Raw genomic sequence first — 56,714 nt, forward strand, 5'->3', positions numbered from 1 at the left:
GCTGGCGGCAGCAACGTCAGCGCCTCGCGCTTGAGCATGCGTGCGCCCAGGCTCGCGCGTGCGCCGATCGCAACGACGGCAGGCGCGCGCAGTGCGGTGGCCGGAGACTACCGACTCGACGAGGCAAGCTGGCTGCGCATCGCATCGTCCGCGCAAGGACTGACGTTGCAGTGGACGCTCGGCGAGCGGCGAAGTATTTTTGCCTACGCGCCCGATCGCTACACGGATGCAGAAGGCGCTGTCGACCTGCGCTTCCTGCGCGATGCGCAAGGGCAAGTCGCAAGGATCCATCTTGAGCTGGCCGGCGCCGCGCGCGAAGCCGCGCCGTTGCGTCGTCCTCTCCCCTGAGGACAGATTCAGAGATTTCCGCCGATGACCCGTCTTAGCGTCAACGTCAACAAGATCGCCGTGTTGCGCAACTCCCGCGGTGGCAACGAGCCGGATGTCTGCGCCGCGGCAAATGCCTGCCTCTTGGCCGGCGCCGCTGGCATCACCGTGCATCCGCGGCCCGATCAGCGCCATATTCGTCCCGACGATGTGCGCGCGTTGAAAGCGGGAATCGGCAGTGCCGCAGAGTACAACATCGAAGGCAACGGCTTCGCCCCGGCACGGGGCAGTTATCCCGGTCTGCTCGGGCTCGTCGAGGAGACGCGGCCCACGCAATGCACGCTCGTGCCCGACGGCGATGCACAGCTCACCTCGGATCACGGTTTTGATCTGCGTGCCGATGCCGCACGCCTGAAGCCACTGGTCGCGGAGCTCAAGCAGCTCGGCGCACGCGTGAGCTTGTTCGTCGACATGGATGTCTCGGATGTCGAGCGCGCAGCCGAGATCGGTGCCGATCGCGTGGAAATCTACACCGGTCCCTATGCCGAGGCGTTCGCGCGCGGTGACGCTGCGCGCGAGCTGGCCTTGTGCGTGGCCTGTGCCGAACGTGCGCAGGCAGCCGGACTCGGAATCAACGCCGGACACGATCTGAACCAGGCGAACCTCGGCGCACTCAAAGCTGCGATTCCGCAGCTTGCCGAGGTGTCGATCGGCCATGCTCTGATCGGCGAAGCGCTGTACGCGGGACTGGACGCGACGGTCAAGGCGTATCTGCGCATCCTCGCGGGCTGACGCTCATCTTGCCGCGGGATCCACGCTGATTAGCTTGACCGGATCGGTCGCGGTCGGGCAATTGGCGCTGCAATGCGAGAAATCGAGCGCCAGCTTGTGCGTCAGCAGCGGCACCGTAATCATGAAGATCACGAGCAACACAAGCATGACGTCGACGAGCGGCGTGACATTGATCTGCGCGAATCCCGCAGGTTCGCGTTCGAGCGCAAAGGCAGCCATGACGGTCTCCGTTGAACACGCAGTGTGCGCATCCAGAGTAGCGCGGTGAGCGGATGGCGACACGGCGCGCCGATATTTTCATGATTTTCGTTAGCGCAAAAAGAAAACGCCGCATCGCTGCGGCGTTAGTCTTGATTCGGGCAACCGTTTGTCGAACTACTGACCCGATCCGCGCGGCGGCTGGAAGCCGATCTTGGTCATGCCGGCGTTCTTCGCATCGGCCATCACGGTCGCGACGAGTTGATACTTCGCCGTCTTGTCGGCCTGGATCTGCAGCTCGGGCTGCGGATTCTTCTTCGACGTCACCGTCATCATCTGCTGCAGCTGCTCTTCGGAGACGAGCTGATCGTTCCAGTAGTACTGGCCGCTGGAACGCACCGACAGCGTGATCGGATCGGGTGGATTCTCGACCTGCGGCGGCGGATTGTTGGTCGGCTGCGGAAGGTCGATCTTGATGCGGTGGGTCAGCATCGGCGCCGTGATCATGAAGATGATCAGCAGCACCAGCATGACGTCGACTAGCGGCGTCACGTTGATGTCCGACATTGCCCCGCCACCGCTGCTACCTGCACTGAATGCCATGATGCTATCTCGTCAAATCGTTTTACTGGCCGGCGTGCTGCGGCGTGGTGATGAAGCCGACCTTGACCATGCCCTGATTCTTCGCCTGGGTCATGACGTTGGCGACGAGCTGGTACTCCGTGTCCTTGTCGGCGCGAATCTGGACTTCCGGCTGCATGGCCTGCGGAGCGACGACGCGCAGCTGCGCGACCAGTCCCGCTTCGGTCACCTGCTCGTCGTTCCAGTAGATCGTGCCGTCCTGACGGACGGCGACGGTTACCGGCGGCACGGACGGCGTGTCGGTCGGCGGCGCGAGCAAGGTACCTTGCGGCAACTCGACCTTGATCTTCGGCTGGGCCAACTGCGTGGTGATCATGAAGATGATCAGCAGCACCAACATCACGTCAACGAGCGGCGTGACGTTGATCTCCGCCATGATGCCGCCGCTGCTGCCACCCGCACTCATTGCCATGACTGCAAATCCTTACTTGTGGCCGCTGACGAAGAAGTCGTGCAGGTCGTGTGCGAACTCGTCGAACTTGCCGAGCGTCACGCGGTTGGCGCGGTTGAACACGTTGTAGGCGAGCACCGCCGGAATCGCGACGCCGAGACCGATCGTGGTCATGATCAGCGCCTCGCCGACCGGACCGGCGACGGCGTCCATCGATGCATTGCCGCTCGCGCCGATCTTGAGCAGAGCATGGTAGATGCCCCACACGGTACCGAGCAGGCCGACGAACGGTGCGGTCGAGCCGGTCGTGGCGAGCCAGGTGAGGCCGGTCTCAAGACGACCGCTTTCGCGAGCAACGCCTTGGCGCAGCGCGCGGTCGACGTATTCGGAGCGGTTCAGCGTTTCGGCCAGGCGGCTGCCCTGGGCCGAGCTGTGCTGTTCGGCGGCCGTGGTGACGTCGAGCGCGATCTTCGAGAACGGCTCCCAGCCCGGCTGCTCTTCGAGATGACGCCGCGCATCGCTCAGCGACTTGGTTTCGAAGAACTGCTCGCGTACGGCGTCGCCGCGGCGGCGGATGTTGAACATGCGCCACGCGTTGACGATGATGAAAAATACCGAGCCCAGCGACATGATCACGAGCGTGATGAACACAACCAGACCCAAGGTGTCGAAGTTGTGCAGCAGATGTTCGAAACCCATCTGCGTCAGAGCGGCGGCGTTGCCTTGCCCGGCAACCGGAGCGGAAGCTGCTTCTTGTAACATGACCTTACCCTTAAGTTTGTGGTTCTGAAATTCCGCCGGAATCGCCGGCTACCGTCACGTCTAATTAATCTGCCAAGGTGAAATCCACCGGAATCAGCGCGTAACCTTCGTACGGTTGACCGCCCTTGCTTCCCGGATTAAACATCCAAGTCTTCGCTGCTGCAATCGCGGCCTGGTCGAGTTCGCGATAGCCGGAGGATTTCTCCACCGTGATTTCCTTCGGTGATCCATCCGTGGCAATCAGCACCTTGAGTATCACCTTGCCCGTGTGATGTTCGCGCACGGCCTGCGGCGGATACTTCGGCGGACGCATCTTGCGGTAGCTGATGTTCTCGCTTGGTGCGATGTCGACCGGAGCCGCGGGCGGAGCCGGCGGCGCAGGCGGCGGCGCAGGCGTCGACATCGGCGTCGCTTCCTGCGTGACGACTGGCGGCGGAGCCGGCGGCGGCGGAGTCGGCGGCGGCTTGATCTTCTCGACGATCTTCGGCGGCGGCTTCTTCGGCGGCTCCGGCGGCGGTGGTGGCGGCGGCGGCGGCGGCGGCGGCGGTTCGATGAACTCGACCGTCACCACGTTTTCCTTGGCGCGCTCCTTGGCCGTCGGCGGCTGCACGGGCGCCAGCAGCATGAGGAAGAGAAAGCCGTGCAGCGCAAGCGCACCGGCCCAGGCGATCGTGCGTCGCCAATTGAAACTCGTCTTGTCCGTTTCTGCTGATGACATCAGTGCCAACCAAAATTACCTAGGGAGCATCATCCCGGGCGACGGCGTAAAACGCCGCCACCAACCCCAAAACAAAATCGCGTGAGTCGCCTGCAAATTACAACAGCGCGGCCGGTGTAGACAAGCTTTTTCACCGCCCGCAAAAAAATGCATTTCCCCACAGCGCCACAATCGAACGCGGTCTTGCAGCATGCCAATTTCCGCTAGGCCGCGCAAGCCGCGGCGCGTCATGCGCCGCGATATCCGGAAAAAGTATACTCGATCGAGCGGCCCTCTACGACTGCGCTCAGTTCTTCTTCTTCTGCTGCTGCGTCGTCATCTTGACGTGGCCGCCAAGGTTGAGGCGCTGATCGGCCGACTTCTGCGACTCGGGATAACCTTTCGCCTTCGTCCACGCCTCGCGCGCGTGCGCGACGTCGTCGATCTGATTGTAGGCGTCGCCGAGCATCAGATAGGCCTTGCCGGTCTCCTTCAGGCCACCCTTGGTGATCGCCTGCTGGAGTACTCCGGTCGCCTCCTTGGCACGATCGTTCTGCAGCAACAGGCTGCCGCGGTAGTAATCGACCTCACCGGTTTTCGCCAGCGGCGAAGCCTTGGCGAACGCCTCGATCGCCTTGGTGTCGCCGTCCTTCTCCTGCGAGTAGCCGGCGCCGATCGCGCGATAAAGCGTGTAGAGCGTGTCGTTGTTGAGGCTGCCTTTGTTCTTGTCGATCAGCGCCTCGGCTTTGTCGTATCGATGACCGTTGACGTAAACCTTGACCGCTTGCTCGACAACTTTGGCGTCGCCGGGATTCTTGGCAAGCTGTTTCTCGAGGATCTCGCCAGCCTTGTCGTACTGGTCGAGACCTGCGTATGAAGCCATCAGGATCTGGTTCCAGTTGTCGTTCGGCTTGTCGGTCAGCGACTGTGCCTTGGTGATCGCGTCGATCGCCTGCTGGTACTTGTCCATGCGGTAGTAATCGTTGCCCTGCAGCGCATAGGCCTCGGCCTTGCCACCATTGGTCGCCTTGAAGTATTCGTCGAGCGTGCTGAGCGAGTCCTGATACTTCTCTTCCTGCTGCTGCAGGTTGGCGATGTTGAGCAGCAAGGTAAACTGCTGATTGTTCGGCAGCGCGTCCATGTCGTAGGCGGCGCGCCAGGCCTTGACCGCACCGGCGTTGTCCTGCTTGTCGTAGGCGATCTGGCCCTGGCCCTGTGTCGCCAGCGCATGCGCGTACTTGCCCGCCTTCGGATCGTCGATGATCTTCTGCAGCAGCGGCGCGGCCTCGTCGGCCTTGTTGTCGTTGAGCAGGTCGAGCGCCTTGCTCAGGTCTTTCTGTGTACCCGAGGAGGACAGATCGTTCTTCGGATCCTTGCGCGTGGCGTTCGGATACAGCGGCGCTTCCTTCTCGTCCTTCTTCGCGTAGGCGTTGCCCGCAATCAGGGCGAAGGCGACAAAGATGCTGCAAAGTATACGTGTATAACTGCGGATGCTCATGGTTCCTCCCTCACGGCCATTGTGGGCGCCGGTTTCGCCGGCGCCGTGTTATCGAATCGGGGATTGTACGCATGAAAACGTTAACGTTTCGCTGCGCGAAAAACGTGCCTAGGATCAGACGTCGAGATTAGCCACGCGCAATGCGTTCTGCTCGATGAAGTTGCGGCGTGGATCGACCACATCGCCCATCAATGTCGAGAAGATCTGGTCGGCGGCCACGGCGTCCTCGATGCTGACCTGTAGCAAGCGGCGCGATTCCGGATTGACCGTGGTCTCCCACAGCTGCTCCGGGTTCATTTCGCCCAAGCCCTTGAAGCGCTGGATCGTGCGCCCCTTCTTCGCTTCGTCGAGCAGCCATCGCTGCGCCTGGGCGAAATTCACGATCGCCTGCGTGTGATTGCCGCGGCGAATCTCGGCACCGGGTTGGACCAGGCCGGCAAGCTGCTGGGCGAGTTCGCGCAGCGGTTTGAATTCGGTACCGGCGAAAAACGCGGCGGGCAGAATCTGTGTCGCGGTCAGGCCGTGGTGGCGGCGCTCGATCGTCAACGCAGCCGGATGCTCGGGCGTTGCCGCACGCACTTCGAGGCGATAGTCCGGACGGCCGAGGCCAGTCGCGTTGACCTTAGCGGTGATCGCGCGCAACCAGGTCTCGAGTTTGACCGCGTCGTTCCAGTCCTCGGCTGCGGGCGGCGCGAGGTCGAGCATCGCGTTGAGCACGCTCGAATCGCAACGTGAAGCAAGGCGCGCGATCTGGTCCTGCGCGGCCTGGTAGTCGAGCATCAGTTTTTCCAGAGCCGCAGCGACGATTGGCGGTACGCCCGGCGCATAGTGCAACTCGGCGTTCTCGACCGCATTGCTGACCAGATAGGCGTTGAGCGCGTGGTCGTCTTTGAGATAAAGCTCGTTCTTGCCCTGCTTGAGCTTGTACAGCGGCGGCAGGCCGATGTAGATGTGGCCACGCTCGATCAGCACCGGCATCTGCCGGTAGAAGAACGTCAGCAGCAGCGTGCGGATATGCGAGCCGTCGACGTCGGCGTCGGTCATCAGGATGATGCGGTGATAGCGCAGCTTGTCCGGATTGAACTCTTCCTTGCCGATACCGGTGCCGAGCGCGGTGATCAGCGTGCCGACTTCGGCCGACGACAGCATCTTGTCGAAACGCGCCTTCTCCACGTTGAGAATCTTGCCTTTGAGCGGCAGCACCGCCTGAGTTTTGCGGTTGCGCCCCTGCTTGGCCGAGCCGCCGGCCGAGTCACCCTCGACGATGAACAGTTCGCACAGCGCAGGATCTTTTTCCTGGCAGTCGGCAAGCTTGCCGGGCAGACCGGCGATGTCGAGTGCGCCCTTGCGCCGGGTCAGGTCGCGCGCCTTGCGCGCGGCCTCGCGCGCGCGGGCGGCGTCGACGATCTTGCCGGCGATGGCGCGCGCTTCATTGGGATGTTCCTGCAGAAATTCCTCGAATTTCGCAGCAAAAACCGCATCGACCACCGGGCGCACCGCCTCGGTGACCAGCTTTTCCTTGGTTTGCGAGGAAAAACCCGGATCGGGAACCTTTACCGACAGCACGGCAATCATGCCTTCGCGCATGTCGTCGCCGGACAGCGCGACTTTGGCCTGCTTGGCGATGCCGCTTTGCTCGATATAGCGGGTCAGGGTTCGGGTCAGCGCGGAGCGGAAACCGGTTAGATGGGTGCCACCATCCTTCTGCGGAATGTTGTTGGTGAAGCAGTACATCGTTTCCTGATAGGAATCGCTCCATTGCACGGCACAATCGACGACGATGCCGTCTTGTTCGCCGGTGATCGATACAACATTGGCGTGCAATGGAGTCTTCAGCTGGGCCAGATGTTCGACGAAGCTGCGAATGCCGCCTTCGTACTGGAAGATGTCGTGCTTGCCGTCCAGACGCTCGTCGATCAGTTCGATCTTGACCCCGGAATTGAGGAAGCTCAATTCGCGCAGGCGACGCGCCAGGATGTCGTAATGGAATTCGGTGTTGTCGTTGAATGCCACCGCCGAGGGCCAGAAGCGGACTTCGGTGCCCCGCTGGTCGGAAGGCTCAAGTTGTTTCAGTGAATACACCGGCTCGCCGTTGCGATATTCCTGCTGGTGGTGGTATCCGTCACGCCAGATATCGAGCAGCAATTTCTCCGACAGCGCATTGACGACCGATACACCGACGCCATGCAGGCCACCGGACACCTTGTAGCTGTTGTCGTCGAACTTGCCACCGGCGTGCAGCACCGTCATTACTACTTCGGCGGCGGAAACATCGCGACCTTGCTTTTCGCTTTCCGTCGCATGTCGACCGACCGGGATGCCGCGACCATTGTCCGAGACGGAGACCGAGCCATCCGCGTGGATTTTCACGAGCACGGCGTCGGCGTGCCCCGCGAGTGCTTCGTCGACGGAATTGTCGACAACCTCGAACACCATATGGTGCAGACCGGAGCCGTCGTTGACGTTGCCGATGTACATGCCTGGGCGCTTGCGCACCGCCTCGAGGCCTTCAAGCACCTTGATGTTGCTGGAGTCGTACTGGTTGTTCTTGGTCTCGTCGGTCATCCGCTGCTCGGCTGCTATCGGGCCGCCCTCGCCAGCCACTGCGCCCGCAGCTCGGCGAAAAGCCCTGAAATAATCATGCAATTATAGCACTTTGCGCACGCGGCCCTGTTCCACGTGGAACGTGCGCTGGGCGGGAAAGCGCTCCAGCAAACTCGGAGAGATTTCCGTGCCGGTCAACAGAATCTGCGCTCCGCTTTCGATCAATGCTGCCAATGCGGCGGCCTGATGCGCGGCGTCGAGTTCGGAACAAAGATCATCGAATGCGATGATGGGATTCTCCCCGCGAGCAGACCGATATAGCGACACCTGAGCCAGCGTGCAGGCAATGGCGCAGAGTTTTTCCTGGCCACGAGACAACTGCTCATGGCTGGGAGCCTTGGCGAAAACCAGGCTCCAATCTGCGCGGTGCAAGCCCCGCGTGGTGTGGCCAAGCGCCCGGTCACGCTGCCTCACCTCCCTCAGCGCCTCGACCAACGGCGCGCTTCGATTCCATCCCGGGCGAAAACGCAGACCCGCCCCCGCCAGCTCCGGCAGGTAGTCATCGAGTAGTGGGATCAGTTGTCGCTCGAAGCGCGCGATATAGGCCTCTCGTGCCTCTGCCAGAGGTTCGGCGGCTTGTGACAACTCCTCGTCCCAGATCGACAATTCCTCTTCATCAGCAGCCTGTTTGAGCAAGGCGTTGCGCTGACGCAGCGCACGTCGATAGCGGCGCATGCGCGGGGCGAAATCCTGTTCCACGTGGAACACGCCCCAGTCAAGGAAGCGGCGGCGGCCATCGGCAGAGCCCGAAATCAGCGCGTGGCTGCCGGGTTCGAAACAGACCACTGCGCAAGCGGCGAACAAATCGGTGAGCTTCGCCGAGGCGTCGCCATCGAGCTTTGCGATCCAGCGCGCGCCATGACGCAACAGGCCAAGCCGGTGTGTCAGCGAATCGGTCTGGATCTGCGCAAACAAGGCCAGCGGCTCGGCACCGCGACGCTGCAGATGTTCGGCCTGATAGGTGCGAAAACTGCCGCCATGCGAAAGCAGGTAGGCAGCCTCAAGAATGCTGGTCTTGCCTGCCCCGTTCGCGCCGACGAACAAATTGAGACCGGGCGCCAAATCGATTTGTTCGCCATCGATATTCCGCAGGTTCTGGATGCGCAACTCGGTCAGGTGCATGGCGTCGAATCATTCACCGCGGAGCAATCACGCATGGCCCGAAAACAAACGCGCGGCATTTCTGCCGCGCGCATGACTCACTAACCGCTTCCGCGACAGGCGCAATCAGAGTCGCAGCGGCATGATCACATGCCGTGCCTGTTCGCTCTCGGGCGCGCGCAGCAAGCAACTTGAGTTGCCGTCACGCAGACACATCAACACTTCTTCGCCGCCGAGCGCGTTCAGGGCATCGAGCAGGTAATTGACATTGAAGCCGACCCCGAGCTCCGCAACTCCGGTCTTCGCTTCGATCTCCTCGATGGCCTCTTCCTGCTCGGGATTGTGCGCGATGATGCGCAGCTTATTCGGGCTGACCTCAAGTTTGACGCCGCGATACTTCTCGTTGGAAAGAATTGCGGCGCGCTGCAGGGCGCCGCGCAACGCCTCTCGGGCCACGCGCACTTCCTTGTCGGCACCGATCGGCACGACAGCCTCGTAGTCCGGGAAGCGGCCATCGATCAGTTTCGAGGTGAACGTGACGTCGCCGCGTTTCACGCGCAGGTGGGCGCGGCCGAACTCGAGCTCGACTGTGCCGTCGCCGGCTTCAAACAGGCCTTGCAGTTCGAGCACACCTTTGCGCGGAATCAGTATCTGGCGCTGCGCCGCAACTCCAGCAGTGAGAGTCGTCTCGACAACAGCGAGACGATGCCCGTCGGTAGCGACGCTGCGCAGAGCATGCTCGCGCAGATCGAGCAGCAGGCCGTTTAGGTAATAACGCACGTCCTGCTGCGCCATCGCGAACGCGGTACGATCCATCAAACCCTTCAACGTCGCTTCGGGCAGGCTGACACGCTCGACCAAGTCAATGTTCTCGATGACCGGGAATTCACTGGCCGGCAAGGTTGCGAGGGTGAACCGGCTGCGCCCAGATTTGACCTCGACGCGATCGCCATTGAGTTTGAATTCGATCTTGCTGCCGTCAGGCAAAGCGCGGCAAATATCAAACAGCTTGCGCGCCGGAATCGTGATTTCGCCCGCCTCGATCTGATCAGCCTGGGTCGTGGCGGACATTTCAACTTCGAGATCGGTGCCGGTAAAGCTCACCTGCTGTGGCGTCGCCACGACCAGAAGGTTGGCCAGAACCGGCAATGTCTGCCGCCGTTCAACGACGCCGACGACTTGCTGCAAGGGTTTGAGGAGCACTTCGCGCTGAATGGAAAACCGCATAGGTCGTCAGTCCTTCGGAGTCACTGCTTCTGGGCTGTTTGTAAAAAACGAATAAGCTAGTAGCGGTTGGTCCTGTGCATAGTGCAGAAAAGCACTAAAAGACCAAATTAATCAATTGTTTATGACAAATAAAATGTAGGGATATCTGGCCGCGGCCGTTGTGCTTTTTCTGTGGATAAGTGTGTCTGCGGGAATCCGTCACAAACTATCCACAGGATATCCTATTCCGTAAGCACACGAAGCAGTTTTTCCCAATCCTGGCGTAATTTTCCGTCGGTCGCGCGCAGGTCGCGGATCGTGCGGCAAGCGTGCATTACGGTGGTGTGATCGCGTCCGCCGAAACCGCGTCCGATCTCGGGCAGGCTATGTTCGGTGAGCTCTTTTGCCAACGCCATCGCGAGCTGACGCGGCCTTGCCAGCGAACGGCTGCGGTTCATCGACAAGAAGTCGGATAGGCGCAGTTGGTAGTAGTCGGCGACGGTCTTCTGGATATTCGAGATCGTGATCGCCTGCGCGTGCACAGTCAAAAGATCGCGCAGCGTTTCCAGCGCGAACTCGGTGTTGATCGTGCTGCCGAGGAAGTTCGCGCGTGCGACGAGCGTATTGAGTGCGCCTTCGAGATCACGCACGTTCGAGCGCATGCGCTTGGCCATGAGTTGCGCCACCTCGATTGGCAGCTCCACGCCCTTGGCCTGTGCCTTGGCCAGCACGATCGCTGCGCGCGTTTCGAAGTCGGGTGGCTCGATGGCGACGCTCAGGCCCCAACCGAGGCGCGATTTCAGGCGCGGCTCAAGGTTGTCGACCTCCTTCGGATAGCGATCGCAAGTCATGATCAGCTGCTGCTTGCTCTCGACCAGCGCGTTGAACGTGTGGAAGAACTCCTCCTGGGTCGTATCTTTGCCGGCAAAGAACTGGATGTCATCGATCAGGAGCGCGTCGACCGCGCGGAAGCGGCGCTTGAAATCGTCCATGCTCTTGGTGCGCAGCGCCTGGATCATTTCGGTGACGAATTGCTCCGAGCGCAGATACATCACCTTGGTCGCCGGATTGAGCGTGCGCATCAGGTTGCCGGCAGCATGCATCAAGTGGGTTTTGCCCAGACCGGTGCCGCCATAGAGCAGCAGCGGGTTGTAGGCGCGACCTGGGTTATTCGCGACCTGCATCGCCGCTGCTTTGCCGAGCTGGTTCGACTTGCCTTCGACGAAAAGATCGAAGGTGTAATTGGGGTCGAGGTTGGATTCGAACGAATCCGATTCGTTCCCGCCCCTGCCGACGCGTGCCGAAGCGCCGTTGTGTGCAGGCTTGCGTGGGTTCGCGGTCGGCCGGTTGAGCGTGCCGACATCGAAACGTAACGTGACCGGCGCGCCATTCAAGTGCTGCAATACCGCGGCAATGCGCGGCTGGAAACGCTCGCGCACCACATCCAGGGTGTAGGCGTTCGGCGCAAGCACGCGCAAACCCTCGGCATCTTCGGTTGCCTGCAAGGGGGCAAGCCAGGTATGCAGGTCTTCGACGCTGAATTCGGCTTCAAGGCGTTCCAGGCAGCGGCGCCACAGGTCAGTCATGCTTTGAGAAATTCCACGGATGGCGCCCAAGCGGTTCTCACTCGAACGGCCCGGCAGTCTACGCCCGCATGCTATCTGACGCCAAGCTCAAGCGACTTGACCTTAGCGGAACCTGAGGGTTAAAATTCCGCTTCTTTGTCCCTACAGTTTCGATAACGCCATGGCCACCAAGCGTACGTTCCAGCCCGGCAACCTCAAGCACGCCCGCACTCACGGCTTCCGTGCGCGCATGAAGACGCGCGGCGGTCGCGCCGTCCTCAACGCGCGTCGTGCCAAGGGCCGCAAGCGCCTGATCCCGTAGTCGCGGTTCGCCCCGCGCGAACCCGGCTTCATCCTGCGCGATGAGCGATTCATCGCCAAGCCTTGCCTTCCCGCGCGCCGCACGTCTGCTGCGGCCCGCCGACTTCAGCGCGCTGCGTGGTTCGAGCAAGCGCATCTCCCTGAAGCACTTCCAGTGCGAATACCGGCTCAATGCAGGCGCGACCGCGCGCCTCGGCATGGCCGTGTCGCGCCGTGTCTCCAAGCTAGCCGTCGTGCGCAACCGCATTCGCCGGCAGATCCGCGAAAGTTTCCGTTTGCATCGCCCGGGCTTGCCGGCCTGTGATGCGCTGGTGATCGCGCGCAGCTCGACTGCCTTGCTTGACAACGTCGTTTTGCGCGCGGAACTCGAACAGCTCTGGCGCAAGCTCATCGCACGGATCGCGGACGAACCCGCGCGCGCCGCCGAAGCTTCGCCCACGCCGGAATTGTTGAACGCGGTCGAGGCTCCCGGCACAATGCGCGACCACGTTTGATCGACGTATCTGCAATCATCGCGCCTTGAATCGCCGCAGTTGCGGCCGCATCGCTGCCACGCGCGTCCCCTTTTCCTCCGAGTCATCCATGTCCAGCACCCGCTCGTTTCTGCTGCTCGCCCTGCTCGCCATCAGCTACATGCTCTACTCCGCCTGGGAGCAGGACTACGGCCTGAAACCCGCGGCGCCGACTCCGGCCGCTGCTACCGGCAGCAGCGCAACTCCGGCGACAGCCGCCGCCGGCAACGACGTTCCAGCCGCCGCGACTCCGGCGAATGCGGTGTCCACGCCATCCGCTGCAGACGCAGGCAAGGAACCCGCGGTGCAGACGATCAGCGTGGCGACCGACGTGCTGCACGTCGAGATCAGCACGCTCGGCGGCAGCGTCGTGCGCGCCGACCTGCTCGCCTATCCGATCGATCCCAAGGACAAGACCAAGCCGGTGCGCTTGCTCGATGACGGCAACGCCCACTACTTCGTCGCCCAGACCGGCCTCGTCAGCAGCAGCGGCGCCGCGCCGAGTCACAAGACGCCGTTCAACGCCGAGAAGACGAACTACGACCTGGCGGCAGGAACCGACAAGATCGAAGTGCCACTGACCTGGACCGATGCGTCGGGGATCAGCGTGCGCAAGGTCTTCGTCTTTACGCGCGGCAGCTATCTGATCGAAACGCGCGAAGAAGTCGCGAATACGGGCACCGCGGCATGGACCGGCAATGAATACCGCCAGCTGCAGCGCACCGCGCCTCCGGCACAGAGCGGCGGCTTGTTCTCGGTCTACAACTCCGAGGCCTATGCCTTCGTTGGCGCTGCGTGGTACGCGCAGGGCAAGTTCAACAAGCTCGCGTTCGCGAAGTTCTCCGAGTCACCGCTCAACAATACCGAAGTGAGCGGAGGCTGGGTCGCGTTGCTGCAGCATTACTTCTTCGCAGCTTTCATTCCGACTACCGGCGAAGCCGACCAGTATTCGACCAGCGTGCTGCAGGACCATTATCTGATCCGCGCGTTGTCGCCCGCGCTCACGGTCGCGCCGAACGCGACCGGCACGTTCGCAACGCGCCTCTACGTCGGTCCGAAGCTGCAGAGCGAACTGGCCAACGTCGCGCCCGGCCTCGAATTGACCGCTGACTACGGCATCCTCACCTTCATCGCCCAGCCGATGCACTGGGTTCTCGTCCAGTTGCACAAGCTCACCGGCAACTGGGGCGTCGCGATCATCCTGCTCGTGCTGCTGCTCAAGCTCGCGCTGTACAAGCCGTCCGAGGCGCAGTACCGCTCGATGGCCAAGATGAAGCAATTCCAGCCGCGCCTGGAGGCGCTCAAGGAGCGCTACGGCGACGACAAGCAGAAGCTCAACGCGGCGACGATGGAGCTGTACAAAAAGGAAAAGATCAACCCACTCGGCGGCTGCCTGCCGATCCTGATCCAGATGCCGATCTTCTTTGCCCTGCTCTGGGTGCTGCAGGAAAGCGTCGAGTTGCGCCAGGCGCCGTTCTTCGGCTGGATCCAGAACCTGTCGGCGCCCGATCCGCTGTTCATCCTGCCGATCTTGAACGGTGTCGCCATGCTCGCCACGCAGTGGCTGTCGCCCGCGTCGCCCGGGATGGATCCGATGCAGCAGCGCATGATGAAGTTCATGCCGCTGATCTTCGCGGTGATGTTCGCGTTCGCTCCCGCCGGTCTGACCCTGTACTGGACGGTCAACGGCTGGCTGTCGCTGCTGCAGCAGTGGATCATCACCAAGCGCGTCGGCGCGGCGACGACGGCGCCCGCCAAGGCGTGAGATGACGCGCGTCCGCGCCGGTGAAGTGGACGCGACCGATACCATCGCGGCGATTGCCACGGCCGCCGGTGCGGGCGGCGTCGGCATCGTGCGCATCAGCGGGCCGCGCAGCCGCGAGATCGCGCATGCGCTGATCGGAAAATATCCACAAGCGCGCAAAGTACACGTTGCAACGGTTCGTGATGCCAACGGCGAGGTGCTGGACCGCAGCATCGCCCTCTACTTCGGCGCACCGAAGTCCTATACCGGCGAAGACGTGCTCGAACTGCAGGTTCACGGCAGTCCGGTCGTGCTCGACTTGATCCTGCGCCGAGTGATTGCGCTCGGCGCCCGTCTTGCTCGACCCGGCGAATTTTCCGAGCGTGCCTACCTCAACGGCAAGCTCGATCTCGCCCAGGCCGAGGCCGTCGCCGATCTGATCGCGAGCGGCTCGGAATCGGCCGCACGCGCAGCGATGCGCAGCTTGGAAGGCGATTTCTCGCGCGCCGTGCAGGAATTGTTCGAGGCACTCGTGCACCTGCGTGCGTGGCTCGAGGCAGCGCTTGATTTTCCCGAAGAGGAAATCGATTTCCTCAGCGCACCACAGCTGCACGATCAGCTTGCAGCGTTGCGAGCGGGAATCGCCGACCTGCTGCAAGCGGCACGCCGCGGCGTCGTCCTGCGTGATGGCCTGCACGTCGTCATCGTTGGCCGGCCGAACGCGGGCAAGTCGAGTTTGCTCAACGCGCTTGCGCAGAGCGAACGCGCGATCGTCACGCCTATCGCCGGCACTACGCGCGACGTGTTGCGCGAAAGTGTGGCCCTCGACGGCATCGGCCTGACCTTGGTCGACACGGCCGGCCTGCGCGAGTCGCACGACCTCGTCGAGGCCGAAGGCATCCGCCGAGCGCGCGCGGAACTCGCGCGCGCTGATGTCGCCATTCTTGTCACCGATGACGAGCATGCGGACATCGACCATGAATTGTTGAGCGAATGCAATGCTGGCGCCGTGCGCCTAGCCGTGCACAACAAGATCGACCTCTCCGGTAACTCACCGAGCCGCCGGGTCGACGCTCATGGCGAAACGCGAATCGCCCTATCGGCGCACACCGGCGCAGGTCTCGACTTGCTGCGCGCGGAACTCGCCCGTCTCGCAGGTCGCGGTGACGGCACACATGGCGCATTCAGCGCGCGCCGTCGACACGTCGACGCGCTGGCGCATGTCGCCAACCACCTCGAGCGCGCCGAAACGCATCTGAATATTGGGCGCGCTGGCGAACTCGCTGCGGAGGAATTGCGGCAGGCGCAGCGTGCACTCGGCGAGATTACCGGCGAATATTCGAGCGACGACCTGCTCGGTGCGATCTTCTCGGCCTTCTGCATCGGCAAGTGACGCAAGCACATCGCGTATCATGACGAAAAAGTATATTTTTTTTATCGCCTTTCTTCTTTTCCTGCATGCCCCGCTCGCGCGCGCCGAGCATGCCGATCGGAGCCCGACGCAGCAGGACCTCGTCGAACGGCTCGAGGCGGACGAGAAGCGCCTCGCCGACTGGCCCGACCTCGCACGCTATCGCGACGACAATGCCCGGCTCGGCACACCCAAGCCCGGCGAGGCCCGCGTGGTCTTCCTTGGCGATTCGATCACCGATAGTTGGGGCCGTGATGCGGGCGAATTCTTTCCGGGCAAGCCCTACGTCAACCGCGGCATCAGCGGTCAGACCACGCCACAGATGCTGCTCCGTTTCCGCGCCGACGTGATCGCGCTCAAGCCGCGCGTCGTCGTCATCCTCGCCGGCACGAACGACATCGCCGGCAACACCGGGCCGAGCACGCCGCGGATGATCGAGGACAACCTCACCTCGATGGCCGAGTTGGCTCGTGCCAATGGCATCAAGGTCGTGTTCGCCTCGATCCTGCCGGCGATCGACTATCCATGGCGTCCCGGTATGCGGCCGCCCGATACGATCCGCGAACTGAATGCCTGGCTCAAAGCGTATTGCGTCCGCGCAGGCTTGGTCTACCTCGACTACTACGCTGCGCTGGTCGCGACCGATGGTGGCTTGCGTGCCGGGCTGAGTGCGGACGGTGTGCATCCGAACGCCGCGGCCTATGCAGTCATGGCACCGCTTGCGCAGAAGGCGATCGAGCAGGCGCTGCGGCATTGACCATTCTTTTCAGGAAGGTGACATGATCGAACTGTTCTATTGGCCGACGCCGAACGGCCGCAAGATTCCGTTGCTTCTCGAGGAAGCCGGTCTGGAGTACAAGATCACCCACGTCGATATCGGCAAAGGCGACCAGTTCAAGCCCGCGTTCCTCGCGATCTCGCCGAACAGTCGCATGCCGGCAATCATCGATTACGCTCCGGCCGATGGCGGCGCGCCGATCAGCGTGTTCGAGTCGGGCGCGATCCTGCAGTATCTCGCCGAAAAGACCGGTAGATTCTTGCCGCAAGACGTCCGCGGTCGCGCCGAGTGCATGGAGTGGCTGTTCTGGCAGATGGCCGGCCTGGGACCGATGACCGGCCAGTACGGCCACTTCCACGTCTACGCACCCGAGCAGATTGCGTATGCGAAGGAACGCTATGCGCGCGAGGTCGGCCGCCTGCTCGGCGTGCTCGAGCGCCGCCTCACCGGGCGCGAGTACATTTGTGGAAAAGAATACACGATCGCCGACATGGCCTGCTGGCCGTGGATCGATGCCTATGACAAGGCGCCGTTCGACCTTGCACCTTATGCGCAAGTGCGCCGCTGGCGCGCAACTATCGCGGCGCGGCCGGCTACGGCACGCGCCGAGGCGCTGCGCGAGTTCCGCAAGTCGGCAGCGCCGATGAGCGAGGAAGAACGCAGAATCCTGTTCGGGCCGCAAGACAACAGTTGATCCGCGAGTAGATCGGCGCGAATCCGGCAAAAAAAGCAACTCCAAACCGGGCTCGTTCGCGAAAATCGGCGTCGGGAATTCTTTTGGGGAGAAGCAGATGCGAGCTTGGATTTTGGGAATGGTGATGATGGTCGTGATGGGCAACGCGCAGGCAGAACAGTTGACGATCGAGCGCATCTTCGACGGCTCGAGCCTATCGGGACCGACGCCGGTCAAGCTCAAGGCCTCGCCCGATGGCACGCGCGTGACTTTCCTGCGTGCCAAGCAGGACGACCAGAATGCCTACGATCTTTGGGAATACAACGTCAACTCGAATCAGACGCACTTGCTGGTTGACTCCAGTGTGATCGAACCGAAGGCGGCCGAACTGTCCGACGCGGAAAAGGCGAGGCGCGAGCGAGCACGCATTGCCGGCCGCCGCGGTATCGTCGACTACCAGTGGTCGCCCGACGGGAAAAAGCTGCTTTTTCCACTAAGCGGCAAATTATACCTTTACGATCTCACCGGTCTCGGCGACAAGGCGTTGCGTCTTCTCGATACACAGGGCGAAGCAATCGATCCGAAGATCTCGCCGCTCGGCCACTATGTCGCCTACATCCACGGCCAGAACTTGTGGGCGATCGACCTGCGCGACGGCAAGGCGCGCCAGCTGACTCAGGACGGTGGCGGTACCGTACACAACGGCGAAGCCGAATTCGTCGCGCAGGAGGAAATGTCGCGCTTCACCGGCTACTGGTGGTCACCCGATGATTCCGCGATTGCGTTCGAGCGCTATGACGAGGCGAAGGTGCCCATCGTCAAGCGCAGCGAGGTCTATGCCGATCGCACCGACACGATCGAGCAGCGCTATCCGGCCGCAGGCAAGAACAACGTCGAAGTGAAACTCGGCCTCGTTTCGCCCGGCGGCGGCGAGGCGCGCTTCGTCGATCTCGGTGGCAATCCGGATATCTATCTGGTGCGCGTCGACTGGCTGCCCGATGGCAAGCGCCTGAGCTACCAGTTGATGCAGCGCAGCCAGCAAAAGCTCGATCTGAACCTGGTCGAGGCGAATACGCTGCAGCAGCGCACGCTGCTGAGCGAGGAAGCAAAAACCTGGATTAACCTCAATGACGACCTGCACTTTCTCAAATCGCAGGACGCGTTCGTCTGGGCGAGCGAGCGCAGCGGTTGGAAACATCTGTATCTCTACCGCCTCGACGGTACGCTCAAGCATGCGATCAGTGCGGGCGACTGGAACATCGACGGCCTGCTCGGTGTCGACGAAAAACTCGGACTCGCCTACGTCGACTCGAACCACGATTTCGTGCCCGACCGCCAGGTCTACGCACTCAAGCTCGACGGCACGACCGCGAACGCCCCGCGCCGCATCAGCCGTGGCGATGGCCTGCACCACGCCGAATTCACCAAGAACGCCGAGTACTACATCGACACGTTCGCCGATCCGACCACTCCGCCGCAGGTGAGTCTGCACCGGGCCGTCGACGGCAACTTCGTTGCCTGGATTGAGCGCAACGAGCTTGACGCGAAGCATCCCTACTGGCCGTACCGCGACGCGCACATCGTGCCCGAATTCGGCACGATCAAGGCCAGCGACGGTCAGGACCTCTATTACCGGATCTACAAGCCGCGCGGATTCGATCCGACCAAACGCTATCCCGTATTCGACTTCTATTACGGCGGCCCGCATTCGCAGATGGTCGCACGCGGTTGGATCGACTACTTTTGCGAATACATGGCGCAACAGGGCTATGTCGTGTTCACGCTCGACAACCGCGGCATGGCGCGACGCAGCCGTGTCTTCAGCGATGCGATCTACAAACAACTCGGTAAGGTCGAAGTCGAGGACCAGGTCGCCGGCATCCGTTGGCTCAAGTCGCAGCCTTGGATCGATCCCGCGCGCATCGGCGTGTTCGGCTGGAGCTACGGCGGCTACATGACGACGATGATGCTGGCCAAGGCTTCGAACGAGATCGCCGCGGGCGTCGCCGTCGCGCCGGTCACCGACTGGGCGCTGTACGACACGTTCTACACCGAGCGCTATCTCGATACGCCGCAACACAACGCCGAAGGCTACAAACTGTCAGGCACGTTGCACTGGCTCGACGGCATGAAGTCGCCGCTGTTGCTCGCGCACGGCATGGCCGACGACAACGTGCTGTTCGCCAACTCGACCGCGCTGATGGCCGCGTTGCAGGACCGCGGCACGCAATTCGAATTGATGACCTATCCCGGTGGCAAGCACGGCCTGTCCACGCCGGCGATGAAGAAGCATGTCTACCACCTGATCGCGGATTACTTCGATGCGAAGGTGAAACATGCTAAGGCGCGCGCGCCGTAGTCAAAAGGTCAGAGCAACGGCCACGGCGCCATGAATAAAACCCATAGCGCAACCAGAATCGCCGGATACTTGATGATGCGGTACAGGCGCGGATGGCGCTTGCGGAAGGTCACGCCGCGTTGGTTGCCGCCGCGCAGGCGCGCATAGAGGCGATTGACTGCGCCGGTCTTTTCACTCGCCACGTCGTTCGGCGAAGCGGTGATTGCGCCCATGAAGGCGCCGACGCGGCGATTGATCGCGCGCATCCACGGCGTGCGCAACGGGCGCTCGACGTCAGCGAACAGGATCACGCGCGTGACGTCGCTCTTGTTCTCGGCCCAGTGCACGAAGGTTTCGTCGAAGACGATGTCGCCGCCGTCGCTCCAGGCGTATTCATCGCCGTCGACGAAGATGCGGCAGTCGCGCGAGTTCGGCGTGATCAGGCCGAGGTGATAGCGCAGCGAGCCGGCGAACGGATCACGATGCGGCGTCAGCCGGCTGTCCGGCGGCAGCAGTGCGAACATCGCCGCCTTGACCTCGGGAATCGAACGCAGCAGCGCCACGGTCTGCGGACACAGCGCCTGCGCCGTCGCCAGCGGCTCGCCATACCATTTGAGGTAGAAACGCTTCCAACCCTGCTTGAAGAAGCTGTCGAACGACAGGTCGTTGCGTTGCTCGGCCGCGCGGATATGGCCTTCGTCGAACAACGCGGACGCTTCGCTGCGGATCGCCTGCCACTGCTCGCGCAACGGATCGAGATGCGGAAAACCGCCGCGATCGAGAATTGGCCGCGCCGGCACGCGCGAGAACGCGTACATCAGCAGGTTGTACGGCGCGAACAGCGCCGAGTGATCGGCGAGCTGGCGGTCGAAGCGCAGGCGCACGCGACCGCGCAGGTGCACGAGCAGCACGCAGAGCACAAAGAAGGCAAACAGGCCGAAGAAGATCAGGCGTAAGGTCAACAACATCGCGATCCAGCCAAGCCTGCGGCAGGGATGGCCGCGTACCCCGCCATTCTACTGCGCCCCCGGGAAACGGGCCCCGCGGCCGTGCGCAAATATTTTTCGCCGGCGTGTCGATTCGCCGGATTCCCGCTCGTCATTCCAGCAAGAGGCCGCAACGAGGCTTCATCACCCCACCGGAGAGAATCATGTCGCAGTCCATACGCCCCTATCTGTCCTTCGAAGGCCGCGCCGAGGAGGCGATCGAGTTCTACAAGCGCCAGCTCGGGGCGCAGGTCAAGCTGCTGATCCGCAACAAGGATGTCGAGGAAAGCAGGGCTGCGCCCGGCAACGAAAACAAGGTGCTGCACGCGGACGTGAGCATTGGCGACACCACGATCGGCATTTCCGATGGCTTCTGCTCGGGTGCGCCGAAGTTCGAGGGCATCACCCTCGCCTTGACTTGCGCGGACAAGGCCAAAACCGAAAAGGCCTTCGCCGCGTTGAGCGACGGCGCTCAGGTGCACCAGCCGCTGACCGAGACCTTCTTCTCGCCCGCGTTCGGCATGCTCGTGGACAAGTTCGGCGTGTCGTGGATGGTCACGTCGGCGCCGGCCGCCTGAACCCGGAATCGTTCTGCAACTCGATCCAAGGAGAACTGTCATGCGCTTTGCCGTGCTGGTCCGCGCCACCCAACAATCCGAAGCGGGCGTGATGCCCAGCGAACAACTGCTCGCCGACATGGGCCGCTTCAACGAGGAGCTGGTCAAGGCCGGCATCATGCTCGCCGGCGAAGGCCTGCAGCCAAGTTCGAAGGGCGCGCGCGTGCGCTTCAAGAACGCGTCTCGCATTGTCATTGACGGACCATTCGCCGAGGCCAAGGAGCTGATCGCCGGTTTCTGGATCTGGCAGATGAAATCGCTCGAGGAAGCGATCGAATGGGTCAAGCGCTGCCCGAATCCGTTCGACGGCATCGAGTCGGAAATCGAAATCCGCCAGATCTTCGAGGCCGAGGACTTCGGCGCCGAATTCACTCCCGAACTGCGCGAACAGGAAGAACGCCTGCGCGCGCAGATCGACCAACGCAAACCCAACTGAACCCAATGGAGGGCACCATGAAGTACTTCAGCATCTACATACCTGACCCGAAGACCAACCCCGCGCGGCCGCCGACCGGCGCGCAGAAGGAAGAAATGGACCGCTTCGTCGGCGCGGCGATCGCACGCGGCGAATTCCTCAGCGGCGGCGGTTTCCTGCCGCTGCGCGAGCACGGCGCGGTCGTGCGTCGCAGCGACGGCGAAAGCCGCGTGGTCGACGGCCCCTATGCTGAATCCAAGGAACTCGTCGGCGGCTTCGCGATGCTGCAATACGACTCGCGCGAAGCGGCGATCGAAGGCGCCAAGCGCTTCATGGACGTGGCCGGTGACGGTGAGTGCATCACCTACTGCATCGCCGAAGGCGGTGATCCCGATCACGGCTGCTGATCGCTAAGCACACGATCGGCAACGTCTGGCCCTTGCTCAATCGACGCGATGATGTTTTGATCCGTCGCCATGACGGCGACGGACAATCTCACCCGCACGCGGCGCACGATCGACGCGGTCTGGCGCATGGAGTCGGCCAAGGTCGTCGCCGTGCTCGCGCGTATGCTCAGCGGCGACATCGGTCTGGCCGAGGAATTGGCACAGGATGCGCTGGTCACCGCGCTCGAGCAATGGCCGGACAAAGGCATACCGGACAATCCGGGAGCATGGCTTATGGCCACGGCAAAACATCGCGCGATCGACCGCCTGCGGCACGGCAAGCTGGCCGAGGAGAAGCATGCGGAGATCGCACGCGAACTTGACGAGCAGCAGGCGGCGCGCGCCGACGACATGCTCGCCGCACTCGACGACGACATCGGCGACGATCTGCTGCGCCTGATGTTCACTGCCTGCCATCCGGTGCTGTCGCCCGAAGCGCGCGTGGCGTTGACCTTGCGCCTGCTTGGCGGCCTGGCCACCGACGAGATCGCGCGCGCCTTCCTCGTACCCGAGCCGACGATCGCGCAGCGCATCGTGCGCGCGAAACGCACGCTCGCCGAGGCGAACGTGGCGTTCGAACTGCCGCGCGGCGAGGACCGCGCGGCGCGCCTCGCCTCGGTGCTCGACGTCATCTACCTCGTCTTCAACGAAGGCTACTCGGCGACCGCAGGCGAGGACTGGATGCGCCCAGCGCTGTGCGACGAAGCGTTGCGCCTCGGCCGCATCCTCGCCGAACTCGCGCCGTTCGATGCCGAAGTGCATGGACTCGTCGCGTTGATGGAGATCCAGGCCTCGCGCCTGCACGCGCGCACCGACAAGGATGGCGCGCCGATCCTGTTGCTCGAACAGAACCGCGCGCACTGGGACTGGCTGCTGGTCGAGCGCGGCCTCAAGGCACTGGCACGCGCAGAAAAACTCGGTGGCGATCGCGGCACGTATCAGTTGCAGGCGGCGATCGCGGCCTGCCATGCACGCGCACGTCGCGCCGAAGACACCGACTGGGTGCGCATCGCCGCACTGTACGCCGAGCTCGCGCAGACTGCGCCGTCGCCGATTGTCGAGCTCAACGGCGCAGTCGCGATCGCGATGGCGTTCGGTGCGCAGGCCGGCCTCGACCTGGTCGATCGACTGGTCGAGGAACCCGCGCTGCGCAACTACCATTTTCTTCCGGCGGTGCGCGGCGACCTGCTCGAAAAACTCGGTCGCTTCGATGAGGCGCGCGCCGAGTTCGAGCGCGCCTCGGCGCTGACGCGCAATGCACGCGAGCAGCGCCTGATGCGCGAGCGCGCGGCAAAGTGCGGGCCGTCGGCAACGCGGGTTCACTGACGCGATCGTCCGCGACCGCGCCGTTCAATTCTGGAGACGAAAATGAGCTATCTGATGCTGATCATGGAACGCGCCGACCGCCGCAACGGCCGCCCACCCGAGCAGGCCGAGATGGAATGGGAGCGCATGATCGCCTACGCCGGCAGGCTCAAGGAGCGCGGCGTGCTCGAATCCGCACAGTCGCTGAAAAGCGTCGCTCGCGGCACGCGCATCGAAAAACGCAACGGCAAGACCAACGTCGTCGACGGCCCGTTCGCCGAGGCTAAGGAAATCGTCGGCGGCTTCTACTATCTCAAGAACGTGGACCGCGACGAGGCGCTCGCGATCGCCGAGAACTGTCCCGCCGCCGAGTGGTGCAGCATCGAATTGCGCGAAGTGGGGCCGTGCAACGAAAGCTGACGGCCCCGCTTCGGCGCGTTACTTGGTTTTGCGCTGCGCCGGAATGAACTGCTCGCGCACGGCTTTGGCGAGCTGGTCCGGCGGCAGCAGGCCCTGGTCGAGCAGGAAGTTGTTGTAGGCGCGGCGGTCGAACTGCTTGCCGAGCGCGAGTTCGGTTTCCATGCGCAGCTGCATGATGCGGCTGTAGCCGTAGAAGTAGCTGCCGGCCTGGCCGGGTGCATTGAACGTGTAGCGGTCGAGTTCCTGGCGCGCCATCGGCTCGGACAAGCCCACGTCTTCGGTCAGCACCTGCCCGGCGCGCTCGCGGTCGGTGAGGCCGAGGTTGAGCATCGGATCGAGCATCGCGCGTGCGGCGCGCAGCAGGCGCAGTTGCAGCGCGATGAGCTGGCCCTCGAGCGGCTCGTACGGCACCATCTCGGCTTCGGCATACAGCGCCCAGCCTTCGACGTTGACGCTGTTGAACGCGAACAGCGTGCGCGCGAGCGAGATGCCGCGCTCGACCATCGCGGTGAACTGCAGCTCGTGGCCCGGGCGGCCTTCGTGCGCAGCCAGGGTCCAGCCGCCGGCCTCGTAGGTGAAGTCGTCGTAGGCCGCGCTCTTGCCGTCTTTGCCGGCCGAAGCCGGATTGCCGAGTGGCAGCACGAACTGGCCTTGCTGGCCGGTATTGCCGATCAGCGGCGCCGGCAGGAAATGCGGCGCCGGCTGTGCGGCGGATTCGGCTTCGGACGCGAGGCGCATCACCATCGGTCGCTGCGGCAGGTCGACCACCTTGTTCGCGGCGATCTGCTTTTCGAGTTCCGGCATCACCGTGCCGCGGTAGTAACTCTCGATCGAGCTCTTGTCGAGCTGCTTCTTCTTCAGCGCGCGGATCACCTCGCGATAGTCGCTCGCCTGAAAGCCTTTCGCCTTGGCGACCAGCGGCGCAAGCTGCTGCATCGCGTTGCGCGTTTCCATGAATTCGAGCTGCGCGCGCTGGATCAATTGTTCGGGCGCGATGTCGATGCCGACCTGCTTGAGCTGGAACGCGTACAGTTCGGGCGGCAGGCGCGTGTCGCTGCGCGCGTTGGGCAGCACGTCCTTCTTCATCCACTCGGTGTAGTCGCGAAGCTGCTGGTCCATCGCCGCGAGCGCCGCGTCGCCGCCTTCGATCTTGTACTTCGCGAACAGCTTGCGGATGCCGGCGGCGTAGGTATCGGCGTTGCGCAGCGCCTGCTCGACCGCAAGCTTGGTCGGTTTTACCAACGCGGGGTTCTTGAGCTGCTCCTCGTAGCGTTCACGCGCGAGCTTGGTGATTGCGGTACTGCCGGGCGTGAGCCCGACATAGCGCTGCAGTCGCTCCAACGCCTTGGCGCGGCGCGCCGGCTCGGTCTGATCTTGAAGCAAAGCCTGCTCGCCCTGGAATACGAGCTGGCCGACGTCGGTGAATGGCAGCAGGAGTTTTTCGTTGAGCTCGCTGCCCTCGATCTGCTGATCGGCCGCGTGGAGCATGATGTTGATGTCCTGGCGGACGTTCGCGTTTTCTTCGGTTTTCAGATCCTTCTGCAGCGTTTCCTTGGCGCCGCGCAACGCGGTGCGCTGGCGCTCGCCGTTGTTCGGTCCGAGGTCGGCGACGCGATCGTCGTAGCCCGGCAGGCCGAAGAACGAGGCGAACTCGGGCGCGAAGTCGGCCTGCGCCTTGAGTAGCGGCTGGGCCAGTTCGTTGCTGCGTTTGACCCAGTCCGGCGCCGGCCGCACCGCGGTGGCGGCAGGTTTCGCGCCTTCGGCTGCGGAGACAATGGTGGGATTGCCAAACGAAACGCAGGCGAGCGCGCAGGCGCTGGCCAGGAGCAGACGACGCATCGAAATTCTCCTCAGGCTGGGAAACGGAACGATCAGTCGTGAAGTTGTATCAGCAAATGCCGATCGTAACCTGTTGCGAAAGTCATGCACCCCGGCGCGCTGCGAAATCGGCTGCGGAATGGTTCCGCGATGGCCTAGTGCAGCCAGCGCCCGAGGCGTTTGCGCCGCGGCTCGTTCTCGGCCGTCGCGCGATGCGGCGAACCGGCGAGCTCCTCGGGCGCCAGCGGCGCATCGATCCAGTAGTGCGCGACCGCGCCAACCGCCGCAGGCAGCTGCGCGAGGCAATCGTCGTATTCCTGTTCCGAGAGCGGCGCGAAATCCGCATCGGTGGCGAACACGCCTTCCTCGACCGCCAGCGCCATGATCGGCCCGAGCAGTTCGGTCAGGTGCGAATCCACGCCGAGACGTGACTCCCACAGGCGTGCGCGCAGATCGACGCCGCGCGAAAAGCCCTCGCACCAGCCCAGCGCAGACAACGCCGTATCGCCGTCGTCAAGCTCGATCTCGCCTAGGATGGGTTCGTAGCTGTCGGCCTCGACCTCGATCTCGACGCTTTCGGACAGGCGTGCGAGCAATTCGAGCACGCGCCGACCCTCGTCCTCGTCGGCGAAAGGCTCATGCAGGATCTCGGGCAGCCATTCGTCGGGCGACACCTTGTCCGGACCGATGCCGATCGCGGTGAGCAGGCCATGCACGCCGTCGAGCAGCAAGTGATCCTCGCCCGCGTGCGCACGCAGGAACTGGTCGAGTTCCTCCAGCTCGCTGTCGTCGAGCTCGGTGGGCCAGTCGGCGTGGTGCGGGAGTTCTTCCATGGCGGAATTTTACCACCACAGGCCGGCGTACTCGCGCGCAGCCGCAGCGTTCAATCCAGCTCCAGCAACACCGGCGTGTGATCGGAGGGCCGCTCCCAGGTGCGCGGCACGCGGTCGATGCTCGCGGCACGGCAGCGCGCGCGCAACGCCTCGCCGGCAAGGACGAGGTCGATGCGCATGCCGAGGTTGCGGCGGAAACCGGCCTGGCGGTAGTCCCACCAGGAATACTGCCCGGCCTCGTCGTTGAACAGGCGGAACGTGTCGTGCAGGCCGAGGTCGACGATCGCCTTGAGCGCGTCGCGCTCCGGCGTCGAGCAGAGGATCTGCTCCTTCCAGGCGACCGGGTCGTAAATATCGCGGTCGTCCGGCGTGATGTTGAAGTCGCCAAGCACGACGAGATTCGGATGCCGCCGGATCTCCTCAGCGAGGAACGCGCGCACCTTGGCCAGCCAGTCGAGCTTGTACGCATATTTTTCCGTGCCGACGTCCTGGCCGTTGACTACGTAGAGATCGGCGATGCGCAGATCGCCAACGCTGGCGACCAGGATGCGCCGTTGCGGATCGTCGAGGCCCGGAAGGTCGGTGACGACGTCGCGCGGTTCCTCGCGCGCGAGGATCGCCACGCCGTTGTAGGTCTTCTGCCCGGAGAACGCGACGTGATAGCCCATGGCTTCGATCGCCTCGCGCGGAAACTTGGCGTCCTCCATCTTCGTTTCCTGCAGCGCGACGACGTCGGGCTGCGCCTCGCTCAGCCATGTCGTCAGATGCGGCAGGCGCACGTTGAGCGAATTGACGTTCCAGCTCGCAATTTTCATCGCAGCGCATTCCGCAGGACGGGACGTCGATTATGCCTCACCCGCAGCGACAGCCTTCTGCCAAAGCGCGAGGCCGTGTTCGGCCGAGATACGTGTCGCGGCGAGCGCCTCGTTCGGCAGCGTGCCGAAATAGAACGGCCGGCGCGGCACGCGCGCAAACGGTTTGCCGCGGATGCGCACGTATTCGTCGTGGAATTCCTTCCACGGATGCGCGGCTTTCGTCGCATTGCTGGCGACACCGCCGTGAAACTGGTGGAAGCTGCCTTCGCCGAGCAGCATCACATAGTCGCCGTGCTCGCGCGCGAGCGCGCGCTGGAAGAAATCCAGGGCGACGAGGCCGCCGCCGCGCGCGACGAAACGCTCGTCAAATCCACCCAAGGCGAGATATTCATCCTTGCTTATGCCGAAGCAACCCGCCTCGAACGCACAACCAAACCAGCCCATGCCCGGATCGGCAAATGCACCCGCGATCGTGTACAGGCGATAGCCGTTGTCGCGCCAAGCGCTGCGCGCGAGCAAACCGTCCTCGACTTGCTGGTTGTAACCTTCGACCACCGATTCGTTTTGTTGCTTCGGACCGAGATGGAACGACACGCTCGCGACGAACGGCGCGGCGAATTGCACGAACGCACGCTGCGCCAGCGCGTAGATGCCGGGCGACAGGATATGCGCGCCATCGATGATCACTAGCAGATGATCGCCGCGCGCCTCGCGGCAAGCTGCGTTGATCGCAGCCGCGGGCGATACCGACTTCGTTTCGATGAACCGATATTGAAACTCCGGACCGAACGCACACACATCGGCTTCTTCGAGCGGCTGGCTTGAACCGTGGTCGAGCGCAATCACCTCGAACTCGATCGCGCCCGTATCGCGCTGGTACGCCCGCGTCAGCGAATGCAGCGTGTTCATCGCCTCGCGGCGATTGTTGTAGAAGTTGACGACGACCGAAAGCATCGACGCCCGTCTATGCGGCCAGACCGTAGCTGCGCAGCAGCGCTTCGGGCTCCGGCTCGCGCCCGCGAAATTCGACAAAGCTCTCCAGCGCCGGACGCGAGCCGCCGACCGCGAGCACGCTGCGGCGAAACGCATCGCCCGCAGCGCGGTCGAACACGCCGGCTTCCTCGAAGCGCGAGAATGCGTCTGCCGAAAGCAGCTCGGCCCAGAGATAGCTGTAGTAGCCCGCCGCGTAGCCGCCAGCGAAGATATGGCCGAACGCGTGCGGCATACGCTGCCACGTTGGCGGCACCACGACGGCGACTTCGTCGCGCACTTCGCGCAGGATCTCCATCGCGCGCGCTCCGCGCGCGGGATCGAATTCCAGATGCAGACGGAAATCGAACAGACCGAACTCGAGCTGACGCACGAGGAACAGGCCGGCGTGATAATGGCGCGCGGCGAGCATGCGCTGGAACAATTCGTCCGGCAATGGCTCGCCCGTCTTCCAATGCTTGGCGAACAAGGCGAGTCCTTCGCGCTGCCAGGCGAAGTTCTCCATGAACTGGCTCGGCAACTCGACCGCATCCCACTCGACCCCGTCGATGCCGGCGACGCTCGGCAGGTCGATCTCGGTCAGCATGTGGTGCAGGCCGTGGCCGGTCTCGTGGAACAACGTGACCACGTCGTCGTGGGTCAGCAGCGACGGCATGTCCTTGGTCGGCGGTGCGAAATTGCAGGTTAGGTAGGCGATCGGCAAATGCGTTTCACCAGCGCTCGCGTAGCGCGAGCGACAGGTATCCATCCATGCGCCGCCGCGCTTGCCCGAGCGCGCATAGAGGTCGAAGTAGGCGCCTGCGATCGTCTTGCCCTGCGCATCGACGACGTCGTAGTAGCGCACGTCGGCATGCCAGACCTCGACATCTCGACGTGCGCGGAAGCTGACTCCAAACACGCGCTCGACGATCGCGAACAGGCCGGCGATCGCCGCCTCGGCCGGAAAGTACGGTTTGAGTTCCTCTTCGCTGAGCGCGTATTTCTTCACGCGCAGTTTTTCCGCGGCGTAGGCGACGTCCCACGGTTGCAGCTCGGCGATGCCCAACTCGGCGCGGGCAAAGTCCGCAAGCTCGGCCAGTTCGCGCTGCGCGACCGGTTTCGCGCGCGCGGCGAGATCGCGCAGGAAGGCGAGCACGCGCTCGGGCGTACCGGCCATCTTGGTCGCGAGCGAATCCTCGGCAGCATTGTTGAAGCCGATCAGCTGCGCACCTTCGTGGCGCAGCGCCATGATCTGCTCGATGCGCTGCGAGTTGTCGAACTGGCCGGCGTTCGGACCTTGATCCGAAGCGCGTGTCTGGTAGGCCGCATAGACGCGCTCGCGCAGACCGCGATCGTCAGCATAAGTCAGCACCGCGGTGACGCTGGGCTGCTTGAGCGTGACCAGCCATCCCTCCTGTTCGGCTTCCTCCGCGTATTGCTTGAGCAGCGCGCGCTCGGCTTCGGGCAGTCCGCAAAGCTGCGTCTCGACGATCTTTTCCGACCACGCCTCGGTCGCGTCGAGCACGGCGTTCTCGAACTCGTTCGACAGCTTCGACAATTGATTCGCAATCTCCTTGAAGCGCGAGCGCGCCGGTTCTTCGAGCGCAACGCCGGACATGCGGAAGTCGCGCAGCGCGTGCTCGACCAAGGTGTGCGCCGGACGCGGCAGGTTCGCAAAGTCCGCGCGCTCGGCAACGGCCTTCACCGCGGCATAGAGCGCGCGATTTTGGCCGAGTTCGCTGGAAAATTCGGTGATCTTTTCCAGAGCCGCCGAATACGCTTCGCGCAGCGCCGGCGAATCGGCCACGGCGTGCAGGTGCGACACCGGCGACCAGGCGCGCTCGACGCGCATCTCGAGCGTCTCCTGCGGCAACATCGTGTTGGCGAAATCGCGCGGCGCCGAGCCCGAGGTCAGTAGGTCGATTTCGCGCTGGTAGTCCGCGAGTACCGCGTCGATCGCGGGCGCGACGTGTTCGGGCTTGATCGCGATGAATGCGGGCAGGGCAGAATCGGTGAGCAGAGGGTTGGTTTCGGTCATTGCGGGACAGGTTCTTTGTGCGAGGTCTTTTGCTCTTCATTGCGGCAGGTTTGCAGCCGGAATGACAAGCGGGAAACATGCAACGTGAAGCGTTGTTTCAGGAAAATCAAGTCACCACGGCGTTAGCATAAACGAATGGGCAACACCGATCCGGCAGTTCCGTCCGTTGACTTGCAGGCATTCCTGCGCGGCATCGACCTGTTTGCTCCGCTGGGCGCCGCGGGTATAGCCGAACTCGCCGGCGAGCTGGAAATACGCACGTTGCCGGGCGGTGCGGTCCTGTTCGATCAGGGCGACGCGGCTGATGCGCTGTACATCGTGCGCAGCGGCGGCCTGGCGGCATATCGGCGCGACGCCGAGGCCGCGTTGACTCTGCTTGGCATGATCGGCAGCGGCGAGGTAGCCGGCGAGATCAGCCTGATTGCGCGCACTGCACGCACCTCGCTGGTGCGCGCGTTGCGCGACAGCATCGTCCTGCGCCTGTCGGCCGATGCCTTCCATCGCCTCGTCGGGAAGTATCCGCAGGCGATGCTGCACACGGTCGGCGTCACCGCCCGGCATCTGCTCGAACGGCCCGGGCAAGTGCACTACTCGACGCCGCGCACGTTTGCGATCCTGGCCCACGATGCCGGCGTCGACGCGCAAGGTTTTGCCCGCGATCTTGCCGCGGCATTGTCGCGTTATGGTTCATGCGCGCTGATCGATGCGACTGCTGCGCGCAGGCGCGATGTCGCCTGGCTGCATGAAATCGAAGCCACGCATCGCTACGTGCTGCTGCTCGGCGATGCGGGGCAAACGGCTTGGCGCGAGCAGTGTGCACGTCAGGCCGACGCATTCCTGCTGCCGGTCAACGCCGCAGATACGGCGAGCGCGTGGCCCGAAGTCGCCTTCATCAACGCCGAGCGCGTGGCGCTGCGTACGCGCCATCTCGTGCTCCTGCATCAGGGCGACATCGGCCTCGGCCGTGCGGCTGCCTGGCTGGCTCAGTTGCGCGGTGCGCGCCACCATCACGTGCGTGGCGGCAGCGCGGTCGCCGACACCGAGCGCATCGCGCGCCTGCTGATCGGGCGCAGCATGGGCCTGGTTCTGTCCGGTGGCGGCGCGCGCGGTTTCGCCCAGATCGGCATCGTCCACGCGTTGCGCGAAGGCGGCCAACAGATCGATTGCGTCGGCGGCACCTCGATCGGCGCAATCATCGGCGCTGGTGTGGCGTTGGACTGGTCGGGCGAGGAAATGTTCTACAACTACCGGCGCGCCTTTGTCGAAGGCCGGCCGCTGCGCGACTACACTTTTCCATTCGTATCCCTGACCCGCGGCCGTCGCGTCGCGCGCCTGCTGCGCGAAGCGTTCGGCGAGCGCGATGTCACCGACCTGCCGCTACCGTTTTACGCGGTCACCGCGAACCTGACCGCTGGCGCGGCGCAGGTGCATCAAGCCGGGCCGCTCTGGCTGTGGCTGCGCGCGGCGAGCGCGATTCCCGGGGTGCTGCCGCCGGTGTTCCATCGCGGCGAGGTATATGTCGACGGTGCAGTGATCAACAATCTGCCGGTCGATCCGATGCGCGCAATGCAGGTCGGCGACGTCATCGGCATCGACATCGGCGCCGATGACGTGTTGCGCGCGCAGGTCGAGGAATTCGCCTTGCCCTCGGCGTTGCGGCTCGCCTGGCAACGCCTGCATCGACGCGGCCTGCGACCGGGCATCCTCAACATCCTCCTGCGCGCAGGCATGGTCAATTCGGAAGCCGCTAGCGCGGCGCGGCGCGCACAGACGAGCCTGCTGCTGGCCCCGCCGATGCACGACATCGGCCTGCTCGACTGGGACGAATATGAGCGCGCGATCGCCGCCGGCTACCGCTATGCGCGTGAAGTACTCGGACGCGGCGCCAAGCCGCGCAGCCTGCCGTGACGGCAAATCGGCATGCACTTTGTCATAACTCTCGGCCCATCGGCTTGGCGGATACGAGTCTGATCGTGTTCGAAAGGCGCCGGCGAACCGGCGCCTGATCCGATCGGCAGATCAGTAGCGGGTGGAACCAGGGCGGTACTCGCGCAGCCGCGACTCGATCTTCGGCGCCATTTCCTGCACTGCTTCCTCGGCTTGTCCCTTCGCGGCAAGACCGGTATAGACGATCGATTCGCTGAAGCCACTCAGCTCGCGGCCGCTTTTCATTTCGAACACGTTTACGTTGAGCACGGCGGTCGTTGCCGTGTTGGCCTGACCGTAAGCCGAGACATCCATCTGCCCGGTAGGCTCGGCGGCGACGGCGACGAGTGCGTCGACACGGCCGCGGGCGCTGGCGCGCGAGGCGACCATTTCGACGACATAGCCTTGCTGCATCAATTGCGCCTTTAGCATGCGCGCGGCGGGTTCCGCGGCGCGCCGATCGCCGCTGAAGGTAATACCTATCGTGGGAATGTGCGGCTTCGGTGGCGCCACGGGCGGTGGTGGCGGCGTTACCTTGGCGATCTGTGCGGCAGTCGGTGGCACGGGCGGCGTTTGCGGTTCGACCGCAGTGGTCGTTGCACCGGCAGCGGTGGACGTAGTTGAAGTCGCCGGCGCCCCCGCCGAGGCATTGCCGCCAGTCAGTTCAGCCAGCGAGGCGCCGCCTGCGGTTGTTGCCGCAGAGGTGGAATTTGTCGCATTTGCCTCTTTTGCCGCATTTTCCACATTTGCGGATGCCGCTGTGGTGGAGGCCGTGGCCGGCGCTGTCGCCGCTTGCGAGTCGATTGGCGTCGTCGTCGTGGCGACAGTCGCCGCCGCGGGCGCGGTTGCCGCAGCTGCGGCAGGCACCGTGCTCGGCGGGGTTGCCGTCGCAACCTGTGCCGGCAGCGTCGTGACTTGCGCCGTTGCGGCCGACGAGGTTGAGCCGGCCAGACTCGACGGCAGCCATTGCTTCACGAAGCCGAGCTGGTCGCGGTAGGCCCAGGCACCGCCGCCGAGGCCGAGCAGCAGCAGCGCGGCGATCGCAAGCGGCAGCGCAGGCGAACTGGAGGACTTCTTCTTCGCAGAGGCGGCCTGGCGCTCAAGCAGCGATTGATGCGCGCCGTCCGGCAGCGTGACCGCCGGCAGCGTCGCCTGCGCACGCGGCGGCGTGGCCACGGATGCCGGTGCGGGCGTCACGTTCGGCAGCGGGCGCGGTGTCGGCGGTGTGTTCGGCAATGCGCTCTGGCCGGAGACCGGAGTCTTCATGCCGACCACGGTCGCCGCGGCCGGCGAGGGCTGGGTGCGCAGTTGTAGTGTCGCTCCGTTGGCGAGCAGCGGATTGCGGGCGAGGTCGGCAGCGAGGTCCTGGCAGCTCTGGTAACGGTCGGCCGGTTCCTTGGCGATCATGCGCGACAGGATGCGCGAGAGTTCCGGATCGACGTCGGCGTTGAGCGCACGCACGTCCGGGATCTCGGCCTTAACCACTTCGAGCATGAGGCCGAGCGGTGATTCGTCGGTGAACGGCATGCGCCCGGCGAGCATCTCGAACAGCACGATACCGAGCGAGAAAATATCCGAACGTTGGTCGACGATCTTGCCGAGACAGACCTCGGGCGAGAGGTAGCCCGGCGTGCCGACGAACTCGCCGGTCGAGGTCAGTTTCTTCGAGATGTCGGCGCTCGACAAGGCGATGCCGAAGTCGGCGATCTTCACGTTGCCACGGCTGTCGATCATGATGTTGCCGGGCTTGATGTCGCGGTGGATCACGCCGCGGTCGTGCGCGGTGGCGAGGCCGAGTGCGGTCTGGTAGATCACCTTCGCGGCCTGATCGGGCTTGAGCTGGTGCTCGCGCTTGAGCAAGGAACTCAAGGATTCGCCGTCGACGAATTCCATGACGAAGAACGTCTGCCCCTCGTCCTCGCCGATGAAATAGATCTGGATGATGTGCGGATCGTTGAGCGCGGCCATGCTGCGCGCCTCGCGCAGGAAGCGCTCCTTGATCCCCGGATCGTGCGCGAGCGAATCGGCGAGGACCTTGATCGCGACGTAACGATGCAGCGACGCCTCGAAACCCTTGTAGACCACACCCATGCCGCCGCGGCCGAGTTCGGCGACCAGATCGTAGTGCCCCAGTTGCTGCTTCATGACCCCTCCAAGGCGCGTGGCGCCTGATTCAGAACGAGAGCGTTCCAGTGCGAAAAAGTCTAGCACTGCACATTCCACGCGTCCGCGTTGCGATTGGCGGGAACGACCGTGCAGAATCGACGCCACATCTGCGCATTGGATCACATTTCCATCCAGGTTACGGGGCAATTGTTCCCGTCACAAAGCGCCCCTAGACTTCCCGCCCTTATGCCCGCTTCGATCCCAACCAAGTCCCGTTCCGCCGCGCGCCGTCTCGCAGCCACGCCGCGCTGGCTGTGGTGGGCGTTGGCGGGCTGCCTGCTGATCGGCCTTTGGCGGCTCGGTGCACTGATCGTGCACGACCCGCTGATTGCGCTGGCCAACAGTTACGACGAGGTGCGCTACAGCGCCTGCTTCGGCCTCTACCCGGATCGGCCCGAATCGGTGCCGCCCGACCGCAACAGCCCCGCCGCGCCGTATTCGCGCTACCGCTTCGTCGCCGCGAAAGATCCGATCTGCTACTGGTCGACCGAACTGTTGTTCCAGGGCGCAGCGGCGGCCCTGTTCCATACCGAGGAAGCCGCGAGCGGCGCGAAGGCGCATTCGGTGCGCTGGATTGGCGCATTCAAGATCTTGGCAATGCTCGCGCTTTGGTTCGCTTTCAGCATTGCCTGGCTGCGCCGACGCGAGCCATGGTCAGCGCTCGCGAACGGCCTGTTACTGCCGCTGCTGTTCGCCGATCCGGCAAACACGATCTATCTGAACACGTTCTACGCCGAATGGACCGCCCTGCTCGCACTCTACGCCGTCGCCGGGCTGATCCTGATCCACGAGGGCAAACCCGCGCGCGGCCATGCGTTCGCCCTGCTCGCGCTCGCCGCGGCGGCACTCGCGGTGAGCAAGATTCAGCATATCGTGCTGCCGTTCGGCATCGCCGTGGCCATGCTCGCGCTCGGACGCTGGCGCGACCGCGTCTGGCTGTGGAAGGGCAAGGCGCTGCTGATCGGTGCGCTGGTCGGCATCATCGTCCAGGTCGTGCAGTTGCAGCGCGACAGCGACGCGATCCGTGCGATCAACGTGTTCAATCAGGCCGACGTCGTGTTCACCGCGATGCTGCCGAATTCGAGCGACCCGGCCGCGACCGCGCAGTTTCTCGGTCTGTCGCCGCAGTGCCTGCAATACTCGGGCAAGCGCGCCTGGCAGATGCCGGGCTTTCCGGCTGATCTGTGCCCCGAGCTGGCGAAAGTGTCGCGCTCGCGCGAACTCCTCGCCCTGCTGCACGAACCCGGTATGACGCTGCGCATCGGCTGGGCCGGCCTCGCCAACCTGCATCCGTGGGTCGCGCCGGGGCTTGGCCTCGTCGAGGGCGGCGACTTCGCGCCGCTACCGGCACAGTTTTTCTCGTGGAGCGATCTGTTCGCCGAACGGCCGTTGCTGCGCACGTTGCTGTTCGGCGCACCGTTCGTGGCGTTGATTGCCCTGCTCTGGCGTCAGCGCTGGCGTGCCTGGCCGCGCCTGCTCACCGTCACCGTGCTCACGATCGTCGTCACCCTCGGCACGCTCACCGTTACCGTGCTCGGCGACGGGCTCGCCGACGTGCCCAAGCAGGGCCATCTCGTCTACAACGCCGCGCTGGTGTGGTGGATCGGCGCGCTCGTTGTCGGCTGGCGTTCGCTGTTTCCGGCGACGCGGCGACGTGCTTGAGTAAACCGGATTCGACTCAACGGCATCCAAACTGCCATTCGTTGCGGGAGATAGCCATGCTCAAGAACGCGCTGTTCGCGCTGCTCGTGTTGTTGCCTGCCACATTCGTATCCGCCAATGAGCCGCAATTGCTGCCGGCAAAGGCCGACGCGATCGATTCGGCGCTGCTCAAGCAGAAACGGCCGATCGAGGTGTATCTGCCGGTCGAATCGGCGAAGGAACCGACGCAGCGCTACGAGACGCTGTACGTGCTCGACGGCGACTGGAACGCGAAGATCGTCGTCGACGTGGTGACCTTCATGCGCAGCGTCGGTTTCATGCCACCGGTGATCGTGGTCAGCGTGCCGAACGTATTCGACGCGAAGGGCGTGAACAGCCGCGATCACGATCTGACTCCGACCGTGATGGCCGGCCAGCCGCGCTCCGGCGGGGCGAAGGAGTTTCTCGCCTTCCTGAAAACCGAATTGCTGCCGTACGTCAACGCGCATTACCCGGCGAGCGGGGTGAACTTGGTCCACGGACATTCGTTCGGCGGCACGTTTCTGATGTACGTGCTGGCGCACGAGCCGGCTCTGTTCGACGGCTATGCGATCCTCGACCCGGCGATGTGGTGGGACGATCACGCGCTCGATCCGGTGCTCGCGGCGACGCTGTCCGCGCTACCGACGCAGGGCAAGGCGATCTTCGTCGGCGCGCGCGCCGGGCAGATGTACGAGGAAATGGGTATGGCCAAGGTCGAGCCGATCTTCAAGGCGAAAGCGCCGGCCGCGCTGCACTGGACCGTCACCCAGTATCCCGGCGAGAGTCATGATTCGCTCAAGCTCAAGGGCACGTACGATGCGTTGAAGTACGCCTATCAGGGTTACCCGGCGAGGCAGATGGAGCTAATCCCGTCTGCCGGCATCGTGCTCAAGGACAAGCCCGTCTATCTCGGCCTGAACGGTGACGGCGATTCCGCCGATGCACACTACACAACCGATGGTACAGCGCCGACCGCGGCCTCGCCGAAGTTCGCGCCGCAGGTCGCAATCACTGATCCGACGAAGACGACGATCGCACTGCTGTCCAATCGCGGCATTTACGATCGCGTGCTGGTACATAGTCTGAAAAGCGGAGACGTGCTGGAGCCGCCGGCGCATGCCGTGGGCGCGGATAGAAAGTGGCGTCTGGCGTTCTACGCGGCCGAGGCGTGGCCCGAACTTGCGCGCGCCAGGCCGTTCAAGACCGGCACGGCCGAGAAGGAAATCGACTTCGACGGCGGCGGCCGCGATGCGTTCGCCGGGATCGCCGGGCGCAATCTGGCCATCCCGGCCGAGGGCTACTACGTGATCGGCGTCGGTACGTCCGGCCAGGTGCGCGTGTCGCTCGCCGGCACGACGCTGTTCGAGCACGACGGCGCGCACGGCCAGCGCCAGCATGCCTTCGTCGTGCCGCTACGCCGCGGGGTGTATCCATTGCGCGTGGAATTCCGGCCGGCGGCGAAAACACCGGATCTGGATGTCGTCGTTTTTCAATGCAAAGACGGCGAACCGGAATGGTGGAAAAACCAGCTGATCCTGCTGTCGAGCAAATCGCGGCCCTGACCTGCGTCGAAATTCGCTCGGCAGGCAGGCGACACGACCAGGCAATCGTCCTTGCGCGAGCGAATGCAAAGCTACGCGCTTTGCACGCCGTCGATTTCGACCAACAATTCGCCGCGGCAGATATCGCCGTGCAACAGCAGCAGGCACGTGTGCGCGGGCAATTTGCCGCGCAGCAGCGCGTGCGCGCCGGCGACGTCTTCACTGCGCCGCACGTAGACCTTGAGCACGGCGCCGGCGCTCAGGCGTTCGGCCGGCGCGACTTGCGCGGCGGCGAGCACGCTGTCGATGTTGGCGAGCGTTTCGGCTATCTGCGCTTCGAGGTCGTCGTGATGGTGCGAGACATGGCCGACGATCGCAGCGGTACCGGAAATGTATACTTGTACACTTCGCGTCGGCGCGCGCGTGGCACGCGCAAACGTCGGCGCCTTGATGCCGTACTGACGCGGGTAGCGCCAGGCACTGACCTGACGCGGGTTTTCGAATCCGATGCCGGCTGCGCGCGCGGCCAGCCAATACACCTGCAGCACGCGGCGGCCGTCGCGCACGCCGATGCCGGTGGCAGCGGGGTAGGCGTCGACGAAGCCTTGTTCGAGCCCCGCGGCACGACCGACGCAGAAGCGGCGGTAGCGCTCGTCGTCGCCCGCGCCGAGATTGATCGCGTCAAGGTAGTTCCAGATGCGCAGCACGTGCGGCGTATCGCTCGCGGCAACCGCGGCCAGCAGTTTGCGATAGGCGACCGCGGCGGCGTTTTCGATGCCGCCGTGCGCGGCCTCGTCGACCTCGATCGCGCCGAACGCGTAGTCGCCGTCGAAGGACTGAGCGATGCCGTCGTCGCGCCTTGCGTGAACGCTGCCTTGCACGCGCCAGACCTCGAACGGCGCGGTTGCATCCGCGGGCTCGAGGTTGACGCGCAGGTAGCGCGGATCGGCATGAGCTGCAGGCGCCTGCGCGCCGAAGCCGAACACCGCGAGCACGCGGTCGTCGCCGAGGATGGTGTCGAGTTCCATGGCTTCGTAGCGGATGCCCAACGGTGGCAGGCCATCCGTGGCGGGATGCGGGGAGATGTCTGGTTTCGCTGAAGACAAAGGGGACCTCTGATTAAACCTACTGCGCTCGATAACTTGCGCGCCGGCGGTGCTCGGAATCCTCATGAACCAGTAAACTCCGGTTCCTGCGCTCCGGCGACGCGCGAATTCTCTTCGCTCGCTACGGTTAATCAGAGGTTCCGAAGACAGGTCGCCGCCTGCGTGGCGCGAGGTTTTCGATGGCGCAATGATACACTGCGCGGCCGCCGCGACCGCACTCGGACCGCGCCCGCATACGGAAAACCGACCATGTCACAGCAGACGCCCGCCGAGCACGAGCTCGCCAGCCTCATCGTTTCGAGTCTGAATCTGGAACATCTCAAGGCCGAGCAATTTGCGCCCGAGGCACCGTTGTTCGGCACCGAAACCGGACTCGATTCGATCGACGCGCTCGAACTCGCGCTGGCGGTGTCCAAGCGCTACGGCTTCCAGCTGCGTTCCGACAACGCCGACAATAAGCGCATCTTTTCCAGCCTGCGCGCCCTTTCGCAACACATCGAGAGCCATCGGGCGCATTGAAGAGCTGCGCATGCGCGTCGCGGTCTGGCTCGCAATACTCGCGCTCGCGCTGGGCGGTGTCCTGCTGCACAACGAAACCCTCACTGCGGCGATCGCCCCGCTTGCGCTCGCGTACCTCCTGATCGTCTCGCCGCGTATGCTGCGTGTTGCGCTCGCGGCGATCGTGGTTGTCGAAGCCGCGGCATGGTGGATCGGCGGTGCGCGCCTGATGCTCGATCTGCTGCCCGCAGCGATCGCCGCCTTCGTCGGCTGGCTGTTCGCGCGCAGTCTCATAGCGCCGCGCCGGCCGCTGATCGCGCGCGCGATCGCGGCGATCGACGGCCCGGCACGATTGGACGAGGTCGCGGTTGCGCGCTACGCACGCCGGTTGACTGTGCTTTGGGCCGCGTTCCAGGCGTTGCTCGCGACGTTCGGCTTGCTCTGCGTGCTGCACGATCATGGCGCGATCGCCGTACCCATGCCGTCAGCGCGCGCCTACGATCTGATCCTGCCGCTGGCGGTGGCGATGTTGTTCTTCGGCGAATTCCTGCTGCGCCCGCGTCTGTTGCCGCAGGTGCCACGACATACACTGGTTGGTTTTCTGCGCGAGCTCGCCAGCGTTTGGCCGGAACTGATCGAGAAGTAAACCGGCACGAACCGCATCCGCGGGAAGCAATGTGTTCCGGCTATTATCGACGCATGATTGCCACGCGCCTGCGCATCGCTGCCGACCATCCTGCATTGCCCGGCCATTTTCCCGGGCGGCCGGTCGTGCCCGGCGTGGTCGTGCTTGACCGCATCGCCGCGGCGATCGAACGCGAATATGGTGCGCGCATCGTCGCGCTGCCACAGGTGAAGTTCGCCGCGCCGCTGCTGCCGGAGGAGGAAGCCGAGCTGCATATCGAGGAAAAGGATGGCCGGCTGCACTTTCAGGTGCTGCGCGCCGGCACTCCGGTTGCGAGCGGCATCGCCGAGACGGAGCCGACGGCGTGAGTGCGCAATGGAGCGAGCGGCGCGAGGCCGGCGGCCGCTTCGCGATTTGGCTGATCCGTGGCGCCGGCCTCTATGCGGGCCGCGGCTTCGCGCGCCTGGCGCTGTATCCGATCACGCTGTACTTCTATTTCCGCCGCGCGCGCGAACGGCGCGATTCGCGCGAGTTCCTGACTCTGGCGCTCGGCCGCCCGGCACGCGCGTGGGACATCCTCAAGCACATCCACAGCTATGCGGCGACGATCCTCGATCGCATCTACTTGCTTCATGATGCGAAGCTGGATCGTTTCGCGTTCCGCGTGCATGGCCTCGAACAGCTCGAAGTCGAGATGGCGCGCGGCCGCGGCGTGCTCCTGCTCGGCTCGCATTTCGGCAGCTTCGAAGCACTGCGCGCGCTGGCCATCCGCCGGCCTGAGGTGCGGCTGTGCGTGGTCATGGACCTCAAGCAGACGCGCGCGCTCAACGAGCTGCTGCACGCGCTCAATCCCGGCGTCGCCGCAAACGTGATCGACGCGGGCGTTGATCCGGGCGCGCTGGCACTGGCCCTGCACGAGGCCGCGCAGCAGGGCGCGCTGATCGGGCTGCTTGCCGATCGCGCGCGCGCGCAGGAGTCGACCGCAGCGGTCGAATTCTTCGGCCGTACCGCACACATCCCCGTCGCTGGCTACCAGATCGCCTCGATGCTTGACCTGCCCGTCGTGCTCGCGTTCGGCGTTTATCTTGGCGGCAACCGCTACGATCTGCACTTCGAGACATTGGCGCAAAACATGAAAATCCCACGCGGCGATCGCGCCGCGCAATTGCAGGTATGGGCGCAACGCTACGCCGCGCGGCTCGAAGACTATGCGCGCCGATATCCGTACAACTGGTTCAACTTATATGATTTCTGGGATTCTCCTCGCGAGCGCGCTGACATTCGTCGCGACTCCGTCGCCTCCGCCGCCGGCTGAACTCGCGCCGGAAACGGCGGCACTGGTTGTCTCGCTGCGCCGCCCGGTGCCGGCCGACACGGTTTACGCCGAGGTGCGCTTCGTGCACATGCTGCGCCGGCCGATCCTGTTGCGGGGCGAGCTGCACTATGGTGGCGCAGGGCAGCTGGGCAAGCGCGTCGATGCGCCGTATCAGGAGACGACCACGATCGCCGGCGCTGATGTTCGCGTGCAGCGCGAAGGCAAGAACGAACGTACGTTCTCGCTCGAACGCGCGCCCGAACTCGGCGCGTTGCTGTCCGGGTTCTCCGCCCTGCTCGGCGGCGACGCGCAAGCGCTCAACCGCGATTTCAGCGTCGAGGCGACGCGTCGCGGCGAAAGCTGGCAATTGAAACTCACCCCGCGTTCGGCTGCGCTGGTCAAGCAACTCTCGACGATGATCGTCGATGGCCGCGGCAACGAGCCGAGCTGTTTCACCTTGCGCGAGGCCGACGGCGATTCGAGCACGATGCTGCTCGGCAGCCTCGCGCAAGCCAAATTCGGCGATCCGCTGACGCGCGAGTCTGTCGAAAAACTCTGTGTCGGTCCCACGCCTTGAGCCGCGGCGCCATCGCAAATCGCTGGTTGCTGCTCGGCGCCTGGATTTTCGCCCTCGCCGCGCTCGGTTTTGTCGTTCAGCGCAGCCTCGTTGTCACCAGTGATCTGCGCGCCTTCATGCCGCCGCCGCGCAATACGGACCAGAAGCTGCTGCTCGATCAGATCGGCGAGGGGCCGGCATCGCGCCTGTTGTTGCTCGAAATCGCGGCGAAGCAGGAGTCGTTCGAGCACTTTGCCGAGCTCAGCCGCGGCCTCGCCCAGGCGCTGCGCGGAGACCCGCATTTCACCCGCGTGCTGAACGGCGAGGTTGACCTCACTGCACTTGATCCGGCGCTGCTGCCGTATCGCTACCTGTTATCTCCAACGCTCGATGCGCAGCCGCTCGATGCCGATTTCCTGCGCGATGAATTGCACCAGCGCGTCGAAGACCTGGCCTCGCCCGCGGCGGGCATGCTGAAGCCGTGGCTCGCGCGCGACCCGACCCTGGAAATGCTCAAGCTCGCGCAGCGCTGGACGCCGGCCAAGGCACCGCAGATGCGCGACGGCGTGTGGGTGGCGCCCGACGGTGGCGCGCTGCTGCTCGTCGAAACCGCTGCACCGGCGTTCGATCCGGCGGCGCAGGGCGCGGCGATCGATGCGCTGCGCGCGAAGTTCGACGCGTTGGCCGACAGCAAGCAAGCGCACTTGGAAATCAGCGGACCGGGTTACTTCAGCGTGCTCGTCAATGCGAACACGCGCGCCGAAGCCGAGTGGCTCAGCGCCATCGGCACGCTTGCATTCGCCGTTCTGCTGCTCCTCGCCTACCGTCATCCGGGCGTGTTGCTTTCGGCCGCGCTGCCGATCGCCAGTGGCGCGCTCGCCGGCATCGCCGCTACCGTGTTCGTATTCGGGCCGATTCACGGCATTACGCTTGCGTTCGGCTTCACCCTGCTCGGCGTCGCCCAGGAATATCCGTTGCGCCTGCTCAGCCACCGGCGCGCGGGTGTCAGCGCGCAGGAAAGCCTCGCCGGCGTCTGGTCGCTGTTGCGCCTGGCGATCGCCTCGGCTTGCATCGCCTATCTCGCCTTCTTCGCCTCGGGCGTGACCGGGCTGCAGCAGCTCGCTGTGTTCACGATCGCCGGCTTGATCGTCGCCGGTTTCGTCACCCGCGCCCTGTTGCCCGCAGTTCTGCCCGAGCGCTTCACCGATGTGGCCGACTCTGCGTGGCTGGAAAAACTACGGATCACGCTCGACGCGGCGCCGCGTCTGCGCGTGCTGCCGTGGCTGCTGCTCGTGCTCGCCTGTGCCGCGATCGGCTTTGCGCCGACGCCGCTGTGGCAGAACGATCTCGCCGCGTTGACACCGGTGCCGCCGCAGCTGTTGCAGCGCGAAGGCGAGCTGCGCGCCGCGCTCGGCGCTCCCGATGTGCGCTACCTGCTCCTGCTCGACGCGGCGGATGCCGACGGCGTGCTCGCCTTGTCGGAGAAAATTTCTCCACGAGTGGAAAAGTGGATTGCCGACAAGCTCGTCGACGACGTCGAATTGCCAAGCCGCTGGTTGCCGAGTCTCGGCACGCAGACCGCACGTCAGGCGAAGCTGCCCGACCGCGTCACGCTGCAGGCCGCGCTTGACCACGCCTCGCAGGACAGCGAATTCCAGCCCGACCTGTTCGTCCCATTCCTCGATGACGTCGAAGCTGCACGCAAATTGCCTCCACTGACACCAAAAACGTTTGGCGCCTCGCTGCTTGGCGCGCGGCTCAATGCGATGCTGGCTGAACGCGACGGCCGCGGCCTGGGCCTCGCCACGCTCAGCGGTGTGCACGACGCAGATGCGCTGGCGAAGGCAGTCGCGCAACTCGGCGACAACGTCAGGCTGCTCGACTTGAAGGGCGCCTCCGAATCGCTAGTCGCTGATTACCGTGCGCGCATCGGCATCGCCCTGCTCGTCGCACTAGCGCTGCTCGCCGTCGCCGTCGCCCTCGCCTTCCGCGATCTGCGCCGCGCCTGGCACGTGATCGCGCCGATGTCGCTCGCCACCCTGCTCGCGCTCGCGATGCTGCGTCTTGGCGGCGTGTCGCTGTCGCTGTTCCATCTCGTCGCGTTGACCCTAGCCGCCGGCCTTGGCCTGCACTATGCGCTGTTCTTCGAACGCCGCGTCGACGATCCGGCCGAAGCGCGCCGCACCCTGCACGCCACCTTGGTCTGTGTCGTCTCCGCCGTATTCGTGTTCGGGCTGCTCGCGACGTCGAGCGTGCCCGTGCTGCGCGCGATCGGGCTGACCGTGGCGCTCGGCGTCGCCTTCCATTTCTGCCTGTCGACGATCATGGCGAGGAATTCGCAGCATGATCGTTAAGGCAGACTGGGAATATTTGATTCCGCATCGTGGCGCGATGAGTCTGCTCGACAGCGTCGTCGATTGGGATGACGAGCACATCCATCTGACCGCGATCTCACACACGCACACCGACAACCCGCTGCGCAGCGATGGCCTGCTGCGCGCAGTGCACTTGTGCGAATACGGCGCGCAGGCGATGGCCGTGCATGGCGGCCTGTTCGCGCAGCGCGAAGGCAAGGTTGCGGCGCCGGGTCTGCTTGTCTCGCTGCGCAGCGTGCGCCTGCATGTCGCGCGCGTCGACGAGCTGCCCGGCCCGCTCGACGTGCACGCAATCAAGCTGCTCGATGGCGGTGCGAGCTGGCAATACGAATTCCGCGTCGAGCATCGAGGCCAGGTGCTCGCCGAAGGTCGCGCGGCGGTGATCCGCGCCGCGCCCTGACGAAATCAGGCGTTGCCGAGACTGGCGGTGCGTGCGGCGAGGAGACGCCCGAGGTAATGCCAGGCGAGGATTCCCGCGCCGATGCAGAACGGAATCAGCGCGAACTGCCTGCCAGTGACGCCGTGCCACAGTGCGGTTTCGTCGAACTCGAAGAATTCTGCGATCATCCACCACGCGTTCGCCGTGATCCAGAACACCACGGCAAGGTTGTGCGCGAGGTCCTCACGCTGATGGCGCGCGCGCCAAGTGATGAAGATCGCCGCGCCGAGCGTCGGCACGATCATGATCATGCCGAGTGTGCGCCACATCAGGCACCAGCTGATGTCCTTGACCAGCCAGAACACGATATGCAGATTCTCCGTGCGCCGGTGTGCCAGCGGGATGGAGTACATAGGTGTGGACATGGCGGTTCCTGTTCCCGGCAGCCGGTGTGCGATAAAGGTTCAAGGCCAGCGTAATTGGCCGGAGCCGCGCTGTGCAAGAATGTCTGCATGACAGAGAACGCTATGCATGCAAAGCCACGCCGCGCCCTCGTCACCGGGGCCAGCGGCGACATCGGCGTGGCAATCTGCGCGGCGCTCGCCGATGCGGGCCATTTCGTCTATGCACAGGCGCATGCGAATCCGGCGCGCGCGCAGACGGCGATCGACGAAATCCACAAGAACGGCGGCGCAGGCGAAGTGCTGACGTTCGATATCGTCGACGCCGCGGCGACGCGCGCGGCGATCGAGGCGAAGCTTGAATCCGGACCGATCGACATCCTCGTGCACAATGCCGGCATCCACGACGATGCTCCTCTGGCGGGCATGAGCGAGGCGCAATGGCATCGCGTGATCGATGTGTCGCTGCACGGGTTCTTTCATGTGACGCAGCCGCTGATGCTGCCGATGGCGCGGGCGAAATTCGGGCGTATCGTCGCGGTGTCGTCGGTCGCCGCGCAGCTCGGCAACCGCGGCCAGGTCAACTACGCGGCGGCGAAGTCGGCGCTGCACGGCGCGGCGAAATCGCTGGCGCGCGAAATGGCTTCGCGTGGGGTCACGGTCAACGTGGTCGCGCCGGGCGTAGTCGCGGGGCGTCTTACCGACGCGGCATTCGACGCCGCGCAGATCCGCCAGCTTGTCCCCGCCGGGCGCGCGGGCCGACCCGAGGAGGTCGCCGCGCTGATCGCGTTCCTGTGCTCGGATGCGGCCGGCTACGTCAATGGTCAGGTCATCGGCGTCAACGGCGGCATGGCCTAGAACCTGTCCTTAAAGCTACTGCGCTCGATAATTTGCGCGCCGGCGGTGCTCGGAATCCTCGTGTACACCTGAGCACACTCCGGTTCCTGCGCTCCGGCGTCGCGCAAATTCTCTTCGCTCGCTACGCTTTAAGGGCAGGTTCTTGGGGTGCCCGCCTTCCGCGCGAAGGGACTCGCCGCTATACTTTGCGGCCTTGTGCATGGCCCGTCGCCGTGCGGATCGTTTCCCTCGGCCGGCTGTGGCCGGTTTTTACAGGTATTGACCCGTGACCAATCCCGTTACCGACGCCGACCGGACCTTCCTCAAGCACTTTTCGCAGCTGATCGGCTTTCTCGTCGTGGTCATGTTCGCGCTGATCGGCGTGGCGCTGTATCTGTATTCAAAGAATCCGCCGCCGACCAATCCCTCGCATGTCGACGAAGTGCAGCAGCGCATCGCGCCCGTCGGCGGCGTCTATGCCGGCGACACCGGCAAGGCCGCGCTCGCCGAGGCGCAGGCCGCAGCGGCCAAGGCCGCGGCTTCGCAGGTCGCCTACGGCGGCACCACCGACGGCAAGACGATCTTCGGCAACCTGTGTCAGACCTGCCACACCAATGCCGCGACCGGTGCACCGGTGATTACCGACAAGGGCGAATGGGCACCGCGCGTCGCCCAGGGCCTCGACACGCTGGTCAAGCACGCAACCGAGGGTTTCACCGGCAAGAAGGGCGTGATGCCGGCGCGTGGCGGCAATCCGTCGCTGAGCGATGCGCAGGTCAAGGCCACGGTCGAGTGGATGGTTAGTCAGGTAAAGTAGGCGTTATTGCCGACAGGCTTCGCCTGCAGCAATAACTTTCGCCGTTCGAGCGGCAGCTTTGCCGCCGCTCAACGCCGAGGAACGGGGCGGTTCTTGATTCTGTTGCGGTCGTTGTGGAACGATTTCGCGAAAGCGATCAGATCCGGAAAAAATTCCTCGAATCCTGCATCCAGCAGCTGCGCATTTCCCCACAGTGCCGGTCCCGCTTCGGCCAGCGGATTCGCATGCCGTAAACGGCTGCCGACGCCGACCAACACTTTTTCGATCATCTCTTGTCGTGCATATGTAATGAACAGTCCGTTCGCGCGCATGTACGCCGCGAAGCGCAGGAGGTCGGGCGGCAGCCAGTGGCGATTCTCCTCGACCAGACGCAACGCTCGTTCGGACACGGCGTCGATCGCCTCGTCGTGAGCATAGTCGCCCCAGCGCCGCGCGAGCGCATGATCGAAATAGATGTCGATGAGAATGCCGGCAAAGCGGCGCCATGGCGGATCGAAGGCTTCGCGCAGGCGCGCGACGACCGCGTGGCCGTCCGTGTAGCTGTCGATCTTACGATGCAGAGCGATGCCATCGCGCACGCCTTCGCGCCATGCCGAGTCGGGCGCGCCGCGATGGAAGTCCGCGAGCAGGCCACCGAGCTGCAGGTCGGGATCGCGGCCGGCGAGGAAGACGTGAGCGAGGTGGTTCATGTACTTCTTATCCGGTCGCGCAGGCCAAAGATCAAGGCGCGCGCACCTATCCTGTCACTCCGCCTCGGCTATGATGCGCGTCCGATGACGACCGCCAGCACGCCCGATACGTTTCCATCCGCTGCCGATACGTTCCTGCTACAGGGACCTGCAGGCGTGCTCGAAGTCGCCACCGACATGCCGACCGCGGCCGCGGCGCGCGCGGGTACCGCCGTGATTTGCCATCCGAATCCGGTCCAAGGCGGGACGATGAGCAACAAGGTCGTGACCACGCTCGAACGCACGCTGCGCGAACTCGGTCTCGCCACGGTGCGCTTCAATTTCCGTGGCGTCGGCAGATCGAACGGCGAATACGATCATGCGCGCGGTGAAGTCGACGACGCGCTCGCGGTCGCCGACTGGGCGCGACGCGTGCGCCCGCAGGCGGCCTTGTGGATGGCCGGGTTTTCGTTCGGCGGCTACGTCGCAATGCGCGTGGCCGCGCAGCGCGAGACGGCGCAATTGATCACGATCGCACCTGCAGTCAAACGCTTCCACACGGGCGAGCTCGCAGCGCCGACTTGCCCGTGGCTGATCGTGCAGGGCGAGGCCGACGACGTCGTGCTGCCCGACGAGGTGTACGCATTCGCGGCGCAGATTGCGCCGCCGCCCGATCTGATCAAGGTGGCGGACACCGGGCATTTCTTCCACGGCAAGCTGATCGAATTGCGCGGCATCGTGCAGGCACGCGTGCGCGCAAACCTGCCGCCAATGGAAGGCGCGAGCGCATGAACAAAGCCGCAGGGACGCAGGCCGGCACGCCCAGCGCGCTTTACGCGCAAGGCGTGGCCGACAAGCGTTGGGAGGACGATCCCGCACAGCGCACCGTGCTCGTGCAGCTCGACCGCATCCAGGCCGAACTGATCGCCGCGGAAAAGACCAAGTGGTGGCAGCGCCTGCGCGCGACGCCGCCGGTGAGAGGCCTGTACCTGTACGGCTCGGTCGGGCGCGGCAAGACATTTCTCGTCGACCTGTTCTTCGAGTCGCTGCCGTTCGAAGCCAAGTTGCGCCGGCATTTTCATCGCTTCATGCAAGAAGTGCATGCTGAATTGCACCGGCTCAAGGGCCACGAGGATCCGCTCGTCGCGGTCGCCGCGCATTTCGCCGCCGAGGCGCGTGTGTTTTGCCTCGACGAGTTCTTCGTCACCGACATCGGCGATGCAATGATCCTCGGCAATCTGCTCAAGCATCTGTTCGCGCGCGGCGTCACCCTGGTCACGACCTCGAATATCGTGCCGAAGGAGTTGTACAAGGACGGCCTGCAGCGCGAGCGCTTCTTGCCGGCGATCGAACTGCTCGAGAAGAACTGCGAGGTAGTGAATCTCGATGCACAGCAGGACTATCGCCTGCGCGCGCTGACCCAGGCGGGCGTCTACTTCACGCCGCTGGGCGACGCTGCTGAGCGTGAACTGGCGGCCTGTTTCGAGCGCATCGCGCCCGAGCCGCCGCCGGCTGCGACTGCGATCGAGATCAACGGCCGCGACATTCCGCTCAAGCGCGCCGGCGACGGCACGATCTGGTTCGAATTCGCTGCGCTCTGCGAAGGCCCGCGCGCGGTCGCCGACTACATCGAGATCGGCAAGAGTTTCCACACCGTGCTCGTCTCGAACGTGCCGCAGTTCGTCGATTTTTCCGCGAGCGAGGATGCGGCGCGGCGCTTCGTCAACCTCGTCGACGAATTCTACGACCGTGGCGTCAACCTTGTGCTCTCGGCCGCAGTGGAGATTACCGAGCTGTACCGCGGTCGCCGCCTGAAATTCGAGTTCGCCCGAACCGAAAGTCGCCTGATCGAAATGCAGAGCCGGGAATATCTTGCCGGTGGCCATCGGCATTGAAAACGGATTGCAGGGCCACGGGAATTACCCGCTCGCCGCGGCCATGACTTCCGGCCGATGGTGTTGCACCGACGATTTTTTACATACTCGGCGGTACAATAATCAGCCGTCAACGGGCTTGCCTTCAGGCTGAAATTGCGCGAGCTTCTTTACCGGTCCCTTGCTGTTCAACTCGTTACGAGGCTCCCATGCCCCTGATCCCCGTGCGTCCCCTAGTTCTTGCAGCAGCCATTGCCCTCATCGCCGGCTGTGGTAAATCCCAGCAGCAGCAACAGACTCCGCCGCCGCCCGAAGTCGGCGTGGTCCAAGCCAAGTCCGAAAGCGTGCCGTTGACGCAGGATCTGGTCGGGCGTCTCTCGGCCACGCGCAGCGCCGACGTGCGCGCGCGCGTCGCCGGCGTGCTGCTCAAGCGCGTCTACACCGAAGGCAGTGACGTCAAAGAAGGCCAGGCGATGTTTGAAATCGACCCGGCGCCTTTGCGCGCCGCGCTCAACGTGCAACTGGCCAATCTCGCTTCGGCCCAGGCGACCTACACGAACAATCATGTCGCCGCCGAGCGTGCCCGCTCGGTCGGCGCCAAGGGACTGCTGTCGAAAAGCGACGTCGACAACGCGATCGCCGCCGAGCGCACGTCCGCCGCCGCCGTGCAGCAGGCGCAGGCCAATGTCGAAACGGCCAAGATCAACCTCGGCTACGCGAACGTGACCGCACCGATTTCCGGTCGCTCGGGGCAGCAGCAGGTGACCGAGGGCGCGCTGGTCGGCCAAGGCGAGGCGACCCTGCTCACGACGGTCGAGCAGGTCGATCCGATCTACGTGAATTTCAGCCAGGCAGTCGGCCAGATCGACGCGCTGCGCCAGGCCGCAGCCAAGGGCAGCGTCCAGCTTGCCGATCAGGACAAGGCCAAGGTCGAGCTGCTCGGTCAGGGCGGCAGTCCCAACGGCGTTGCCGGCGTGCTCAGCTTTTCCGACACGGCGGTCGATCCGTCTACCGGTGCCGTCACCCTGCGCGCGACCGTGGCAAATGCCGAACATCGGCTCTTGCCTGGCCAGTACGTCAACGTGCGTCTGACCATGGGCGATCTCGCGCACGCATGGCGCGTGTCGCAGGCGGCCGTGCAGCGCGATTCGCAGGGTCCTTACGTCATGGTCGTGGGCGGCGACGGCAAAGTCGTGCAGAAGCGGATCACCGCCGACACGCTCAAAGGCAGCGAATGGATCGTCACCGACGGTCTTGCCGACGGTGACCAGATCGTCGTCTCCGGCGTGCTGAAGGTGAAGCCCGGCGCTCCGGCCAAGGCGATTCCCTATCAGCCTGCCGCAGCGGGCGCGCCGGCGCAGGCAGCGGCGGCACCGAGCGACAAGCACTGATTCACCACGTGGCTCAATCCGCAACGACGCGCACAGCCTGAGGTACGTAGGAATTCCCCATGCCCAGATTCTTCATCGACCGTCCCATCTTCGCCTGGGTCATCGCCATCCTGATCACGATGGGCGGCCTCATCGCGATACTCAATCTCAGTATCGCCTCGTATCCGGCGATCGCGCCAACCCAGGTCGCGATCAGCGCCTCCTACCAGGGCGCCGATGCGGACACGGTGCAGAAGACCGTCACCCAGGTCATCGAACAGCAACTGACCAGCATCGATAACCTGATGTACTTCAGCTCGAGTTCGAGTGCGAACGGGTCGGCGTCGATCACGCTGACGTTCCAACCCGGCACCGATCCCGATATCGCCCAGGTGCAGACGCAGAACCGCGTCTCGCTGGCGACGCCGCGCCTGCCGTCCGAGGTGACCCAGCAGGGCATCACGGTGGTGAAGACCAATCCGGACTTCCTGATGTTCTTCTCGCTCGTCTCCGAGGACGGACGCTACGATTCGGCGGCGTTGAACAACTTTCTCTCGCAGAGTATCGCCGATCAGATTGCGCGCATCCCGGGCGTTGGCAGCACGCGCCAGATCGGTTCCGAATATGCGATGCGCGTCTGGCTCGACGCGGACAAGCTGCACGGCTACAGCCTGTCGGCGGCACAGGCGCTGGCCGCGGTGCGCGCTCAGAACGTGCAGATCGCGGCCGGTTCGGTCGGCTCGGAACCGGCGCCGGAGGGCAGTGCGTTCACCGCGCCGGTGATCGCCGAAGGTCGCTTCACGACGCCGGAAGAATTCCGCAATATCATCCTGCGCACCAACTCCGATGGCACCTCGGTGCGTCTCGGCGACGTCGCCCGCATCGAACTCGGCCCGTTCAACTACGGCCTGCGTTCGACCTTCGACGGCAAGGGCGTGGCCGGCTTCGGCGTGCAGCTCGCCGGCGACGCGAACGCGTTGACCGTGCGCAAGGCGGTCATCGCCAAGCTTGAGGAACTGAAATCGATCTTCCCGCCCGGGGTGAACTACGTCGTGCCCTACGACACGACCGACTTCATCAAGATCTCGATCCAGGAAGTCGTGCAGACGTTGCTCGAGGCGATCGTGCTCGTGTTCCTCGTCATGCTGATGTTCCTGCAGAACTTCCGCGCAACGATCATAGCGACCCTGGTCATCCCGGTTGCGCTGATGGGTGGTTTCCTGTCGATGTGGATGGTCGGTTTCTCGATCAACCAGCTCACCCTGTTCGGCATGGTGCTCGCGATCGGCATCGTCGTTGACGACGCCATCGTCGTCATCGAGAACGTCGAGCGCATCATGACCGAGGAAGGCCTCGATCCAAAGGAAGCGACGAAGAAGGCGATGGACCAGATCTCCGGCGCCGTGGTCGCGATCGCGCTCGTGCTCATGGCCGTGTTCATCCCGAGCGCGCTGCAGTCCGGTTCGGTCGGCGTGATCTACAAGCAGTTCGCGCTGACCATCGCGCTGTCGACCGCGTTCTCGGCTTTCCTCGCGCTCGCGTTCACGCCGGCGCTGTGCGCGACGATCATCAAGCCGGTGCACGAGCACGGCAAGAAGAACATCGCGTTCCGCGCCTTCGACAAGGTGTTCAATTGGGTGCGCGGCACCTACGTCGGCCACGTCACTGGTGCGATCCGCCACATGCCGGCGTGGATGGGCGTGTTCCTCGTCGTCGGCGTCATCTGCGGCTGGCTGTTCAAGGTGCTGCCGACGAGCTTCGTGCCTGAGGAGGACCAGGGTTACGCGCTCGTCATCGCGGGACTGCCCTCGGGCACCGGTATCCAGAGCACCAACAAGGTGATGGATCAGATCTCCGAGACGCTGCGCAAGGATCCCGAAGTCGACCACGTTTTCGCGATCTCCGGCTTCAGCTTCGTCGGCGCCGGCGAGAACGTCGGCATGGCGTTCACCAAGCTCAAGCCGTGGGACGAGCGCTCGCACACCGCGATGGACCTGATCCACAAGTTTCAGGGCCAGCTGTTCGGCGGCGTCAAGGATGCGCTGGTGTTCGTCGTCAACCTGCCGACGATCCGCGGCCTGTCGCAGTTCGGTGGCTTCGACTTGTATCTGCAGGACCGCGGCGGCCAAGGCCACGAGGCGCTGATCGCCGCGCAGAACACGCTGCTGGCCAAAGCGGCAGAGAAAAAGAACCTGCTTGCCAACGTGCGTCCGAACGTGCTGCCGAGCGCGCCGCAGTTGAAAATGTCGGTCGACCGCGTGCAGGCGCAATCGATGGGCCTCTCGCTTTCGGACGTCTATACGTCCATCCAGCTGATGCTCGCACCGGTCTACGCCAACGATTTTTTCTACGGCGGCCGCGTGCTGCGCGTGAACATGCAGGCCGACGCGCCGTTCCGCGCCTCGACCGAGGGACTGACCCATTTCTACGTGCCGAGCGCGACGCAAAGCACCACGACCGCGTTGAGCGGCGGCGGCACCGCGACGACGCCCGCGATGATTCCGATATCGAACGTCGTCAAGACTCAATGGAGCTTCGGCTCGCCCGCGCTGACCCGTTACAACGGCTTCGAGGCGATCGAAATCGTCGGCGCCGAAGCGCCGGGCGGCAGCTCGGGTGCGGCGATGGATGCGATCGCGAGCATCGTCAAGGACGACCTGCCGACCGGCTTCGGCTTCGACTGGACCGGTCAAAGCCTGCAGGAAATCATCTCGGGCAACCAGGCGCCGATGCTGTATGCGCTATCGATCCTCGTCGTGTTCCTGTGCCTGGCCGCACTGTATGAGAGCTGGTCGATCCCGTTCGCGGTGCTGCTCGTCGTGCCGCTCGGCATCACCGGCGCGCTGCTCGCGACCTGGGGCCGCGGACTGACCAACGATGTTTATTTCAAGATCGGCATTCTCACGATCATCGGCCTCGCGGCGAAGAATGCGATCCTGATCGTCGAATTCTGCGTCGACGAACAACGCCGCGGGCGCCCGCTCGGCGCGGCAGTCATCGACGCCGCACGCCTGCGCCTGCGGCCGATCCTGATGACCTCGTTCGCGTTCATCCTCGGCGTGTTCCCGCTCGCGATCTCGACCGGCGCCGGCGCCAACTCGCGCCACGCGATCGGTACCGGCGTCATCGGCGGCATGCTGTTTGCGACCTTCCTTGGCCTGCTGTTCATTCCTGTGTTCTACGTGTTCGTGCGTCGCCTGCTCGGCGACAAGATGGAATCGCGCGAGGAAACTCAAGCGGCGCTCGCAGAAGCGGAACAGCACGGCGCGCACTGAAACGGTTGCATGCCTAGAACAAACGGCCCGGCGTTCCGGGCCGTTTGCGTTTGCGCGTGAAGAACGCCGAGGCCGGCGGCTTGCATAGCCTTCGCCGCGCACCCATCCTAGGCGCATGGCTGCGACAAAAATCAAACTCGACGACCGCCAGTTCGAGCGCATCGCGCGCGCGCTGGCCGAACCGCGTCGCGTCGAGATCCTCAAGCAGATCGGTAGCTGCGATTCGTCGATGCCGTGCAGCGCGCTGCAGGACACGCATCAAGTCAGTGCGGCGACGATCTCGCATCACATCAAGGAGCTGGAGACGGCCGGCCTGGTCGAACTCGCGCGCGAGGGCAAGTTCGTCCGCCTGAGCCTGCGCCGCGACGTTCTGGCCGCCTATCTGGCTCGGCTCGCGGCGATCTGAACCGTTCGCCGGTTTCTCTCCAAAAATTCATTTTTGAATCCCTTGAAACGGTGTGCCGCGCACCCCTTATCACTTAGACGATTAGATAATCATCTAATTGATATTCTTCCAACGGGATAAGCATATGAGCAAGTTGCAGGGCAAAGTGGCAGTGGTGACGGGCGCATCCAAGGGTATCGGTGCCGGCATCGCCAAGGGTCTGGCCGCGGCTGGCGCCGCGGTCGTGGTCAATTACGCATCGAGTCGCGAGGGCGCCGACCGCGTCGTCGCGGAAATCACCCGGGCCGGCGGCAAGGCGGTCGCGGTGCAGGGCGACGTTGCCAAGGCGGCTGACGTCGAGCGGCTGTTCGCGGAAACGAAAAAGGCCTACGCCAAGCTCGACATCCTCGTGAACAACGCGGGCGTCTACCAGTTCGCGCCGCTCGAGGAGGTGACCGAGGAGTTGTTCCACCGCCAGTTCAACACCAATGTGCTCGGCTTGCTGCAGGCCACGCGCGAGGCGGCCAAGCACTTCGGCCCCGAGGGCGGCAACGTCATCAACATCAGTTCGGTCGCCAGCCAGCTCGGCCTGCCCGGCTCGTCGGTCTACGCGGCGACGAAGGGCGCGGTCGATACGATCACTCATGTACTGTCGAAGGAATTGGCGCCGAAGAAGATCCGCGTCAATTCGATCAATCCGGGTGGCGTGGAGACCGAGGGCACGCACGCGGCGGGCATCATCGGCAGCGACTTCGAGAAGCAGATGGTCGCGCAGACCCCGCTCGGCCGCCTCGGCCAACCCGAAGACATCGCTACCATCGCGGTCTTTCTCGCCTCCCCAGACTCAGCCTGGCTGACCGGCGAGAAACTGATCGCCTCGGGCGGCACGCGCTGAGGTCCAACGCCCGCGGTCCGTGGCAAAATCGGCGTTCGACGAACCGTTCGAACGCCGATGAACCTATTTCCGATCTTCGCCAATCTCGCCGGCCGCCGCGCCTTGATCGTCGGCGGCGGCGTCGTCGCCGAGCGCAAGGCAGCTTTGCTGCTGAGCGCGGGCGCGCAGCTGGACGTCGTCGCGGCCGATGTGACGGCGCTGTTCGGCAAATGGATCGCTGCCGGCAAAGCGCGGCATTGCGCCGAAGCATTCGATGAACAACAGCTCGACGGCTGCTGGCTTGCCGTTGCCGCCACCGACGATCGCAGGTTGAATGCGCGCGTTGCCGCGGCAGCAAATGCGCGGCGCATCTTCGTCAACGTGGTCGACGATCCGTCCCTGTGCACGTTCCAGGTGCCGTCGATCGTCGACCGTTCGCCGCTGATGATCGCGGTCTCCACCGGCGGCGCCGCGCCGATGCTCGCGCGCCTCGCGCGCGAGCGCATCGAAACCCTGTTCGACCACAGCTGGGGCACGCTCGCCGGACTGCTCGAACGCGCACGGGCGCGCATCCGCGAGCGCTACGCCAGCCTGCCCGCACGGCGGCGCTTCTACGAAACCTTGCTGCGCGGGCCGGTCATGCGGCTCGCTGCGGCGCGGCGCTTCGACGAGGCGAACGCCGCCCTCGACGCCGAATTGGCCGGATCCTCATCCTCTAGCGGCGAATCGCAGATTCCGGATTCCGATCTGCATCCGCTACCCGAGAACGGTTCGGTCACGCTGGTCGGCGCGGGGCCTGGCGATCCGGGCCTGGTCACGCTCAATGCGCTGCGTGCGCTCAACGAAGCCGATGTAATCCTGCACGATCGCCTGGTCAGCCCCGACGTGCTCGACCTCGCCCGCCGCGATGCCGAACGCATCGATGTCGGCAAAATCGTCGGCAAGCACCACACGCCGCAGGCGCAGATCAACGAGCTGATGCTCGCCGAGGCGCGCAAGGGCAAGCGCGTCGTACGCGTCAAAGGCGGCGATGCTTTCATCTTTGGCCGCGGTGGCGAGGAAATCGAATTCCTGCGCGAACATGGAATTCGCTATTCGATCGTGCCGGGCATCACCGCGGCGATCGCCTGCGCCGCTTACGCCGGCATTCCGCTCACCCATCGCGACTACGCGCAAAGCGTGCGCTTCGCTACTGCGCATCGGCGACGCAGCGAGAGCGATGGCGATGCCTTGACCGCCGCCGGCGAAACGCTTGCGATCTATATGGGCGTGGCCGAAGCCGCACCGTTGCGCGACCGCCTGTTCGCCGATGGCTGGCTCGCCGATACACCATTCGCGATCGTCGAGAACGGCACGCGGCCCGAGCAACGCGTCGTGCTCGGCACGCTCGCCGAGCTCGTCGAGCGTGTGCAGGCGCACGACGTGCACGCGCCGGCGCTGTTGATTCTCGGCGCGGTCGCCGCGTTGGCGGCGCAGAACCATTGGTTCGCCGCGACACCCGTCGACAAATAGTCGGGCGGAACGATCTAGCGCGCGGCCGCGCGCTTGTCGTCTTTCGGCCAGAAGTCGCGTTCGATGATCGTGTACAGCGCGGCGGTGAAGCGCTCCGAGTCGGCCAGCGACAGGTGCGACCATTCCGGCAGGTTCCAGGCCTGATTGAGCTCGGGGTAGTCCTGGAAATGGATGCCCGGCGCACCGGTACGCGCAAGCAGCACGTCCCAGGTCTTCGCGCGCGGGAACACTTTGTTGTCGAATTCGAGGTACGGTCCGCTCGTCGGCGGGCGTACGAACAGCACCTGCACCCCGCGCGCACGCAGTTTC

The 56,714-nt window shown here is 64.3% G+C and carries 54 protein-coding genes (2 of these 54 only partly in view); 33 read left to right on the forward strand and 21 right to left on the reverse strand.

The annotated features are described in order from the left end of the window. Both F455_RS0104840 and F455_RS0104845 read left to right on the forward strand, forming a co-directional pair. A protein-coding gene (locus F455_RS0104840; protein WP_211212283.1) for a serine hydrolase domain-containing protein crosses the window boundary here: on the forward strand, positions 1-348 show its final stretch. It extends 1,350 nt beyond the left edge of the window; the window shows 348 of its 1,698 coding nt (coding positions 1,351-1,698); its start codon lies beyond the left edge, outside the window; its stop codon occupies positions 346-348. A gap of 24 nt (positions 349-372) precedes the next feature. Next, positions 373-1,119, forward strand: coding sequence for a pyridoxine 5'-phosphate synthase (locus tag F455_RS0104845; protein ID WP_018972147.1), 747 nt, complete (start codon positions 373-375; stop codon positions 1,117-1,119). A gap of 3 nt (positions 1,120-1,122) precedes the next feature. On the opposite strand, the gene F455_RS23580 is transcribed toward F455_RS0104845, so the two are convergent. From F455_RS23580 to dnaA, 10 genes are all read right to left on the reverse strand, one after another. Then, a complete protein-coding gene (locus tag F455_RS23580; RefSeq protein ID WP_018972148.1) occupies positions 1,123-1,338 on the reverse strand; it encodes a biopolymer transporter ExbD in 216 nt (71 codons plus the stop codon). A gap of 156 nt (positions 1,339-1,494) precedes the next feature. Beyond that, positions 1,495-1,920 carry an ExbD/TolR family protein gene (locus F455_RS0104855; protein ID WP_026293082.1) on the reverse strand — a complete coding sequence of 142 codons (426 nt, stop codon included), beginning with the start codon at positions 1,918-1,920 and terminating at the stop codon, positions 1,495-1,497. A 22-nt stretch (positions 1,921-1,942) separates the two neighbouring features. Further along, positions 1,943-2,371: an ExbD/TolR family protein gene (locus F455_RS0104860; RefSeq protein WP_018972150.1), complete on the reverse strand. Its 429-nt coding sequence runs from the start codon at positions 2,369-2,371 to the stop codon at positions 1,943-1,945. 12 nt (positions 2,372-2,383) lie between these two features. After that, positions 2,384-3,112 (reverse strand): MotA/TolQ/ExbB proton channel family protein, encoded by a 729-nt coding sequence (locus tag F455_RS0104865; protein WP_018972151.1) that lies wholly within the window; start codon positions 3,110-3,112, stop codon positions 2,384-2,386. Between the two features lie 64 nt (positions 3,113-3,176). Next, positions 3,177-3,830, reverse strand: a complete 654-nt coding sequence (locus tag F455_RS0104870; protein WP_018972152.1) for an energy transducer TonB — start codon at positions 3,828-3,830, stop codon at positions 3,177-3,179. A 286-nt stretch (positions 3,831-4,116) separates the two neighbouring features. Further along, complete coding sequence (locus tag F455_RS0104875) at positions 4,117-5,307, reverse strand: tetratricopeptide repeat protein (protein WP_018972153.1); 1,191 nt, start codon at positions 5,305-5,307, stop codon at positions 4,117-4,119. Positions 5,308-5,421: 114 nt separating this feature from the next. Next, positions 5,422-7,872, reverse strand: a complete 2,451-nt coding sequence (gyrB, locus tag F455_RS0104880) for a DNA topoisomerase (ATP-hydrolyzing) subunit B (protein ID WP_020684053.1) — start codon at positions 7,870-7,872, stop codon at positions 5,422-5,424. Between the two features lie 81 nt (positions 7,873-7,953). Continuing rightward, positions 7,954-9,033 (reverse strand): DNA replication/repair protein RecF, encoded by a 1,080-nt coding sequence (gene recF, locus F455_RS0104885; protein WP_018972155.1) that lies wholly within the window; start codon positions 9,031-9,033, stop codon positions 7,954-7,956. A gap of 105 nt (positions 9,034-9,138) precedes the next feature. After that, on the reverse strand, positions 9,139-10,239 hold the full coding sequence (gene dnaN, locus F455_RS0104890; RefSeq protein WP_018972156.1) for a DNA polymerase III subunit beta: 1,101 nt from the start codon (positions 10,237-10,239) through the stop codon (positions 9,139-9,141). Positions 10,240-10,460: 221 nt separating this feature from the next. Further along, complete coding sequence (dnaA, locus tag F455_RS0104895; RefSeq protein ID WP_018972157.1) at positions 10,461-11,804, reverse strand: chromosomal replication initiator protein DnaA; 1,344 nt, start codon at positions 11,802-11,804, stop codon at positions 10,461-10,463. A gap of 160 nt (positions 11,805-11,964) precedes the next feature. Here dnaA and rpmH point away from each other — a divergent pair, with 160 nt between their 5' ends. From rpmH to F455_RS0104930, 7 genes are all read left to right on the forward strand, one after another. Further along, on the forward strand, positions 11,965-12,105 hold the full coding sequence (gene rpmH / locus F455_RS0104900; RefSeq protein ID WP_018972158.1) for a 50S ribosomal protein L34: 141 nt from the start codon (positions 11,965-11,967) through the stop codon (positions 12,103-12,105). A gap of 40 nt (positions 12,106-12,145) precedes the next feature. Continuing rightward, positions 12,146-12,598 (forward strand): ribonuclease P protein component, encoded by a 453-nt coding sequence (rnpA, locus tag F455_RS19825; protein WP_018972159.1) that lies wholly within the window; start codon positions 12,146-12,148, stop codon positions 12,596-12,598. 88 nt (positions 12,599-12,686) lie between these two features. Beyond that, positions 12,687-14,381, forward strand: coding sequence for a membrane protein insertase YidC (yidC, locus tag F455_RS0104910; protein ID WP_018972160.1), 1,695 nt, complete (start codon positions 12,687-12,689; stop codon positions 14,379-14,381). 1 nt (position 14,382) lies between these two features. Further along, the gene (gene mnmE, locus F455_RS0104915; protein WP_018972161.1) at positions 14,383-15,753 is read left to right on the forward strand and encodes a tRNA uridine-5-carboxymethylaminomethyl(34) synthesis GTPase MnmE; all 1,371 of its coding nucleotides are present in this window, start codon (positions 14,383-14,385) and stop codon (positions 15,751-15,753) included. A gap of 19 nt (positions 15,754-15,772) precedes the next feature. Then, positions 15,773-16,528, forward strand: coding sequence for an SGNH/GDSL hydrolase family protein (locus F455_RS0104920; RefSeq protein WP_018972162.1), 756 nt, complete (start codon positions 15,773-15,775; stop codon positions 16,526-16,528). A 22-nt stretch (positions 16,529-16,550) separates the two neighbouring features. Further along, entirely contained in the window at positions 16,551-17,243 is a 693-nt protein-coding gene (locus F455_RS0104925) for a glutathione S-transferase N-terminal domain-containing protein (RefSeq protein WP_018972163.1), read from the forward strand. 97 nt (positions 17,244-17,340) lie between these two features. After that, a complete protein-coding gene (locus tag F455_RS0104930) occupies positions 17,341-19,581 on the forward strand; it encodes a S9 family peptidase (protein ID WP_026293084.1) in 2,241 nt (746 codons plus the stop codon). Positions 19,582-19,589: 8 nt separating this feature from the next. Here the strand turns inward: F455_RS0104930 and F455_RS0104935 are convergent, their stop codons facing one another. Next, positions 19,590-20,528, reverse strand: coding sequence for an aspartyl/asparaginyl beta-hydroxylase domain-containing protein (locus F455_RS0104935; RefSeq protein WP_018972165.1), 939 nt, complete (start codon positions 20,526-20,528; stop codon positions 19,590-19,592). A 182-nt stretch (positions 20,529-20,710) separates the two neighbouring features. On the opposite strand from F455_RS0104935, the gene F455_RS0104940 reads away from it, so the two are divergent. The 5 genes from F455_RS0104940 to F455_RS0104960 all read left to right on the forward strand — a co-directional run bounded on the left by F455_RS0104940 (position 20,711) and on the right by F455_RS0104960 (position 23,749). Further along, entirely contained in the window at positions 20,711-21,124 is a 414-nt protein-coding gene (locus F455_RS0104940) for a VOC family protein (protein WP_018972166.1), read from the forward strand. 40 nt (positions 21,125-21,164) lie between these two features. Continuing rightward, the gene (locus F455_RS0104945) at positions 21,165-21,599 is read left to right on the forward strand and encodes a YciI family protein (RefSeq protein ID WP_018972167.1); all 435 of its coding nucleotides are present in this window, start codon (positions 21,165-21,167) and stop codon (positions 21,597-21,599) included. Between the two features lie 17 nt (positions 21,600-21,616). Next, on the forward strand, positions 21,617-21,985 hold the full coding sequence (locus tag F455_RS19830) for a YciI family protein (protein ID WP_169337295.1): 369 nt from the start codon (positions 21,617-21,619) through the stop codon (positions 21,983-21,985). A gap of 69 nt (positions 21,986-22,054) precedes the next feature. Further along, positions 22,055-23,350, forward strand: coding sequence for an RNA polymerase sigma factor (locus tag F455_RS0104955; protein ID WP_018972169.1), 1,296 nt, complete (start codon positions 22,055-22,057; stop codon positions 23,348-23,350). Between the two features lie 42 nt (positions 23,351-23,392). Next, complete coding sequence (locus F455_RS0104960; protein ID WP_018972170.1) at positions 23,393-23,749, forward strand: YciI family protein; 357 nt, start codon at positions 23,393-23,395, stop codon at positions 23,747-23,749. 18 nt (positions 23,750-23,767) lie between these two features. Here the strand turns inward: F455_RS0104960 and F455_RS0104965 are convergent, their stop codons facing one another. From F455_RS0104965 to F455_RS0104985, 5 genes are all read right to left on the reverse strand, one after another. Beyond that, on the reverse strand, positions 23,768-25,588 hold the full coding sequence (locus F455_RS0104965; protein WP_018972171.1) for a DUF885 domain-containing protein: 1,821 nt from the start codon (positions 25,586-25,588) through the stop codon (positions 23,768-23,770). Positions 25,589-25,722: 134 nt separating this feature from the next. Continuing rightward, positions 25,723-26,400: a YecA/YgfB family protein gene (locus tag F455_RS0104970; RefSeq protein ID WP_018972172.1), complete on the reverse strand. Its 678-nt coding sequence runs from the start codon at positions 26,398-26,400 to the stop codon at positions 25,723-25,725. Between the two features lie 50 nt (positions 26,401-26,450). Then, the gene (xth, locus tag F455_RS0104975; RefSeq protein ID WP_018972173.1) at positions 26,451-27,215 is read right to left on the reverse strand and encodes an exodeoxyribonuclease III; all 765 of its coding nucleotides are present in this window, start codon (positions 27,213-27,215) and stop codon (positions 26,451-26,453) included. Between the two features lie 30 nt (positions 27,216-27,245). Next, the gene (locus F455_RS19835) at positions 27,246-28,169 is read right to left on the reverse strand and encodes a glycosyltransferase family A protein (protein ID WP_018972174.1); all 924 of its coding nucleotides are present in this window, start codon (positions 28,167-28,169) and stop codon (positions 27,246-27,248) included. A gap of 10 nt (positions 28,170-28,179) precedes the next feature. Then, positions 28,180-30,222, reverse strand: a complete 2,043-nt coding sequence (locus F455_RS0104985) for a M3 family metallopeptidase (protein WP_018972175.1) — start codon at positions 30,220-30,222, stop codon at positions 28,180-28,182. Positions 30,223-30,357: 135 nt separating this feature from the next. On the opposite strand from F455_RS0104985, the gene F455_RS0104990 reads away from it, so the two are divergent. After that, on the forward strand, positions 30,358-32,130 hold the full coding sequence (locus F455_RS0104990; RefSeq protein WP_018972176.1) for a patatin-like phospholipase family protein: 1,773 nt from the start codon (positions 30,358-30,360) through the stop codon (positions 32,128-32,130). Between the two features lie 111 nt (positions 32,131-32,241). On the opposite strand, the gene F455_RS21865 is transcribed toward F455_RS0104990, so the two are convergent. After that, positions 32,242-34,293 carry a serine/threonine-protein kinase gene (locus F455_RS21865; RefSeq protein WP_018972177.1) on the reverse strand — a complete coding sequence of 684 codons (2,052 nt, stop codon included), beginning with the start codon at positions 34,291-34,293 and terminating at the stop codon, positions 32,242-32,244. Between the two features lie 207 nt (positions 34,294-34,500). On the opposite strand from F455_RS21865, the gene wsfD reads away from it, so the two are divergent. Together wsfD and F455_RS21870 are read left to right on the forward strand one after the other, a co-directional pair. Next, positions 34,501-35,976: a glycan biosynthesis hexose transferase WsfD gene (gene wsfD, locus F455_RS0105000; RefSeq protein WP_018972178.1), complete on the forward strand. Its 1,476-nt coding sequence runs from the start codon at positions 34,501-34,503 to the stop codon at positions 35,974-35,976. Between the two features lie 56 nt (positions 35,977-36,032). Next, the gene (locus F455_RS21870; protein WP_018972179.1) at positions 36,033-37,559 is read left to right on the forward strand and encodes an alpha/beta hydrolase-fold protein; all 1,527 of its coding nucleotides are present in this window, start codon (positions 36,033-36,035) and stop codon (positions 37,557-37,559) included. 71 nt (positions 37,560-37,630) lie between these two features. Here F455_RS21870 and F455_RS0105010 read toward each other — a convergent pair whose 3' ends face one another. Further along, the gene (locus tag F455_RS0105010) at positions 37,631-38,644 is read right to left on the reverse strand and encodes a chorismate transformation FkbO/Hyg5 family protein (protein ID WP_051084123.1); all 1,014 of its coding nucleotides are present in this window, start codon (positions 38,642-38,644) and stop codon (positions 37,631-37,633) included. Positions 38,645-38,893: 249 nt separating this feature from the next. On the opposite strand from F455_RS0105010, the gene F455_RS0105015 reads away from it, so the two are divergent. Genes F455_RS0105015 through F455_RS0105045 form a run of 7 tightly spaced genes read left to right on the forward strand, consistent with a single transcriptional unit; the run spans position 38,894 to position 44,413 of the window. Beyond that, entirely contained in the window at positions 38,894-39,163 is a 270-nt protein-coding gene (locus F455_RS0105015; protein WP_018972181.1) for a phosphopantetheine-binding protein, read from the forward strand. Between the two features lie 10 nt (positions 39,164-39,173). Beyond that, positions 39,174-39,788, forward strand: coding sequence for a hypothetical protein (locus F455_RS21875; RefSeq protein ID WP_018972182.1), 615 nt, complete (start codon positions 39,174-39,176; stop codon positions 39,786-39,788). Between the two features lie 53 nt (positions 39,789-39,841). Next, on the forward strand, positions 39,842-40,135 hold the full coding sequence (locus tag F455_RS0105025) for an ApeI family dehydratase (protein WP_018972183.1): 294 nt from the start codon (positions 39,842-39,844) through the stop codon (positions 40,133-40,135). Continuing rightward, positions 40,132-41,082, forward strand: coding sequence for a lysophospholipid acyltransferase family protein (locus tag F455_RS0105030; protein ID WP_018972184.1), 951 nt, complete (start codon positions 40,132-40,134; stop codon positions 41,080-41,082). Before F455_RS0105025 ends, F455_RS0105030 begins: the two co-directional genes overlap by 4 nt. Next, positions 41,012-41,659 (forward strand): LolA-related protein, encoded by a 648-nt coding sequence (locus F455_RS0105035; protein WP_018972185.1) that lies wholly within the window; start codon positions 41,012-41,014, stop codon positions 41,657-41,659. Before F455_RS0105030 ends, F455_RS0105035 begins: the two co-directional genes overlap by 71 nt. Next, a complete protein-coding gene (locus F455_RS0105040) occupies positions 41,656-43,992 on the forward strand; it encodes an MMPL family transporter (protein WP_018972186.1) in 2,337 nt (778 codons plus the stop codon). Before F455_RS0105035 ends, F455_RS0105040 begins: the two co-directional genes overlap by 4 nt. Continuing rightward, positions 43,982-44,413: a hotdog family protein gene (locus F455_RS0105045; RefSeq protein ID WP_018972187.1), complete on the forward strand. Its 432-nt coding sequence runs from the start codon at positions 43,982-43,984 to the stop codon at positions 44,411-44,413. Before F455_RS0105040 ends, F455_RS0105045 begins: the two co-directional genes overlap by 11 nt. Positions 44,414-44,418: 5 nt before the next feature. Here the strand turns inward: F455_RS0105045 and F455_RS0105050 are convergent, their stop codons facing one another. Continuing rightward, positions 44,419-44,817, reverse strand: a complete 399-nt coding sequence (locus F455_RS0105050) for a hypothetical protein (RefSeq protein ID WP_211212284.1) — start codon at positions 44,815-44,817, stop codon at positions 44,419-44,421. Positions 44,818-44,919: 102 nt separating this feature from the next. Here F455_RS0105050 and fabG point away from each other — a divergent pair, with 102 nt between their 5' ends. Then, positions 44,920-45,651 (forward strand): 3-oxoacyl-ACP reductase FabG, encoded by a 732-nt coding sequence (fabG, locus tag F455_RS0105055; protein WP_018972189.1) that lies wholly within the window; start codon positions 44,920-44,922, stop codon positions 45,649-45,651. Between the two features lie 265 nt (positions 45,652-45,916). After that, positions 45,917-46,447, forward strand: coding sequence for a c-type cytochrome (locus F455_RS0105060; RefSeq protein WP_018972190.1), 531 nt, complete (start codon positions 45,917-45,919; stop codon positions 46,445-46,447). 68 nt (positions 46,448-46,515) lie between these two features. Here F455_RS0105060 and F455_RS19855 read toward each other — a convergent pair whose 3' ends face one another. Then, the gene (locus F455_RS19855) at positions 46,516-47,136 is read right to left on the reverse strand and encodes an acyl carrier protein phosphodiesterase (protein WP_018972191.1); all 621 of its coding nucleotides are present in this window, start codon (positions 47,134-47,136) and stop codon (positions 46,516-46,518) included. On the opposite strand from F455_RS19855, the gene F455_RS0105070 reads away from it, so the two are divergent. From F455_RS0105070 to cysG, 7 genes are all read left to right on the forward strand, one after another. Further along, on the forward strand, positions 47,059-47,907 hold the full coding sequence (locus F455_RS0105070) for an alpha/beta hydrolase (RefSeq protein WP_083918882.1): 849 nt from the start codon (positions 47,059-47,061) through the stop codon (positions 47,905-47,907). The two genes, F455_RS19855 and F455_RS0105070, sit on opposite strands and share 78 nt — an antisense overlap. Continuing rightward, positions 47,904-49,010: a cell division protein ZapE gene (gene zapE / locus F455_RS0105075; RefSeq protein ID WP_018972193.1), complete on the forward strand. Its 1,107-nt coding sequence runs from the start codon at positions 47,904-47,906 to the stop codon at positions 49,008-49,010. The genes F455_RS0105070 and zapE overlap by 4 nt, the downstream gene beginning before the upstream one ends. 188 nt (positions 49,011-49,198) lie before the next feature. Next, a complete protein-coding gene (locus tag F455_RS0105080; protein ID WP_026293090.1) occupies positions 49,199-50,380 on the forward strand; it encodes an efflux RND transporter periplasmic adaptor subunit in 1,182 nt (393 codons plus the stop codon). 59 nt (positions 50,381-50,439) lie between these two features. Continuing rightward, the gene (locus F455_RS0105085; protein ID WP_018972195.1) at positions 50,440-53,634 is read left to right on the forward strand and encodes a multidrug efflux RND transporter permease subunit; all 3,195 of its coding nucleotides are present in this window, start codon (positions 50,440-50,442) and stop codon (positions 53,632-53,634) included. Between the two features lie 115 nt (positions 53,635-53,749). Then, a complete protein-coding gene (locus F455_RS0105090; RefSeq protein WP_018972196.1) occupies positions 53,750-54,040 on the forward strand; it encodes an ArsR/SmtB family transcription factor in 291 nt (96 codons plus the stop codon). A 124-nt stretch (positions 54,041-54,164) separates the two neighbouring features. Next, positions 54,165-54,914 carry a glucose 1-dehydrogenase gene (locus F455_RS0105095; RefSeq protein WP_018972197.1) on the forward strand — a complete coding sequence of 250 codons (750 nt, stop codon included), beginning with the start codon at positions 54,165-54,167 and terminating at the stop codon, positions 54,912-54,914. Between the two features lie 57 nt (positions 54,915-54,971). Next, positions 54,972-56,405, forward strand: coding sequence for a siroheme synthase CysG (gene cysG / locus F455_RS0105100; protein ID WP_018972198.1), 1,434 nt, complete (start codon positions 54,972-54,974; stop codon positions 56,403-56,405). A gap of 14 nt (positions 56,406-56,419) precedes the next feature. On the opposite strand, the gene F455_RS0105105 is transcribed toward cysG, so the two are convergent. Then, positions 56,420-56,714, reverse strand: the end of a protein-coding gene (locus F455_RS0105105; protein ID WP_211212285.1) for a hypothetical protein. Its footprint extends 881 nt past the window's final position; 295 of the gene's 1,176 nt are visible here — the last part of the coding sequence; its start codon lies beyond the right edge, outside the window — the gene reads right to left on this strand; its stop codon occupies positions 56,420-56,422.

It is taken from the genome of Rudaea cellulosilytica DSM 22992 (assembly GCF_000378125.1).
Classification (GTDB): domain Bacteria; phylum Pseudomonadota; class Gammaproteobacteria; order Xanthomonadales; family Rhodanobacteraceae; genus Rudaea; species Rudaea cellulosilytica.

Coding starts and splice junctions, on each gene's coding strand:
- F455_RS0104855 (WP_026293082.1), bottom strand. CDS start 1,920: ATGGCATTCAGTGCAGGTAGCAGCGGTGGCGGGGCAATGTCGGACATC.
- F455_RS0105045 (WP_018972187.1), top strand. CDS start 43,982: ATGATCGTTAAGGCAGACTGGGAATATTTGATTCCGCATCGTGGCGCG.
- F455_RS23580 (WP_018972148.1), bottom strand. CDS start 1,338: ATGGCTGCCTTTGCGCTCGAACGCGAACCTGCGGGATTCGCGCAGATC.
- F455_RS19855 (WP_018972191.1), bottom strand. CDS start 47,136: ATGAACCACCTCGCTCACGTCTTCCTCGCCGGCCGCGATCCCGACCTG.
- rpmH (WP_018972158.1), top strand. CDS start 11,965: ATGGCCACCAAGCGTACGTTCCAGCCCGGCAACCTCAAGCACGCCCGC.
- F455_RS0105015 (WP_018972181.1), top strand. CDS start 38,894: ATGTCACAGCAGACGCCCGCCGAGCACGAGCTCGCCAGCCTCATCGTT.
- F455_RS0104865 (WP_018972151.1), bottom strand. CDS start 3,112: ATGTTACAAGAAGCAGCTTCCGCTCCGGTTGCCGGGCAAGGCAACGCC.
- F455_RS21870 (WP_018972179.1), top strand. CDS start 36,033: ATGCTCAAGAACGCGCTGTTCGCGCTGCTCGTGTTGTTGCCTGCCACA.
- F455_RS0104930 (WP_026293084.1), top strand. CDS start 17,341: ATGCGAGCTTGGATTTTGGGAATGGTGATGATGGTCGTGATGGGCAAC.
- fabG (WP_018972189.1), top strand. CDS start 44,920: ATGCATGCAAAGCCACGCCGCGCCCTCGTCACCGGGGCCAGCGGCGAC.
- F455_RS0104935 (WP_018972165.1), bottom strand. CDS start 20,528: ATGTTGTTGACCTTACGCCTGATCTTCTTCGGCCTGTTTGCCTTCTTT.
- F455_RS0104925 (WP_018972163.1), top strand. CDS start 16,551: ATGATCGAACTGTTCTATTGGCCGACGCCGAACGGCCGCAAGATTCCG.
- F455_RS0104960 (WP_018972170.1), top strand. CDS start 23,393: ATGAGCTATCTGATGCTGATCATGGAACGCGCCGACCGCCGCAACGGC.
- F455_RS0104945 (WP_018972167.1), top strand. CDS start 21,165: ATGCGCTTTGCCGTGCTGGTCCGCGCCACCCAACAATCCGAAGCGGGC.
- gyrB (WP_020684053.1), bottom strand. CDS start 7,872: ATGACCGACGAGACCAAGAACAACCAGTACGACTCCAGCAACATCAAG.
- F455_RS0104920 (WP_018972162.1), top strand. CDS start 15,773: ATGACGAAAAAGTATATTTTTTTTATCGCCTTTCTTCTTTTCCTGCAT.
- F455_RS0105085 (WP_018972195.1), top strand. CDS start 50,440: ATGCCCAGATTCTTCATCGACCGTCCCATCTTCGCCTGGGTCATCGCC.
- F455_RS0104990 (WP_018972176.1), top strand. CDS start 30,358: ATGGGCAACACCGATCCGGCAGTTCCGTCCGTTGACTTGCAGGCATTC.
- F455_RS0104860 (WP_018972150.1), bottom strand. CDS start 2,371: ATGGCAATGAGTGCGGGTGGCAGCAGCGGCGGCATCATGGCGGAGATC.
- F455_RS0105025 (WP_018972183.1), top strand. CDS start 39,842: ATGATTGCCACGCGCCTGCGCATCGCTGCCGACCATCCTGCATTGCCC.
- F455_RS21865 (WP_018972177.1), bottom strand. CDS start 34,293: ATGAAGCAGCAACTGGGGCACTACGATCTGGTCGCCGAACTCGGCCGC.
- xth (WP_018972173.1), bottom strand. CDS start 27,215: ATGAAAATTGCGAGCTGGAACGTCAATTCGCTCAACGTGCGCCTGCCG.
- F455_RS0104970 (WP_018972172.1), bottom strand. CDS start 26,400: ATGGAAGAACTCCCGCACCACGCCGACTGGCCCACCGAGCTCGACGAC.
- F455_RS19830 (WP_169337295.1), top strand. CDS start 21,617: ATGAAGTACTTCAGCATCTACATACCTGACCCGAAGACCAACCCCGCG.
- F455_RS0104875 (WP_018972153.1), bottom strand. CDS start 5,307: ATGAGCATCCGCAGTTATACACGTATACTTTGCAGCATCTTTGTCGCC.
- F455_RS0105095 (WP_018972197.1), top strand. CDS start 54,165: ATGAGCAAGTTGCAGGGCAAAGTGGCAGTGGTGACGGGCGCATCCAAG.
- F455_RS0104955 (WP_018972169.1), top strand. CDS start 22,055: ATGACGGCGACGGACAATCTCACCCGCACGCGGCGCACGATCGACGCG.
- F455_RS19835 (WP_018972174.1), bottom strand. CDS start 28,169: ATGCTTTCGGTCGTCGTCAACTTCTACAACAATCGCCGCGAGGCGATG.
- F455_RS0105090 (WP_018972196.1), top strand. CDS start 53,750: ATGGCTGCGACAAAAATCAAACTCGACGACCGCCAGTTCGAGCGCATC.
- F455_RS0105070 (WP_083918882.1), top strand. CDS start 47,059: ATGGAAGTCCGCGAGCAGGCCACCGAGCTGCAGGTCGGGATCGCGGCC.
- dnaN (WP_018972156.1), bottom strand. CDS start 10,239: ATGCGGTTTTCCATTCAGCGCGAAGTGCTCCTCAAACCCTTGCAGCAA.
- yidC (WP_018972160.1), top strand. CDS start 12,687: ATGTCCAGCACCCGCTCGTTTCTGCTGCTCGCCCTGCTCGCCATCAGC.
- F455_RS0104845 (WP_018972147.1), top strand. CDS start 373: ATGACCCGTCTTAGCGTCAACGTCAACAAGATCGCCGTGTTGCGCAAC.
- F455_RS0104940 (WP_018972166.1), top strand. CDS start 20,711: ATGTCGCAGTCCATACGCCCCTATCTGTCCTTCGAAGGCCGCGCCGAG.
- mnmE (WP_018972161.1), top strand. CDS start 14,383: ATGACGCGCGTCCGCGCCGGTGAAGTGGACGCGACCGATACCATCGCG.
- dnaA (WP_018972157.1), bottom strand. CDS start 11,804: ATGACTGACCTGTGGCGCCGCTGCCTGGAACGCCTTGAAGCCGAATTC.
- F455_RS0104985 (WP_018972175.1), bottom strand. CDS start 30,222: ATGACCGAAACCAACCCTCTGCTCACCGATTCTGCCCTGCCCGCATTC.
- F455_RS0104870 (WP_018972152.1), bottom strand. CDS start 3,830: ATGTCATCAGCAGAAACGGACAAGACGAGTTTCAATTGGCGACGCACG.
- F455_RS0104965 (WP_018972171.1), bottom strand. CDS start 25,588: ATGCGTCGTCTGCTCCTGGCCAGCGCCTGCGCGCTCGCCTGCGTTTCG.
- zapE (WP_018972193.1), top strand. CDS start 47,904: ATGAACAAAGCCGCAGGGACGCAGGCCGGCACGCCCAGCGCGCTTTAC.
- rnpA (WP_018972159.1), top strand. CDS start 12,146: ATGAGCGATTCATCGCCAAGCCTTGCCTTCCCGCGCGCCGCACGTCTG.
- F455_RS0105035 (WP_018972185.1), top strand. CDS start 41,012: ATGATTTCTGGGATTCTCCTCGCGAGCGCGCTGACATTCGTCGCGACT.
- F455_RS21875 (WP_018972182.1), top strand. CDS start 39,174: ATGCGCGTCGCGGTCTGGCTCGCAATACTCGCGCTCGCGCTGGGCGGT.
- F455_RS0105080 (WP_026293090.1), top strand. CDS start 49,199: ATGCCCCTGATCCCCGTGCGTCCCCTAGTTCTTGCAGCAGCCATTGCC.
- wsfD (WP_018972178.1), top strand. CDS start 34,501: ATGCCCGCTTCGATCCCAACCAAGTCCCGTTCCGCCGCGCGCCGTCTC.
- cysG (WP_018972198.1), top strand. CDS start 54,972: ATGAACCTATTTCCGATCTTCGCCAATCTCGCCGGCCGCCGCGCCTTG.
- F455_RS0105050 (WP_211212284.1), bottom strand. CDS start 44,817: ATGTCCACACCTATGTACTCCATCCCGCTGGCACACCGGCGCACGGAG.
- recF (WP_018972155.1), bottom strand. CDS start 9,033: ATGCACCTGACCGAGTTGCGCATCCAGAACCTGCGGAATATCGATGGC.